The organism is Pseudomonas sp. B21-056 (assembly GCF_026016325.1).
In the GTDB taxonomy this organism is placed as follows: domain Bacteria; phylum Pseudomonadota; class Gammaproteobacteria; order Pseudomonadales; family Pseudomonadaceae; genus Aquipseudomonas.
The window spans coordinates 2,924,236-2,981,906 of record NZ_CP087203.1 but is presented as its reverse complement, the minus strand read 5'-3'; the positions used below and the strand labels follow the sequence as shown (position 1 = coordinate 2,981,906).

Here is a 57,671-nt window from a genome sequence, read left to right as displayed (position 1 = left end):
CCGCAACCCCTGGGCATCGCTGGCGAACTTCACATCGGTGGCATCGGCGTCGCCCGGGGCTACCTGAATCAACCGGAACTGAGCGCCGAGCGCTTCATCGCCGACCCGTTCAGCAGCGAACCGGACGCACGCCTGTACAAGACCGGCGACCTCGGTCGCTGGCTCGCCAACGGCGCGCTGGAGTACCTGGGCCGCAATGACTTCCAGGTGAAGATCCGCGGCTTGCGCATCGAGATCGGCGAAGTCGAAGCGGCCCTGGCGCTGTGCCCCGGCATTCGCGAAGTGGTGGTCATCGCCCGGGAAGACATCCCCGGCCAACCCGAGAGCAAGCGCCTGGTGGCCTATGTCTGCGGTGAACCGGTTCCGGCCGAACACCTGCGCAGCGCCTTGCTCAAGCACCTGCCCGAGTACATGGTGCCCAGTGCCTTCGTGCACCTGGACGCCCTGCCCCTCACCGCCAACGGCAAGCTCGACCGCCGTGCCCTGCCCGAACCGGGCCTGGACGCCCTCGCCAGTAAGGCCTACGAGGCGCCGCAAGGTGATACCGAAGTCGCCATTGCCGATATCTGGAAAAATCTGCTGCATCTGGATCAGGTTGGCCGTCACGATGGCTTCCTCGAACTCGGCGGCCACTCACTGCTGACCGTGCAATTGCAAGCCCGCCTGCACCAGGACCTTGGCGTCGAGATCGACTTGCGTACCTTGTTTGCCCAGACCTCGTTGAGTGAGCTGGCCCAACACGTCGAACAGGCTGGCCAGTCCCGCCTCCAGGCCATTGCGCTGATCTCCCGCGACCAGCCGCTGCCACTGTCCCTGGCCCAACAGCGCCTGTGGTTCCTCGATCAACTGGACCACGCCGCCAGCGTCGCCTACCACATGCCCGCCGCTTTGCACCTGCGCGGCGATCTGGACCGCGAAGCCTTGCAACGGGCCCTGAACCGCATCGTCGCCCGCCACGAAAGCCTGCGCACCACCTTCGAGCGCCAGGACGGCGAAGTGCGGCAACGTTTCGCCCCGGCCGACATCGGTTTCGCCCTGGTCGAACATGACCTGCAAGCCCTGGCCCCCGAGGCCCGGCAGCAGGCTGTCGAAGAACTGTCCCAGGAAGAAGCCCGCGCCGCGTTCGATCTGAGCGCCGGCCCACTGATTCGCGGCCGCCTGCTGCGTCTGGCCGAGGACGAGCACATCCTGCTGGTGACCCAGCATCACATCGTCTCCGACGGCTGGTCGGTGGCGGTGCTGATCGGTGAATTCAATGCGCTGTACGCCGCGTTCAGCCAGGACCGCGAAGACCCGCTGCCGCCGCTGGCCCTGCAATACGCCGACTACGCCGCCTGGCAACACCAGCACCTGCAAGGCCAGCGCCTGCAAGCCCAGACCCGATTCTGGAAAGAACACCTCGCCGGTGCCCCAGCGCTGCTGGAACTGCCGGCTGACCGTCCACGGCCACAGATGCAAAGCTACCAGGGCGCCGCGCTAGCGTTGCAACTGCCCGCGCCGTTGAGCGCCAGGCTACGTCGTTTCAGCCAACAGCAAGGCCTGACCCCGTTCATGACCCTGCTGGGGGCCTGGTCGATCCTGCTCTCGCGCCTGAGCAATCAGCCGGAAGTGGTTATCGGCACGCCGGTCGCCAACCGTCCACGGCGTGAAACCGAAGCGCTGATCGGCTTCTTCGTCAACACCTTGGCCCTGCGCATCGATGTGCAAGCCCACAGCCGCGTCGATCAACTGCTGGAGCGAATCAAGGCCATCACCCTCGACGCCTACCATCATCAGGACTTGCCATTCGAACAGGTCGTCGAAGCCCTGCAACCGGAGCGCAGCCTCGGGCACAGCCCGCTGTTCCAGGCCATGCTGACGCTGGGTAACACGCCACGCGATCAGGCCCTGGAACTGCCGGGCCTGAGCCTTGCCCCGCTGATCCAGCCCACGGGTACCACCCAGTTCGACGTAAGCCTGTCGCTCAACGACGACGGCAACACCATCAGCGGCCAGCTCGAATACGCCACCGACCTGTTCGACCGCTCCACCGTGGAGCGCTTCGTCCAGCATTTCCAGACCCTGCTCGAAGCGATGGTGACGGATGTCGAGCAACCGGTGCTGGCCTTGCCATTGCTCAGCCCGGCACAGCGCCTGGCCTCGCCGGCGGTGCTGCCGCCCAAGGCCACCTTCGCTCCAGGTGTGTTGATTCACCAACGCTTCGAACAACTCGCCGCCCACCAGCCCCAGCGCATTGCCCTGGTCTTCGGCGAAACGGAACTGAGTTACCAGGCCCTCAACCGCCGCGCCAACCGCATCGCCCAGACGCTGCTGGCCCAAGGCGTGCGCCCCGATGATCGGGTCGCCATCCTGGCCCGACGCGGCGTGGAAATGGTCTGCGCGGTACTGGCGGTGCTCAAGGCCGGGGCGGCCTACGTGCCACTGGACCCGGCCTACCCCGCCGAACGGCTCGGTTACCTGCTGGACGACAGCGCCCCGGTAGCGCTGCTGGCGCAACCGACGTGCCTCGACGCGCTACCCGGGCACACCGTGCCGGTGGTGAATCTCGACGATGACCTCGCGGCCGATGACCTGCCAGAGCTGGACCGCAATCCGGACGCCGACGCCCTCGGCCTGACGTCGCGGCACCTGGCCTACGTCATCTACACCTCGGGTTCCACCGGGCTGCCCAAAGGGGTGCTGGTGGAGCACGGCAACGTCGCGCGCCTGTTCGACGCCACTGCGCAACTGTTCGACTTCACTCGCAACGACGTCTGGACGCTGTTCCACTCCTTTGCGTTCGACTTCTCGGTCTGGGAAATCTGGGGCGCGCTGAGCTACGGCGGCAAACTGTTGGTGGTGCCGAGCGACATGGCCCGTTCGCCCGACGACTTCTACGCACTGGTCTGCCAGCAACAGGTGACCGTGCTGAACCAGACGCCAAGCGCCTTCCGCCAGTTCATCGAGGCCCGTGAGCGCAGCGACCTGGAGCACAGCCTGCGGGAAGTGATCTTCGGCGGCGAAGCCCTGGACTTCCGCAGCCTGCGGCCATGGACCGCCCGCACGGCGCTGTCCCGCACCCGCCTGGTGAACATGTACGGCATCACCGAAATCACCGTGCACGCCACTTACTACCCGGTCAGCCAGGATGAAATCGACGCGGGCGCGCCAAGCCTGATCGGCCCGCCACTGCCCGACCTGTGCCTGCGCATTCTCGACGACTACGGGCAACCGGTGCCGGTGGGGGTCAATGGCGAGATCCATATCGGCGGTGCCGGTGTCGCCCGGCATTACCTGAATCGCGATGAGCTGAATGCCGAGCGCTTCATTCCCGACCCGTTCGCGTCACAAGCGGATGCGCGGCTGTACCGCACCGGCGACGTCGCCCGCTACCGCGCCGACGGCGGCGTGGTCTACGTGGGCCGCAACGACTCGCAGATCAAGATCCGTGGTTTCCGCATCGAGCTGGGGGAAATCGAGGCCATCCTCAGCACCATTGCCGGTGTGCGGGGAGTGGTAGTGGTGGCCCTGGAAAAGAAACCAGGCCAATCCGACAGCAAGCAGCTGGTGGCCTACCTGTGCGGTGATCCTGTACCGGTGGAGCAACTGCGTACTGTGTTGCTGGACCATCTGCCCGCCTACATGGTCCCCAGCGCATTCGTCCAACTTGAGGCTCTGCCGCTGACGCCCAACGGCAAAATCGACCACCGAGCCCTGCCGGCACCGGATCGGGAGGCCTTTGCCAGCCTGCCCTATGAGGCGCCATGCGGCGAGATCGAACAGATCGTCGCGAGCATCTGGCAAGACTTGCTGGGCATCAAGCAGGTCAGTCGTCACGACCGCTTCTTCGACCTCGGCGGGCATTCATTGCTGACGGTGAGCCTCATTGACCGCTTGCATCAGCGCGGTCTGAGCGCAACGGTGCGTACCGTGTTCACGGCACCCAGCCTGCGAGAAATGGCTCAGGCGCTAAGCCGCGGCAACGAGAGACTCCGGGCACCGGCCAACCTGATTCCGAGCGACTGTACAGCCCTGGTCCCGGATATGCTGCCGCTGGTGGAACTGACCCCGGCCCAACTCGACCAGATCGTCGCCGCCGTCCCCGGCGGCGCGGCAAATATCCAGGATATTTACCCGCTGGCCCCGCTACAGCAAGGCATCCTGTTCCATCATTTGCTCGGTCACGAAGGCGACACGTACCTGGTGCGCTCGATCATCGAATTCGACGATCGCCAACGCCTCGATGCTTTTATCAGAGCCTTGCAGGCAGTGATCGATCGTCATGATATTCGGCGCAGCGCCGTGCATTGGGTAGGCCAGCCACAACCGGTTCAGGTAGTACACCGCCAGGCAGAGCTACCCGTCCAGCACATCACGCTGAGTGCCGATGAGGATCCGCGTACCCAGCTGGAACGTATGAGCGATCCACGGCATCTGCGTCTTGACCTGCAGCAAGCACCGCTGACCCGAGCCTATGTCGCTCGCGATCCGCATTCCGAACGCTGGTTGCTGGCGCTGCTCGACCATCACATGATCAGCGATCACGTGTCCCAAGGGATCGTACTCGAAGAAATCCAGGCCCTGTTGCAGGATCAGAACGCCGCTCTTCCAGAACCCGTGCCTTACCGGGAATTTGTCGCCCACATCCTCGCCACGCCTCCCCTGCTCCACGAAGCCTACTTCAGCAACCGGCTGGCGAGCGTGGATGAACCCACCACGCCGTTTGGCGTGCTGGATATCCAAGGCGATGGTAGCCAAGTCGTGGACGCCAGCCTGCATTTCGACCCGATCCTGAGCCAGCGGATTCGCGCTCAGGCACGAGCGGCCGGGGTGACGCCGGCCGTGCTGTTTCATGTCGCCTGGGCTCAGGTGCTGGGACGCTGCACCGAGCGTGACGACGTGGTGTTCGGCACCGTGGTCGCCGGCCGCCTGCAAGGTTCGGTGGGCGCCGACCGGGCATTGGGGGTGTTCATCAACACCTTGCCCGTGCGGGTCCGACTGGCCGGGTTCGGGGTTGGCGCGTTGGTGGACGAAACCTACCGCGACCTCAGCGAACTGCTGAACCACGAACAGGCCTCCCTGGCCCAGGCCCAACGCTGCAGCGGCGTCGGCCCCGGCCTGCCGCTGTTCACCACGCTGCTCAACTACCGCCATCAAACAGACGGCGGCTCGCTGGCCAATGCCGATCAGATCCTGGCCTGGGACGGTGTGCGCTTCCTGAGCAACGAAGCCCGCACCAACTACCCGATTGAAGTGGCCGTGGCGGATGAAGGCGATGATTTCTCCGTGACTGCCCAGGCTGTCGCCGGCATCGACCCGCAACGCATCGCGGCCTACTTGAAGCACGCCGTATCCGCCCTGGTGGACGCCCTCGAGCAGTCACCGGAAACCCTCGCCAGCAGCCTCGACGTGCTGCCCGCCAGCGAACGCCAGTTGCTGCTCAGCGACTTCAACCGCACCACCACCGATTTCGGTGCGGCGCAGCCGATCCACCAACTGTTCGAAGCCCAGGTGCAGGCCAACCCTGACGCGGTGGCCCTGGTCTGCGAAGACCGCCAGTTGAGCTATCGCCAGCTCAATCGCCGCGCCAACCACCTGGCCCGGCAGTTGCTCGACCTTGGCGTGCAACCCGATCAGCGCGTTGCGATCTGCGCCGAGCGCAGCCTGGAGATGATCGTCGGCCTGTTGGGCGTGCTGAAAGCCGGCGCGGCCTACGTGCCCATCGACCCGGCACACCCGGCGGAGCGCATGGCGTTCATGCTGGCTGACAGTCAACCCCAGGTACTGTTGACCCAATCGGCGCTGTCCCTGCCGTCCGGGGAGCTGCCAGTATTGCTGCTGGACATCGTGGAATCGTTGCAAGCGGCGGACGATGCGGCTTTCGATAGCAACCCACAGGTAGCGGGCCTGACCGCGGACCATCTGGCCTACGTGATCTACACCTCCGGGTCCACCGGCCAGTCCAAGGGCGTGATGGTCGAGCACCGTTCGGTGTTCAACTTCTGGCACGTGCTGACCCGCACCACCCACCAGCACTGCCCGACCCCGGCCACCGTGGCGCTGAACGCCGGGTTCTTCTTCGACATGTCGATCAAGGGCATCTCCCAGCTGTTCTCCGGCCACCGCCTGGTGATCATCCCGCAACTGATCCGCGCCAGCGGCAGCGAGTTGCTGGACTTCCTCGAACAGCATCAGGTGCACGCCTTCGACTCCACGCCGTCGCAGCTCGACACCCTGCTCGCCGCCGGCCTGCTGGAGCGTCAGAGTTATCAGCCGGTCAGCGTGTTGCTCGGTGGCGAGGCGATCAACGCCGCGACTTGGGAGAAGTTGCGCAACTGCCAGAGCATCCGTTTCTACAACATGTATGGCCCCACCGAGTGCACGGTGGACGCCACCATCGACCTGATCCGCGACCTCGGTGAACGCCCGAGCATCGGCCGGCCGTTTGCCAACGTCCAGGTCCACGTGCTGGATGCCCGGGGCGAGCCGGCGCCGCTGGGCGTCGCCGGGGAAATCCACATCGGCGGTGTCGGTGTGGCCCGGGGTTACCTGAACCGGCCGGAGTTGAGCGCCGAGCGTTTTATCGCCGACCCGTTCAGCAGCGAGCCGGACGCACGCCTGTACAAGACCGGCGACCTTGGTCGCTGGTTGGCCGACGGTACGCTGGAGTACCTGGGGCGTAACGACTTCCAGGTGAAGATCCGTGGCTTCCGTATCGAGTTGGGCGAAATCGAGAACGTGCTGCTCGGTTGTGCTGGCGTCACCGACGCCGTGGTCATCGCCCGGGACGACAATCGCCTGGTGGCGTACCTGTGTGGCGAACCGGCCAGTGCCGAACACCTGCGCAGCGCCTTGCTCAAGCACCTGCCCGAGTACATGGTGCCCAGCGCTTTCGTGCACCTGGATGCCCTGCCCCTGACCGCCAACGGCAAGCTCGACCGCCGCGCCCTGCCCGAACCGGGCCTGGACGCCCTCGCCAGCAAAGCCTACGAGGCGCCGCTGGGGGATACCGAGATCGCCATTGCCGAGATCTGGAAAGGCCTGCTGCACCTGGATCAGGTCGGCCGTCACGATGGCTTCCTCGAACTCGGCGGCCACTCACTGCTGACCGTGCAACTGCAAGCCCGCCTGCACCAGGACCTCGGTGCCGAGATCGACCTGCGCACGCTGTTCGCCCAGACCTCGTTGAGTGAGCTGGCCCGGCACGTGGAACAGGCCGACCAGTCCCGCCTCCAGGCCATTGCGCTGATCTCCCGCGAACAGCCGCTGCCACTGTCCCTGGCCCAGCAGCGTTTGTGGTTCCTCGATCAACTGGACCACGCCGCCAGCGTCGCCTACCACATGCCTGCTGCGCTGCACCTGCGCGGCGATCTGGACCGCGAAGCCTTGCAACGGGCCTTGGACCGCATCGTCGCCCGCCACGAAAGCCTGCGCACCACCTTCGAGCGTCAGGACGGCGAAGTGCGGCAACGTTTCGCCCCGGCCGACATCGGTTTCGCCCTGGTCGAACATGACCTGCAAGCCCTGGCCCCCGAGGCCCGGCAGCAGGCTGTCGAAGAACTGTCCCAGGAAGAAGCCCGCGCCGCGTTCGATCTGAGCGCCGGCCCACTGATTCGCGGCCTCCTACTGCGTCTGGCCGAGGACGAGCACATCCTGCTGGTGACCCAGCACCACATCGTCTCCGACGGCTGGTCGGTGGCCGTGTTGATCGGTGAGTTCAATGCGCTGTACGCCGCGTTCAGCCAGGACCACGAAGACCCGCTGCCACCGCTGGCCCTGCAATACGCCGACTACGCCGCTTGGCAACACCAGCACCTGCAAGGCCAGCGCCTGCAAGCCCAGACGCAATTCTGGAAAGAACACCTCGCCGGTGCCCCAGCGCTGCTGGAACTGCCGGCTGACCGTCCACGGCCACAGATGCAAAGCTACCAGGGCGCCGCGCTAGCGTTGCAACTGCCCGCGCCGTTGAGCGCCAGGCTACGTCGTTTCAGCCAGCAGCAAGGCCTGACCCCGTTCATGACCCTGCTGGGGGCCTGGTCGATCCTGCTCTCGCGCCTGAGCAATCAGCCGGAAGTGGTTATCGGCACGCCGGTCGCCAACCGTCCACGGCGTGAAACCGAGGCCTTGATCGGTTTCTTCGTCAACACCCTGGCCCTGCGCATCGATGTGCAAGCCCACAGCCGCGTCGATCAACTGCTGGAGCGAATCAAGGCCATCACCCTCGACGCCTACCATCATCAGGACTTGCCATTCGAACAGGTCGTCGAAGCCCTGCAACCGGAACGCAGCCTCGGGCACAGCCCGCTGTTCCAGGCCTCGCTGGTGCTGGGCAACACGCCCAATGACCAGACGCTGGCGTTGCCGGGGCTGAACTTGACCTCACTGGCCCAAACCACCGGTACCAGTCATTTTGACGTAAGCCTGTCGCTCAACGACGACGGCAACACCATCAGCGGCCAGTTCATGTATGCCACTGACCTGTTTGACGAAACCACCATTGCCCGTTGGGGCCAGCACCTGCTGCACCTGCTCGACGCGCTGCTCGACGACGCCACCCAACCGCTGGCGACCCTGCCATTGCTGGACCCGCATCAACGTCAGCAACTGCTGGTGGAGTTCAATCCCGCCAATACTGGCCTCGACGAAAACCCAAACCGCTTCCCTCACTCGGTCTTCGAAGCACAAGCGAGCCGCACCCCGGACGCTGTGGCGCTGGTTTGCGCCGGACAAGCCCTGAGCTACGCCGAGCTCAACGCCGAGGCCAACCGCGTCGCCCACCGCCTGATCGCGCTGGGCGTGCAACCCGACGACACCGTCGGCCTGTTCGCTCGCCGCAGCCCGGAGATGGTGATCGGCTTGCTGGCCATTATGAAATCCGGTGCGGCCTATGTACCGCTCGATCCACAGTACCCGGCGGAACGCCTGGCCCACATGCTGAACGACAGTGCCCCACGGGTACTGGTTCGCCAGCAAGGTCTGGATAAACTGCAGGTCCCTCAAGGGCTGGAAACCGTTGAACTGGGCTGCCCGTTGCTGTCGCAAGCCCCCGCGCACAACCCCCAGGTGCCAGACCTGAACTTCGATCATTTGGCCTATGTGATCTACACCTCGGGTTCAACCGGTTTGCCCAAAGGCGTGATGGTGGAACATCGCGGCCTTCGCAACCTGCTGGACTGGTATCTCAACGACCTGGCGTTCAATGCCGCAGATGCCGTATTGGTGGCCTCGTCCTACAACTTCGACCTGACCCAGAAGAACATCCTGGCCCCTTTGATGGTCGGCGCCCCCCTGCATCTGGCCGAAGAACCTTTCAACCCCGGTGCCATCGTCGCGCAGATTGCAGAAGCCGGTATCACCCACACCAACATGTCGCCAAGTGCCTTCCATACGCTGGTGGCTGCCGATCGAGAGGCTGTTGCCGGCCTGAAACGGGTGGTGTTGGGAGGCGAACCGATTCCGCTCGCCCTGTTGGACAAAATGGCTGAGCCACGGCCAACCGTAGTGAACGGTTATGGGCCGACCGAGTGCAGCGGCGTCGTCGGCTGGCACAGGGTGAATCCCGATCTCACCACGTATCGGGATCAGTCGATCCCGATCGGCAGGCCGATCCGCAATATGCAGATGCACGTACTGGACAGCCACGGTCAATTACAGCCGGTGGGTGTACGCGGCGAAATCCATATTGGCGGAGTCGGTGTCGCTCGCGGCTACCTGAACCAGCCAGTGCTCAGTGCCGAGCGTTTCATCGCGGACCCATTCGCAGGCAGCGCCAACGCCCGCCTGTACAAGACCGGGGATATCGGCCGTTGGTTACCCAACGGCACGCTGGAATACCTGGGGCGTAACGATGATCAGGTGAAGATCCGCGGCCTGCGTATCGAACTGGGCGAGATCGAAGCCGCGCTCGCCGCCCTTCCGGGTGTGCGGGAAGTGGCGGTCGTTGCTCGCGACCACCAGACGGACCAGGCCGAAAACAAGCGCCTGGTCGCCTACTTATGCGGCACTCCGGCAACGGCTGAACAGCTACGCGCCGAGCTCCTTGACCGTCTGCCCGACTACATGGTGCCCAGTGCTTTCGTGGTACTGGAGGCATTGCCCCTGACCCCCAATGGCAAGCTCGACCGCCGTGCCTTGCCCGAACCCGGGCAGACCGCCTACGCCAGCCGGACCTACGAGGCGCCGCAAGGTCCCGTGGAACTGGCCATTGCGCAAATCTGGCAACAACTGCTGGGCCTGGAGCGCGTCGGTCGGCACGACGGTTTTTTCGAACTCGGCGGCCACTCGCTGCTGGCTGTCAGCCTGATCGAGCGTCTTCGCGAACAGGGCCTGAACGCCAATGTGCGCAGTGTTTTCAGCGCCCCAAGCCTGCGAGAGCTGGCCCAGGCCATGGTAAATGCCAAGGAGCACACCTTCGAGGCACCGGCCAACCGCATCCCGACCGACTGCACGGCGCTGACCCCGCAGATGTTGCCGCTGGTGGAACTGACTCAGGCCCAGCTCGAACAGATCGTCGCCGCGGTACCCGGCGGTGCCGCGAACATCCAGGACATCTACCCCCTTGCGCCACTGCAACAAGGCATCCTGTTTCACCACTTGCTGGCGCATGAAGGCGATGCCTACCTCATGCGCTCGATGCTTGAATTTGATGATCGCCAGCGTCTCGATGCCTTCATCACGGCGTTACAGACAGTGATAGATCGCCACGACATCCTGCGCACCTGCGTGCATTGGGACGGTTTGCCTCAAGCGGTACAAGTGGTGCGGCGTCAGGCGCGACTGGTGGTGCAGACCGTCACTCTCGACAATCATGAAGACCCGCTCAACCAACTTGAAGCCCTGACCAATCCACGGCAAATGCGCCTGGACCTGCGTGAGGCACCCTTGATGCGAGCCTACATCGCCCGCGATGTACATTCCGAACGCTGGACACTCGCGTTACTCAACCATCACATGGCCAGCGACCACGTAACGCTGCAAATCGTTCTGGAAGAAATCCACGCGATTCTCCATGAGCAGGGCGACAATCTGACAACACCGCAACCCTACCGCAACTTCATCGCCCAGACCCAGACCACTCCGGCCGAAGTACACGAAGCCTACTTCCGCCGCCGACTGGCCGACGTCGTTGCGCCCACCGCGCCCTTCGACCTGCTGGAAGTCCAGGGTGACGGCAATCACATCGACGAAGCGAGCCTGCCGCTCTGCGACGAACTCAACCTGCGCATACGTGCCCAGGCCCGTGAGCGTGGCATTACCCCAGCGGTGCTGTTCCATGTTGCCTGGGCACAGGTGCTGGCCCGCTGCACCAGTCGTGATGACGTGGTGTTCGGCACCGTAGTCGCCGGTCGGTTGCAAGGCTCGGCCGGAGCCGAACGCGCCCTTGGGGTGTTTATCAATACCTTGCCGGTGCGCGTCCAACTGGCCGAGGGCGGCGTCGAGGAACGGGTGTTGGCAACCCATCGGGATCTCAGTGAACTGTTGTCCCATGAACAGGCTTCTCTGGCGCTGGCACAGCGCTGCAGCGGCGTCCCCAATGCGTTGCCGTTGTTCACCACATTGCTCAACTATCGACACCAGAGTGAACAAAATCAGTTTCAGTGGCCGGGCATGCGCATCCTGAACAGCGCCGAACGGACCAACTACCCGCTGACCCTGTCGGTCAACGATTATGGCGATGCCCTGGGCCTGACGGTGCAAAGCGTCCGGGCAGTGGATCCGCAGCGTATCTGCGCGCTGATGCAACGCGCCCTGGAGCAACTGACCCAGGCCCTGATGTACACCCCACGGATCTCTTTCACCCAACTGGACGTCCTGCCGGCCGGGGAACGCAGCCTGCTGCTGGACACCTTCAACCAGACCCGCGAGGACTACCCGACGCACCTGTGCATCCAGCACCTGTTCGAAGAGCAGGTACTGCGCACACCGGACGCCTGTGCCCTGGTCGACGCCCGGCAAGCCTTCACCTACGCGGAGCTCAACGCCCAGGCCAATCGCCTGGCCCATCACTTGACTGCGACCGGGGTCCAGCCGGGGGATCTGGTGGCAATCTGCGTTGAGCGCAGCGCGGCGATGATCAGCGGCCTGCTCGGCATTCTCAAGGCCGGCGGCGCCTACGTGCCACTGGATCCGACCTACCCGGCCGAACGCCTCGCGTCGATTGTCGAAGATGCGCGGCCGCGCCTGCTGCTGGCCGATCCGGTCGGTCGCGCAGCCGTCGGCACGCTCCAGGAAGGCACCCGCTACCTGGCCCTCGGACAAGCCCTGGCGGCGCAGACGAGCACTCGCGATCCGCGCTGGGATGCCACCGGCCTGACCCCGACACACCTGGCCTATGTGATCTACACCTCCGGCTCCACCGGCAAGCCCAAGGGGGTGATGATCGAACACCGCAACCTGGTCGCCTCGACCCTGGCCCGGCGCACGGTATACGGGCCGGCGACCGACAAGCGTTTCCTGCTGCTCTCGTCGATTGCCTTCGACAGCTCCGTGGCGGGGATCTTCGGCACCCTGGTCAGCGGCGGCACCTTGTGCATCCCGGCGGCCGACACCGCACGCGATCCGCAAGCCATCGCCCGCTTCATCGACGAACAGGCCGTCACCTCACTGCTGTGCGTACCGTCCCTTGGCCGGCTGGTGCTGGCAAGCCTTGCCGGCGCAAACGGCCATGGCAGCCTGCGGGAAATGATCGTCGCCGGTGAAGCCTGCCCGACGCAGTTGGTGCAGGAATGTGCCGACCTGGAACCGGCCATCGCCCTGTACAACGAGTACGGTCCCACCGAAGCCACTGTCTGGGCCACGGTGCATCGCTGCACCGCCGAGGACCAGGGCACGGTGCCGATCGGTCGGGCGATCCCCAACAGCCGCTTGTACGTGCTCGACGAACAGGGCCGGCCGGTGCCACTCGGCGTGCCGGGCGAACTGTACGTGGGTGGCGCGGGCGTTGCCCGGGGCTACCTGGACCGTGCACAACTGAACGCCGAACACTTCCTCGCCGACCCGTTCGGCCTCGACGACGAGGCTCGGATGTACCGCACCGGCGACCTGGTGCGCATGCGCGCCGACGGGGTACTGGAGTTCCTCGGGCGCAACGACCAGCAGGTCAAGATCCGCGGTTTCCGTATCGAGCCCGGTGAAATCGAAGCCCTGATGCTGACCTTGCCGGGTGTGCGCGAAGCCGCTGTCATCGCTCGCGAAGACACCCCCGGGGCGATGCGCCTGGTGGCGTACCTGAGCGTCGAGCCGCACCTGGCCGGCCGCAATGCCAGCAGCACCTTGCGCCCGTACCTGACCTCGCAGTTGCCGGACTACATGGTCCCGGCGGCGTTCGTGGTGGTCGAGCAACTGCCGCTGAGCCCCAACGGCAAGCTCGACCGCCGTGCCCTGCCCGCGCCTCGCGACGAGGACTTCGCCTACCGCGAGTACGAAGCCCCCAACGGCGAAACCGAAGAGCTGCTGGCGCAGATCTGGGCCGACCTGCTGGGGCTGGAGCGGATCGGTCGGCATGACAACTTCTTCGAACTCGGTGGGCACTCGCTGCTGGCGGTGCAAGTCACGCTCCGGACACGCGAAACCTTCGGCGTTGAAGTACCGCTCAAGGGCCTGTTCGAACACCCATCGCTGCCGGCCCTGGCCGATCTGATCAACAGCCTGCAGTTGGCCCAGTACGAGTCGGATGAATTGATGGACCTGCAACAAGAAATGGCTTCGCTGTCTGAAAGCGAACTGCTCGCTATCGTCTCCAAGGATGCTTAACAATTGAACGAACATAACGATAGTCTCGACCAGTTGAAACGTGCCGCACTCCTGCAACTGCTCAAGCAACGCGGAGCGACACGGGTCATCGATACCACGCCCGACGAGATGCTTGTCGTCGACCGCAACAGCCCGTTGGTGCTGTCATTTTCCCAGCAGCGGATGTGGTTCCTCGATCAGCTGGACCCGACAGCCAGCGTCGCCTATCACATGCCCGCCTCGTTGTTGCTGCGTGGCGAGCTGAATCAACCGGCCCTCAAGGCGGCCCTTGACCGTTTGGTGGCCCGACATGAAAGCCTGCGCACCACCTTCCGCCGCGAAGGCGAACACCCGGTCCAGGTCATCGCTCCCGAGCAATGCGGGTTCACCCTGGTGGAACACGATCTAAGCCACCTCCCCCGGGATCAGGTCGAGCAACAGGCGGCTCGCCTGACCGAAAGCGAGGCCTTGACGCCCTTTGACCTGCTCCATGGCCCGCTGATCCGTGGCAGCTTGCTACGCCTGGCCAGCAACGAGCACATCCTGTTGATCACTCAACATCACATCATCTCCGATGGCTGGTCTATCGGCATTCTGGTCAAGGAGTTTGCCACGCTGTATGAGGCATTCAGCGCTCAGCGGCCCGACCCCCTGCCACCGCTGGCCCTGCAATATGCTGACTATGCCGCCTGGCAACGCCAGCATCTGGAAGGCGAGCGTCTGAACCAGCAGGTGGAGTTCTGGCGCAGCCACCTGGCCGGTGCCCCGGCGCTGCTTTCGCTGCCGACCGACCGGCCGCGGCCGGCGGTACTGAGCTATCGTGGTGAAACCATGAAGTTCGAGCTGTCCGCGTCGCTGTCCAGCGCTATCGGCCAGTTCGCCAAATCCCGCGCTGCAACCTCGTTTATGGCCCTGATGGCTGCCTGGGCGGTGCTGCTGGCCCGGATCAGTGGCCAGCAGGATCTGGTGATCGGCACCGTTGTCGCTAACCGCGACCGCCAGGATGTCCAGTCGTTGATCGGTTTCTTCGTCAACACGTTGGCGCTGCGCGTGCGTCTGGACGCCAATCCGACCCTCGATCAGGTGCTGCGGCAGGTCAAGGATCTGATGCTGGAGTCATCCACCCGGCAGGACACACCTTTCGAACAGGTCGTCGAAGCCCTGAAACCCGCACGGAGCGCCAGCTACAGCCCGGTGTTCCAGACCATGCTCTACACCAATGCCGGAGGGGCCAGCGGCCATCGGTTGCAACTGCCGGGGCTGCACCTGGAGTTCCTGCCCTCGGCCAAGGACACGACCCAACACGATCTGTCCTTGCACATCGACGAAAGCGGCCCGAACCTGTCGTGCAGCCTGTCGTATTCCACCACCCTGTTCGACGCCGCCACCATCGAACGCCTCGCCGCGCGCTTCGAGCGCCTGCTGCAGTGTTTCACCGAAGCCCCGGACACCCGTGTCGGTGCGCTGGAACTGGACCCGCCCTTGGCCCTGCCGGCCATCACCGCGCTGACGCCGGTGCCGGAGCGCATGCCGCTGTCCTATCACCAGGAGCGGCTATGGTTCGTCGACACCTTCGAGACCGGCTACCTGTACGACGCCAACCCGGTCTACCACAACATCCCCTTGCTGCTGGAGCTGACCGGCGAGATCAATCAAACGGCCCTGCAAACCGCCCTCGACGGCCTGCTGGCCCGCCACACTATCCTGCGCTGCCGGTTGTCGAGCGACGGCGCCAGCGCCTGGCAGCGTTTCGACGGGCCGGCCACCCTGCCCCTTGAACGGCTCCAGGGCAACCCGGACACCCTCGCCGCCCAGGCCCTGGCCGAGACCCGCCGGCCGCTGGCCATGAACGGCGGCAGCCTGGTGCGCGCCAGCCTGGTGCAAGCGGACGAACGCACCGCCGTGCTGGCGATTGCCGTACATCATTTGCTGGCCGACCGCACCTCCATGCAGTTGCTCAAGCGCGACCTGCTGGCCCTCTATGCCGCCGCCTGCGCCGAACGCGACGCCGAACTGCCGGCCCTGCCGCTGGGCTATGGTGACTTTGCCGCCTGGCAACGCCAGCTCCCGGCCGCGGTGCTGGAGAACCTGCGGGCCTATTGGGCCTATCAGTTGCGCGGCAAGCTGCAAGCCCTGGAGCTGCCGCTCAATCGCCCGCGCATGGCCGTGCACGTCTTCGCCGAAGCGACCCACGCCTTCACCCTCGAAGCGTCGCTGGTTCGCCGCCTCGAAGCCTTGGCCCGGGAAGTCGGCGCAAGCAGCGACAGCCTGGCCCTCAGCGCCTTCACCGCCTTGCTGCGCCGCTATGCCGGCCACGATGAACTGGTGATCGGCACCACGGCCGCCTGCCGTGAAGCCATCCTGCACGACATCGTCGGGCCGCTGGACAACCTGCTGGTCATGCGCGGCTTCTGCGACAGCGACACCACCCTGCAACAGCTCTGGGAACAGACCACCGGCAACCTGACCCAGGCCCTGCGCCATCGGCACATGCAGTTCGACCAGTTGGTGCTGGCGCTGAATCCGGCCAAGGACATGAGTCGCACCGCGCTGTTCGACGTCCTGTTCAACTTCCAACGCGATAGCGACAGCAACGCCCTGGTCGCCGGGCTGGCGGTCAACACCCTGGAAAGCAACCTGGGCTATGGCAAGAACGACCTGCACCTGCTGATCAACGCGGCTGAGCAACACTGGGCCGGGCATGTGGTGTACAACGCGGAGTTCTTCGACCCTGCCTTCATCCAGCAACTGATGCGTCATTACGTGCGCCTGCTGGAAGCCTTCGTCGATGACTTCCAGCAACGCGTCGACGACGTTCCCCTGCTGGATACCGCCGAGCGGCAGCGGCAGATCATCGACTTCAACGACAGCGAAGCGGCCTGGCCCGACACCCTGACCCTGCAACAGATTTTCGAGGAGCAGGCCCGCCGGACCCCGGAGCGCATTGCGGTCAACCTCGACCAGGAACAACTGACCTATCGCCAGCTCAACGAACAGGCCAACCGTCTCGCCCACCGTTTGCGCGCTGCCGGTGTGCGCCCCCAGGAGTTGGTCGCGATTGCCCTGGAGCGTTCGGTGCAGATGATCGTCGCCACCCTGGCGGTGCTCAAGGCTGGCGGCGCCTATGTGCCCATCGACCCGGCCTCGCCCCAGGAACGCATTGCCTATGTGCTGCGCGACAGCGGCGCGCGCAAGGCCATCGCTCGCCAGGCCATGGAGCCGGCGTTGCAGGCATTGGGTATCGAGGTCCTCGATCCGACCCTCGGCAGCGTCGACGCCAGCGTCGCCAATCCGGCCAACGTCAACAGCCCGGACCACCTCTGCTATGTGATCTACACCTCGGGCTCCACCGGTGAACCCAAGGGTGCGCTGCTCGAACACCGCAACGTCGTGCGCCTGCTGCATAACAACCGCCCGGACTTCCAGTTCAATGCCGAGGATGTCTGGTCGCTGTTCCATTCCAACGCCTTCGACTTCTCGGTCTGGGAAATCTTCGGCGCGCTGCTCCATGGCGCCCGCCTGACCCTGGTGCCCGAGACCCTGCGTCGCGATCCGGCAGCACTGCTGGGTTTCCTCGAACGCGAACAGGTGACGGTGCTGAACCAGACTCCGTCGGCGTTCCACCAGCTCAGTGCCGCCGCACTGGCCGCGGCGGATGTGCGTCTGGAGCATTTGCGCTACGTGATTTTCGGCGGGGAAAGCCTGGAGCTGGGCAAGCTCGACGCCTTCCACCGTGCCTTCGGGCATGTGGCACTGGTGAACATGTACGGCATCACCGAAACCTGTGTCCACGTCACCTACAAAGCCATTGGCGCGGCGGACATCGCCGCTGGTATCTCCAACGTCGGCCGGCCGATTCCGACCACCGTCGCCTATGTGCTCGACGCCCAGCAGCGGCTGCTGCCCGTGGGCGTGGCCGGTGAGATCTGCGTCGGCGGCCTGGGGGTCGGCCGTGGCTACCTGAACCGTCCGGCCCTCAGCGCCGAACGCTTCATTGCCGACCCGTTCCGTCCCGGCGAGCGACTGTATCGCTCCGGGGACCTGGGCAAGTTGCTGGACAATGGCGAGATCGTGCACCTGGGCCGGATGGACGCCCAGGTGAAGATCCGTGGTTTCCGCATCGAGTTGGGGGAGATCGAAGCCAAGCTGCTGGCTTGTGAGGGCGTGCGGGAAGCCAAGGTGCTGGCCCGTGAGGACGCGAACCAGGGCAAACGCCTGATCGCCTACCTGATTCCCCGTTCGGGCGCGGTGCTGGAAGTAGCGGCCTTGCGCAAGCAACTGGGGGCCACCCTGCCCGACTACATGATCCCGACGGCCTTCGTCAGCCTGCACGCCTACCCGCTGACGGCCAACGGCAAACTCGACCAGGATGCCTTGCCCGAGCCGGACCTGGGCGCCATGTCCGAGCGCGGCTACACCGCCCCCGAGGGCGCTACCGAAACCGCCCTGGCGCAGATTTTCCAGGAGTTGCTGGGCCTGGAGCGCGTGGGTCGCCATGACAGTTTCTTCGAGCTGGGCGGGCATTCCCTGCTGGCCGCACAACTGGTGTCCCGGGTACGGCAACAGTTGGGCGGCGAGCTGATGCTGCGCGAGCTGTTCAGCCATCCCACCGTGGAGGAGCTGGCGCGGGTGGTGGGTCAGCCGCAAACCACCGAGGCCGCGACCATCGGCCAGGTCGACCGCAACGGGCCGCTGGCGTTGTCGTTCGCCCAGCAACGCCTGTGGTTCCTCGACCAGCTCGATTCCGGCGCCGGCAGCGCTTATCACATGCCGGCGGCCTTGCTGCTACGCGGCGATCTTGACCGGGCGGCTCTCAAGGCCGCGCTGGACCGCCTGGTGGCCCGGCATGAAAGCCTGCGCACCACCTTCGAACGCCGTGGCGAACAACCGGTGCAGGTCATCGCCCCGGCGGACTGCGGCTTCATCCTGGCCGAACAGGATCTGCGCGCGCTGCCCTATGAGCAGGCCAGCCTCAGCGCGTCACGCATCGGCAACACCGAGGCCCTGGCGCCGTTCGATCTGAGCCGTGGGCCATTGATTCGTGGACGCCTGCTGCGCCTGGCCGATGACGAACACATCCTGTTGATCACCCAGCACCACATCATCTCCGACGGCTGGTCGGTGGGTGTGCTGGTCAAGGAATTCGCCGCCCTCTACCGGGCCTTCAGCCAGCAGCAACCCGATCCCCTGCCGGCGTTGCCGATCCAATATGCCGACTACGCAGCCTGGCAACACCAGACCTTCGACGGCGAACGGCTCAATCGCCAGGCAGGATTCTGGCGTGAGCATCTGGAAGGCGCGCCGGCGTTGCTGTCCCTGCCCACCGACCGCCCACGTCCGGCGATGCAAAGCTACCGCGGCGGCGACGTTGCGGTGACCATCGCCCCGGCCTTGCGCGAACGCCTGGAGCAGTTCTGCCAGGCACACAACGTCACCCTGTTCATGGCGCTGCTCAGTGCCTGGTCGGTGCTCATGGCGCGCCTGGGCAACGAACGAGACGTGGTCATCGGCGTACCGACGGCCAACCGCAGCCGCACCGAGACCGAAAACCTGATCGGCTTCTTCGTCAACACCCTGGCCCTGCGCGTCGACCTGACGCAGAACCCGAGCGTGGTGCAGTTGCTGGAACAGATCAAACAGACAACCTTGACTGCCTACGAGCATCAGGACATTCCTTTTGAACAGGTCATCGAAGCTGTACAGCCGCCGCGCTCGCTGAGTCACAACCCGCTGTGCCAAGTAGCGCTGTCGCTGAACAATACCCCTGGTGGTGTTGAGTTGGACCTGCCCGGCCTGACTCTGATCCCTGTAGCCCAGGCCCATGAAACTTCACAGTTCGATCTGATGCTGACGCTGGGCAATAACGGCGGAATGCTGGCCGGGGTGATCGAATACGCCACCGACCTGTTCGACCGCCCCACCGTGGAGCGCTTCGCCCAGCATTTCCAGACCCTGCTCGAAGCGATGGTGACGGATGTCGAGCAACCGGCGCTGGCCTTGCCATTGCTCAGCCCGGCACAGCGCCTGGCCTCGCCGGCGGTGCTGCCGCCCAAGGCCGTGTTCAGCCCCGAAGCGTTGATTCATCAGCGCTTCGAACAACTCGCCGCCGTCCAGCCCCAGAACATTGCCCTGGTCTTCGGCGAAACGGAACTGAGTTACCAGGCCCTCAACCGCCGCGCCAACCGCATCGCCCAGGCGCTGCTGGCCCAAGGCGTGCGCCCCGATGATCGGGTCGCCATCCTGGCCCGACGTGGCGTGGAAATGGTCTGCGCGGTACTGGCGGTGCTCAAGGCCGGGGCGGCCTACGTGCCACTGGACCCGGCCTACCCCGCCGAACGGCTCGGCTACCTGCTGGACGACAGCGCCCCGGTAGCACTGCTGGCGCAACCGGACTGCCTCGACGCGCTGCCTGGGCACGCCGTGCCGGTGGTCAGCCTCGACGAAGACCTCGCGGCCGATGACCTGCCAGAGCTGGACCGCAATCCGGACGCCGACGCCCTCGGCCTGACGTCGCGGCACCTGGCCTACGTCATCTACACCTCGGGTTCCACCGGGCTGCCCAAAGGGGTGCTGGTGGAGCACGGCAACGTCGCACGCCTGTTCGACGCCACTGCGCAACTGTTCGACTTCACTCGCAACGACGTCTGGACGCTGTTCCACTCCTTTGCGTTCGACTTCTCGGTCTGGGAAATCTGGGGCGCGCTGAGCTACGGCGGCAAACTGGTGGTGGTCCCGAGCGACGTGGCCCGTTCGCCCGACGACTTCTACGCACTGGTCTGCCAGCAACAGGTGACCGTGCTGAACCAGACCCCGAGCGCGTTCCGCCAGTTCATCGAGGCCCGTGAGCGCAGCGACCTGGAGCACAGCCTGCGGGAGGTGATCTTCGGCGGCGAGGCCCTGGACTTCCGCAGCCTGCGGCCATGGACCGCCCGCACGGCGCTATCCCGCACGCGCCTGGTGAACATGTACGGCATCACCGAGATCACCGTGCACGCCACTTACTACCCGGTCAGCCAGGATGAAATCGACGCGGGCGCGCCAAGCCTGATCGGCCCCCCCCTGCCCGACCTGTGCCTGCGCATTCTCGACGACTATGGGCAACCGGTGCCGGTGGGGGTCAATGGCGAGATCCATATCGGCGGCGCCGGTGTCGCCCGGCATTATCTGAATCGCGATGAGCTGAATGCCGAGCGCTTCATTCCCGACCCGTTCGCGTCACAAGCGGGTGCGCGGCTGTACCGCACCGGCGACGTCGCCCGCTACCGCGCCGACGGCGGCGTGGTCTACGTGGGCCGCAACGACTCGCAGATCAAGATCCGTGGTTTCCGCATCGAGCTGGGGGAAATCGAGGCCCAACTGCTGGCCTGCGCCGAAGTCCGCGAAGCCCTGGTGACCGTGCGCGAAGACCAACCCGGCGACAAGCGCCTGGTGGCGTACCTGATCGCCCATGATGGGGTCGTTGTGGAGTCGTCGGCTTTGCGCAGCCAACTGGCGAGCGTGCTGGCCGAGCACATGCTGCCCAGTGCCTTCGTCACCCTCGCGGCCTGGCCGCTGACCACCAACGGCAAGCTGGACCGCAACGCCCTGCCGGCACCGGACGCCTCCGCCGCCGCGAGCCAGCAGTATGAGGCGCCGCTGGGGACGATCGAAATCACTCTGGCCAATGCCTGGCAGGAACTGCTCGGGCTAGAACGGGTGGGTCGCCAGGACCACTTCTTCGAACTCGGCGGCCATTCCTTCCTGGTCATCAGCCTGATCGAACGTCTGCGCCAGGCCGACCTGCAACTGGACGTGCGCACGGTGTTCTCGGCACCAACCCTCAAGGCCATGGCTGCTGTCCTGGCCGGCGGCAACAACGCGCAACGGGTCGTGCCGGCGAACCTGATCCCCGTTGACTGCACGGCCATCGAACCGCACATGCTGCCGCTGGTGACCCTCAGCCCGCAGGAAATCGAGCAGATTGTCGCCGATGTTCCCGGCGGCGCTGCCAATGTGCAGGACATCTATCCGCTGTCGTCGTTGCAGGAAGGCATCCTGTTCCACCACCTGTTGCAGTCCGAAGGCGATGCCTACCTGATGCGCACGGTGGTGACGTTCAATCGGCGCCAGTTGCTCGATGATTTCCTGGCCGCCGTGCAGGTGGTGATCGATCGCCACGATATCCTGCGCAGCGCCCTGCGCTGGCAGGGCCTGCCGCAGCCGGTGCAGATCGTCCATCGCCAGGCGCAACTGCCGGTGGTGACCCTGGAGTGTTTCCCCGGCGAAGACGCCTTGCAGATCCTGCGTGACACCACCGACACCCATCATCTGCGCCTCGACCTGCAGCGGGCGCCGTTGATCGCCGCGTACATCATCCAGGACGAGCCTCGCGGGCAATGGCTGCTGGCGCTGCTCGACCACCACCTGGTCAGCGATAATGTGACCCTGCGCCTGATCATGCGTGAGATTCAGGCAGTGCTGGCCGGTGAGGCCCACAGCCTGCCGCCGTCCCAGCCGTACCGCAACTTCATCGCCCAGGCTGCCAGCGTGCCCCAGTCCGGGCACGAAGCCTACTTTCGACGCTTGCTGGCCGATGTCGACACCACCACTGCGCCTTACGGGATGCTGGATGTCCGCGGCAGCGGCGTCGGGATCCAACGCTCGGTCAAGTATCTGAGCGACGAACTCAGCGCCCGGATTCGCCACACGGCGCGCCGGCAAGGAGTGCCGACCTCGGTGCTGTTCCATGCAGCGTGGGGCCTGGTGGTAGCCGCGACCAGCGGCCGCGACGACGGGATTTTCGGCACGGTGCTGTCGGGTCGCTCCCAAGGCACCGCCGGCGCCGACCATGCGTTGGGCATGTTCATCAACACCTTGCCGATGCGCATCCGCTTGCAGCAGCACACCGTCAGCGACATCGTCCATGACGCCTACCAGCAACTGAGCGAACTGCTGACCCACGAACAGGCCTCCCTGGCCCTGGCCCAGCGTTGCAGCGCGGTGGACGCTTCGTTGCCGCTGTTCACGGTGATCCTCAACTGCCGTCATGGCGACCTGGTGAACGCTTCCGGGGAAAATGTCGAGGACATGGGCGAGCACGAAGGCATGCACTTCATCGCCTCGGAAACCCGCACCAACTACCCCATCGAAATCGCCGTGGCGAATGTGGCTGACGGCTTCTCGCTGACGGCTCAATCCATCACTGGCATCGATCCGCAACGCATCGCCGCCTATCTTGGCCAAGCCGTGGCTGCATTGGTGGATGCCCTCGAGCAGTCGCCGGAACGCCTCGCCAGCAGCCTCGACGTAGTGCCCGCCAGCGAACGCCAGTTGCTGCTTGAGGACTTCAACCGCACCGCCAGCGATTTCGGTGCGGCGCAACCGATCCACCAGCTGTTCGAAGCCCAGGTGCAGGCCAACCCTGACGCGGTGGCCCTGGTCTGCGAAGACCGCCAGTTGAGCTATCGCCAGCTCAATCGCCGCGCCAACCACCTGGCCCGGCAGTTGCTCGACCTTGGCGTGCAACCCGATCAGCGCGTGGCGATCTGTGCCGAGCGCAGCCTGGAGATGATCGTTGGCCTGTTGGGCGTGCTCAAGGCCGGCGCGGCCTACGTGCCCATCGACCCGGCTCACCCGGCGGAGCGCATGGCGTTCATGCTGGCTGACAGTCAACCCCAGGTACTGTTGACCCAATCGGCGCTGTCCCTGCCGTCCGGGGAGCTGCCAGTATTGCTGCTGGACATCGTGGAATCGTTGCAAGCGGCGGACGATGCGGCTTTCGATAGCAACCCACAGGTAGCGGGCCTGACCGCGGACCATCTGGCCTACGTGATCTACACCTCCGGCTCCACCGGCCAGTCCAAAGGCGTGATGGTCGAGCACCGTTCGGTGTTCAACTTCTGGCACGTGCTGACCCGCACCACCCACCAGCACTGCCCGACCCCGGCTACCGTGGCCCTGAACGCTGGGTTCTTCTTCGACATGTCGATCAAGGGCATCTCCCAGCTGTTCTCCGGCCACCGCCTGGTGATCATCCCGCAACTGATCCGCGCCAGCGGCAGCGAGTTACTGGATTTCCTCGAACAGCACCAGGTGCATGCCTTCGACTCCACCCCGTCGCAGCTCGATACTCTGCTCGCCGCCGGTCTGCTGGAGCGTCAGAGCTACCAACCGGTCAGCGTGTTGCTGGGGGGCGAGGCGATCAACGCCGCCACCTGGGAGAAGCTGCGCAACTGCCAGAGCATCCGTTTCTACAACATGTACGGCCCCACCGAGTGCACGGTGGACGCCACCATCGACCTGATCCGTGACCTGGGTGAAAGGCCGAGCATCGGCCGGCCGTTTGCCAACGTCCAGGTCCACGTGCTGGATGCGCGAGGTGAGCCAGCGCCGCTGGGCGTCGCCGGGGAAATCCACATCGGCGGTGTTGGTGTGGCCCGGGGTTATTTGAACCGGCCGGAGCTGAGCGCCGAGCGCTTCATGGCCGATCCGTTCAGCCTTGAGCCGAACGCACGCCTGTACAAGACCGGCGACCTCGGTCGCTGGTTGGCCGACGGTACGCTGGAGTACCTGGGGCGTAACGACTTCCAGGTGAAGATCCGTGGCTTCCGGATCGAGTTGGGCGAGATCGAGAATGCCCTGGTGGCCTGCCCGGGTATCCGCGAAGCCGTAGTGATCGCCCGTGAGGACAGCCAGGGCGACGCGGAGAACAAACGCCTGGTCGCCTACGTCTGCGGCGAGCCGGTCCCGGCCGAGCAATTGCGCAGCACGCTGTTGAGTGGCCTGCCCGAGTACATGGTGCCCAGCGCCTTTGTGCACCTGGACGCCTTGCCCCTGACCGCCAACGGCAAGCTCGACCGCCGCGCCCTGCCCGAACCGGGCCAGGAGTCCCTCGCCAGCAAAGCCTACGAGGCGCCGCTGGGGGATACCGAGATCGCCATTGCCGAGATCTGGAAAGGCCTGCTGCACCTGGATCAGGTCGGCCGTCACGATGGCTTCCTCGAACTGGGCGGCCACTCGTTGCTCGCCGTGCAGTTGCTCTCGCGGCTGCGCCGCAAACTGGGCGCGCGGATCACCCTGCGCGAACTGTTTGACGCACCGACCGTGCGTGGCCTCGCCGCGCTGGTCCACAGCGCGTCGCCCAACGAGGCGGCATCGATTCCACTGGCCAATCGCTCAGGCCGCCTGCCGTTGTCCTTCTCCCAGCAACGGCTGTGGTTCCTCGATCACCTGGACCACGCCGCTGGCGCCGCCTACCACCTGCCCCTGGCCTTGCGCCTGACGGGTTCGCTGGACAAGGCGGCCTTGCAGGCGACCCTCGATCGTCTGGTGGCGCGTCATGAAACCCTGCGCACCCGTTTCGAGCTGGTGGACGGCGAGCCGGTGCAGAAGATCGCCCCGGCCGACTACCGCTTCCAGTTGGAACAACAGGACCTGCGCTCGATGCCGGCCGACGAACGCTCGATCACCCTGAAGCGCCTCGGCCAGGTCAACGCCACGCAGCTGTTCGACCTGAACCAGGGGCCGTTGATGCGCGGCCACCTGGTGCAACTGGCGGACGAGGAGCATGTGCTGTTCATGACCTTGCACCACATCGTCTCCGACGGTTGGTCCAACAGCGTCCTGGCCCGTGAGGTGAGCGTACTCTACAGCGCCTTCGCCCAAGGCCAGAAAGACCCGTTGCCGCCACTGGCGCTGCAATACGTGGACTACGCCGCCTGGCAGCGCAAATCCCTCGAAGGCCCGGCCTTGCAGGCGCAGATCGACTTCTGGCGGCAACATCTGGAAGGCGCGCCCGCGCTGTTGAACCTGCCGCTGGATCGCCCGCGTCCGGCGATACAGAGCTATGCCGGCGGCATTGTCGACTATGCCTTTTCAGTGTCCCTCAGCGCCGAGCTGCGGGCCTTCAGCCAGGCCCAGGGCAGCACGCTGTTCATGGTGCTGCTGGCCGGCTGGTCGGTGTTGATGAGCCACCTGAGCGGCCAACACGATGTGGTGGTCGGCACGCCAGTGGCCAACCGTCAGCGTCCGGAGCTGGAGGCGTTGATCGGCTTCTTCGCCAACACCCTGGCGTTGCGGGTCGACACCGGGCGCGACAGCCGTGTCGACGAGTTGCTGGCGCGGATCAAGGACCAGACCCTGGCAGCCTACAGTCACCAGGACCTGCCGTTCGAGCAAGTGGTCAGTGCGCTGCAACCGACTCGCAGCATGAGCCACAGCCCGCTGTTCCAGGTGATGTTGAGCCTGAACAACACGCCCCCGGCACCGCTGCAACTGCCGGGGCTCGCGGTGCAAACCCTGGAAAGTCCGCACAACACCACCCAGTTCGACCTGTCGCTGTCGCTGATCGACAATGGCGAGCGCATCGGCGGCAGCCTGCAATATGCCAACGATCTGTTCGACCGGGAGACCGTGCAGAACATTGCCGAGCTGTTCGCCAAGGTGCTGGAAAACCTGGTGACCGATCCACGACAATCCATCGGCCAACTGCTGGAAAGCACCCCGCCGCTGGTGCGCTCGGTCACCGCCGTGACCTCACCGACCAGCACCGAAGACAACCCGGTCCCAGCCTTGCCTTACGAAGCGCCTCGGGGCGATACCGAAATCGCCATCGCGGCGCTCTGGCAGGATCTGTTCAAACAGGAGCGCATCAGCCGTCACGATGACTTTTTCAGCCTCGGCGGTATTTCGTTGATGGCGGTGCAGATGGCGTCACGTCTGCGCAAGGTGCTCGGCAAGCCCATCGCCGTGCGCGACCTGTTTGTCGAACCGACCATTGCCGGCTTCGCCAGGACCCTCGATGGGCAGGCCCGGCCGGGCGCCAACAGCAATCTGGTGCCGATCCGTCGCAGCGGTTCCCAGCGGCCGCTGTACCTGGTGCATCCACTCGGTGGCGAGGTGCAATACGCCCGGGACCTGGCGCCGTCGCTGGATCCCCAGGTGCCGGTCTATGGCCTGGCCGCCAGTGGCCTGGTGGCGGGAGAAGCGCCGCTGTCGGATGTGCCGTCCATGGCGACGCGTTACCTGGCGGGCATCCGTCAGGTCCAACCGCAAGGGCCGTACCGGATTGCCGGTTGGTCGGCTGGTGGGCTGATCGCCTATGAAATGGCCCGTCAGTTGTTGGCCGCTGGTGAGATCGTGGAATTCCTCGGCATCATCGACGCGTCAGCACGGCCTGATCCGGTGCCGACGCAAGCGCTGAGCGAAGCGCAGTTCCTGATGGCCTGGCTGCCCGAACAGATCGCCCCCGACCTGCTCGGACAATTGTCAGAGCTGGCGCAACACTCGGCCATCGATGCGATGCTGACACTGTGCATCAGCCACCGCCTGTTACCGGAGGAACTGCCCCACGACATCGACGCCGCCCTGCTGCGCACCCACCTGGGGGTGGCCTATGCGATGCGGCAGGCCATCGGCGCCTATGTCAGCCCACCGAGCCCGCTCGAGGTATCGCTGTTCACCGCGAGCGAACAGCACCGCGACGACCCGACCCTGGGCTGGCGCGGGTTGCTCAATGAGCAGGTCAGCGTGACCGCCCTTCCCGGCAACCACAACACCCTGGTCAAGGCCCCTCATGTGGCCAGGCTCGGCGAGGCAATGTCCCAGGCATTGAAGGCTCGCGCGGTGTCATAGGGTAGAGGTGGGTCAGTCAACTCGATGTTGGCTGACCTACCGCTATCGCGAGCAGGCTCGCTCCCACATTGGATTCGGGGTGTACGCAGTACTTGTACATGCCACCAACCCTGTGGGAGCGAGCCTGCTCGCGATGGCGGCGGCACATTCGACACTGATGCCAGCTGACCCACCGCTATCGCGAGCAGGCTCGCTCCCACATTGGATTCGGGGTGTACGCAGTACTTGTATATGCCACCAAACCCTGTGGGAGCCTGCTGCGACTACCAGCCGTCGAGTGTCCCCGTTTTCCGCCACAGACTTTTGCTCCCTGCCCATGCCTAATGCCCCCCGACAGGCTGAATCGTTTTAGTGGACGGAGTTCACGGACGGAGTCTCTGATTGTTGCTGATCAGGGTGGCCTACCACCGCAGGATCACTCTGGAGGGAACCTTATGCATGTGATCATTACGGCCGTCGGCTCAGCCGGTGACGTTCATCCATTTGTCGGGATCGGCCGCACGCTCCTGGCGCGCGGGTACCGGGTCACGTTTTGCGCCAGCGCGGCGTTCGCGCCGTTGATCGAGCGCTGTGGTTTCAACTTCTTGCCATTGGGCACCCGTGAGGAATACGAAGAGGTCATGGCCGACCCCGCGCTGTGGCATCCGCGCACGTCGCTGCCGACCCTCTGGAAAACCATCGCCAGCACCCTGCGCGAACAGTATCGACTGCTGGAACAGGCCTGCGACGACGAGACTGTCATGCTGGGGTCCCTGTGGGCATTTTCCGCGCGTCTGCTACAGGAAAAACACGGTATCCCACTGGTCACCGCGCAGGTCTCGCCGTTCGGTTTCTGGTCGGCCGCCGCCCCCTCGACCCATCCACCAGGCGCCAACCTGCCGGCCTTCGTGCCGTATCCCGTGAAACGGCTGCTGCTGGGAGTGATCGAACGAGCATTTCTCGACCGGGTCATGGCACCGGAACTCAACAGTTTCCGCAGTGAACTGGGGCTGCCGCCGACCAAACGCATCATCAGCCAGTGGATTTCCTCGCCTGATCGGGTATTGGGCTTGTTTCCGGACTGGTTCGCCCCGGTGCAACATGACTGGCCCACCCAGACCGTCCTGACCGGGTTCCCGTTGTTCGACGAATCAGGTTTCCAACCGATCGATGCCGAACTGGAAGACTTCTTGAACGAAGCATCACCGGTGGTGTTCACCCCCGGTTCGACCATGGTCAATGGCGAGCAGTACTTCACCGCGGCGGTCGAGGCCCTGAAATTGACCAACCGCCGCGGCGTGTTCCTGACCAGTCAGCCGGTGGACCCGACGGTGTCCAGCGAAGGCAGGATCCTGGTACGGCGCTACGTGCCGATGAGTCGCATCCTGCCCCACAGCGCAGCGCTGGTACACCACGGCGGCGTCGGGACCACGGCCCTGGCCATGGCGACCGGCGTTCCACAGATCGCCACGCCATTTGCTCATGACCAGTTCGACAACGCTGCACGGATGGAGCGCCTGGGCTGTGGTGTGCGAGTCTTCCCGCCCGCCTCCGCCGAGTCGCTGGCCGCAGCGCTGGACAAGGTCTTGAACAGCCAGGAGGTGCGCGCCAGTTGCGAGCGCTATCGCACGCTGATCCCAAGTGGTGACAGCGCCAGTGAAGCGGCAGCGCTACAGATCGAGGCACTCGCCCGCACAGCCAGGTCACGGGCCGCGTAACGCAGGCCACTCGCGTAATCAAGGATGAACCAGTCACCTACAGGAGAACGCCAGCCGTTTTCCTGTCGGGCTTTGCAAAGGACGACGAACATGGACGTGCTCTACCCGCTTACCGCCCCGCAGTTGGACATCTGGCTGGACCAAGTGCTGCACGGCGACAGCCCGCTGTACAACATCGGCGGGTATGCCTGCATCAACGGCCCGGTCGACGCCGCAAGGCTGAAGCAGGCGATTGACCAGGTGATCAGTCGCCACGACGCCTTGCGCATTCAACTGGTGCCCGGCTCGGCGGAGCATCCCCTGCCGCGGCAACGCTTCCTGGAGTCAGCCAGCGCACCGTTGACCCTGCACGATGTATCGGCAGAGGCCGATCCGCGGGCCAGTGCCCTGGCCTTGTTGCAAGTCAACCTGCAAACACCGTTTTCCTTCGAGGGTGGACTGCTGTTTCGCACGGACCTGATCAAGCTTCGCGAAGACCTCCACTACTTTTTCGTCAACTGCCACCATCTGGTCATCGACGGCTGGTCCTTCGCCATGATCGGCCGGGCGATCAGCGAAACGTATACCGCCGCACAGGACCCGACGGAAGCGCCGATGCCGGCGCCGACCTACCGGGCGTATGTCGAGCAGCAGAAAAACCACAAGGACTCACCTTCGTTCCAGCGTCAGCGCCAGTACTGGCTGGACAAATACTGCAACGTGCCCGAACCCTTGCTCGCGCCCCGTCATCCGGGTCGATTCGAGCAACGCCTGGTCCCCAGCCAGAACCACGCCTGGCGCTTGCCGCGTGCGCTCTACAATCGTCTCGGTGAGTGGGCCAAGGCCTGCGGACAGGCGACGGTCTTCCACGCCATGCTGGGCCTGCTTTACGCCTACTTCGCACGGGTGACACAACGCGATGACATCGTGATCGGCATGCCGATCCTCAACCGTGCCAATGCCGCGCACAAGGCCACGGTCGGCCTGTTCGTCGGCATGAGCCCGGTACGCCTCAGCCTGGGCACCGAACTGAGTTTCGGTGAGCTGGTGGCCCGGATCGCCCTGACACTCAAGCAGGACTATCGCCATCAACGCTATCCCTTGAGCGAACTGAACCGTGAGTTGGGCTTGCAGAACGAGGGCCGGCGGCAACTGTTCGACCTGGTGGTGTCCTACGAACAAGACCAGGACACCTGGTACGGCTCGGCCCCCGCCCAGCCGGTCAAGCTCAGCAACGGCTACGAACAGATGCCCCTGGCGATGCACATCCGCGAATCCGCGCCGGACGACGATGTGTGGATGCATTTCATCTACAACGAGGCCTGGTTCGACCAGGCGCAGATCGAGGCGTTGCAACAGCGCTTCATGCACGTGCTGCAATGCGTGGTCGACGATTTCGAGGTGCCGGTCAACGCCCTCGATATCATGCCTGCTGCCGAGCGCAACCAGGTGGCGGATGAATGGAACCACACCCCGGTCGACTACCCCAGGGATGTGCTGCTCCATCAACTGATCGAAACCCAGGTCGCCGCGTGCCCCGAAGCCATCGCGGTACGCTTCGAAGACCGGACCCTGACCTATGACGAACTGAACCGCCGGGCCAATCAGGTGGCCCATGCCCTGCTCGAAACAGGTATTGGCCCGGACGCACGGGTCGCCATCTGCCTGGAACGCAGCCTGGAAATGGTGGTGGGTCTGCTGGGCATTCTCAAGGCGGGCGGCGCCTACGTGCCCCTGGACCCGGGGTATCCCGCCGACCGCTTGAGCCACATGCTGAGCGACAGTGCCCCCAGCGCGCTGATCACCCGCAGCGTTTTACTCACCAGCCTGCCCACCGTGACGACGCCGGTACTGTGCCTGGACACAGACCTTACGCACCTGTGCCGCCAACCGCAGCACAACCCGGACCCCGTCGCGCTGGGATTGACGCCTCGGCACCTGGCCTACGTGATCTACACCTCCGGCTCCACCGGCCTGCCCAAAGGTGTGATGAACCAGCATGACGGGGTGGTCAACCGACTGCTCTGGGCCCGCGATGCCTATCAGGTGGATGAGCATAGCCGCGTCCTGCAAAAAACCCCGTTCAGTTTCGACGTGTCCGTCTGGGAGTTTTTCCTGCCGTTACTGAGCGGCGCGCAACTGGTGGTCGCCGCGCCCGGCGGGCATCAGGATCCGCGCTACCTGATGGACATCATGGCGAGCGCCGGCATCACCCTGCTGCATTTCGTGCCGTCGATGCTGCAAGTCTTCCTCGATCAGGTCACAGCGCAACAATTGCCAGACCTGCGAAAAGTCCTGTGCAGCGGCGAAGCCTTGCCTTATGCCTTGCAGACGCGTTTTTTCGAACGCCTGCCGGGGGTACAGTTGCACAACCTCTATGGTCCCACCGAGGCGGCCATTGACGTGACGGCCTGGCATTGCCGAGCCGATGTGCATCCGGGCATCGTCCCGATTGGCCGACCGATCGCCAACACCCAGCTGTACGTCCTCGACGCCCACCTGCAATTGTTGCCGCCGGGCATTGCCGGCGAGCTTCACATCGGCGGCATCGGGGTCGCACGGGGCTACTTGAACCGTGGGCAACTGACCGCCGAGCGGTTTATCCGCGACCCGTTCCAGGCCGACCCGCAAGCACGCCTGTACAAGACCGGCGACCTGGGGCGCTGGTTGCCCGACGGCAGCATCGAATACCTGGGGCGCAACGATTTCCAGGTGAAGATCCGTGGCCTGCGCATCGAACTCGGTGAGATCGAAGCGCGCCTGGCGGCTTGTGAAGGCGTCAAGGAAGTCGTGGTCATTGCGCGCCAGGAAACCGAAGGCGATGCCTGCCTCAGTGCCTATCTGGTGGGCGAGCCCGGCTGCGTGCTGTCACCCCAGGTCCTGAATGCAACCTTGCGCCAGCAAGTACCCGACTACATGGTGCCCAGGCACCTGATCCAGCTCGAACAATTGCCCTTGAACGCCAACGGCAAGCTCGACCGCAAGGCCTTGCCGGAACCTGCGCAAGCCTTCGGCAGCACCGACGCGACGGCGCCGCGCAACGCCCTGGAGCAGACATTGGCCGAGCTCTGGGCGGACAATCTGCAACGCCCCGTGCCAGGCGTCCACGACAACTACTTCATGCTCGGCGGCGACTCCCTGAAAGTCATCCACTTGCAGATCAAGGCCCGTGAACAAGGACTTGCCCTGACCCTGGCGCAGGTCTACCAGCACCCGACCATCGCTGAACTGGCTCAAAGCCTGAAGGCGCAAGCCGCCGCGTCGCCGGAGCTGTTGCCCTCGCCCCATGTGGCGCCGTTCGCCCAGGTGCCGGAGGCGATCCGCCTGGCCAGCGAAGGTGAATTCGAGGACGTGTTCGCGGCCTCGCAATTGCAGGTCGGGATGATCTACCACTCGATGATGCACCCGGACTCGGCGATCTATCACGACATCTTCCGCTACCGCCTGCGCCTGCGCTGGGACCCAGTTGCCTGGGACCGGGCGTGTCGTGCCTTGATCCACCGCCATCCGGCGTTGCGCATGTCGTTCGACATCGGCCATGCCGAAACCCCGATGGCCCGGGTGCACGCCAATGTCGAACCACTGGTGCAGGTCATCGACGCGGTGTCACTGAGCCCAGATGCACGGGGCCAAGCGATTGCCGCCTACGTAGAGGAGCGCAAGCGTTACCGCGAGGACTGGCAACGGGCGCCGCTGTATCAGTTCTGTGTGTTTGTCGCGGCCGAGGAAATCGACCTGGTGTTGAGTTTCCACCATGCGATTCTCGACGGCTGGAGCGTCGCCACCCTGATGCGTGACCTGATCACGCTCTACACTTCGGCACCCGGTACACAGGCATTGCCTGTGCTGACGACCACGCCGGCCGACTTCATCGCCCTGGAGCTGGAAGCCACGGCATCCGAGGTCCACCGTAACTTCTGGAACGACTACCTACGCGACGCGCCGGCCGCCTCCATGACCAGTTGGGTCGCCGTGGTTGCCCCCGACCCGACACCGCATCGCTCGGCCTGGCGGGAACTGCCCCCGGCAGACCTGGCACGGCTCGAAGCGTTCTGCCGCGCCCATGACCTGCCGTTGCGCGCCGTGCTGCTGGCGGCCCACGGTTTCGCCCAAGCCATCCTGTCCAACCAGAACGAAGTGCTGTGTGGCGTCATCAGCCATGGCCGTCCGGAATTCGAGGACGCGGCCTCGGTGCTGGGCCTGTTCCTCAATACCTTGCCCATCCGCTTCAGCACCCAGGGCCGCAATTGGCTTGAAGTGATCCGCGCCCTGATTGCCGAGGAACAGCAGGTATTCCCTCACCGCCGTTATCCGTTCGCACTGATCCATCGCGAAACCGCCGTCGCCCTGGACGTGGTGTTCAACTACGTCGACTTCTATGTGCTCAAGGACATGCTGACGCAGGACCAGGAAATCCTCACCGAATGGGACACCACGGAAGCCAGCAACTATGACCTGCTGACCACGATGGGGCGCCATCCGGCCAATGGTTCGCTGACGCTGAAAATGGACTATTGCACGGCGCGGGTCGCCACCAGCCAGGTCGAGGCCTACGCCGATTACCTGTTGCGCACCCTTGAACTGATGATCGCCGGGCCCGGTTCCGCGCCGAGCCTACCGGCCTGGCTGCCCGACCCCGACCAAGCCATGCCGACGGCGGTCAGCGCAATGCCCCATGACAATCTGTCGACCTTGTTGCTGGACAGCCTGGCGCGCCACGGCGAACAGACCGCCGTGAGTTTCGAGCAGACCCGCCTGTCCTACCGTCAACTGAGCGACAGCTGCGCGCAGTTGGTGAGTTGGCTGCACCGGCAGGGTATCGGTCAGGGCGATCGGGTGGCGATCATGATGCCCCGCTCGCCCGAACTGATCGTCGCCCTGCTCGGCGTCGTGCAGGCCGGCGCGGCGTATGTGCCGATTGACCTGAGTTACCCCGATGAACGTATCCGCCTGATTCTTGAAGACGCCCAGCCGAGCCTGCTGCTGTTCGCCGATGCATCGGCGAACCTGGCGACCACCCTGGCCGGCCAGACGGTCAAGTGGCATTGGAATGAGGTGGCCGCCGGGTTCGACGACGATCTGGCGCGCAGCCACGCGCTGGTCGCCACCATTGCCGCCGGCATTGCCGGCGAGGATAACGCCTACCTGCTCTATACCTCGGGCTCGACGGGACGTCCCAAGGGCGTGGCCATGCCGCACCGTGCACTGACCAATCTGGTGCTCTGGCAGAACCGCCAGCAGGACGTCGACATACCGTTGAAGACCCTGCAGTACTCGCCCATTTCGTTCGACGTCTCGTTCCAGGAAATTTTCTCCACCCTGTGCTGCGGTGCAGAGCTGGCGATGATCGACGAAGGGCTACGCTATGACTTCATCCGGCTGCTGAAATTTATCCAGGTGCAGGACATCAATCGGCTGTTCCTGCCCTACGTCGCCTTTCAGGGGCTGGCCGAAGTCGCCCAGCAGCTTGCGCTCCGCCCCGTCTCCCTGCGCCAGATCAGCGTGGCCGGCGAGCAGCTGAAAATCACCGCCGAAATCCGCAGCCTGCTGGATGGCCTGGGCGATTGCCGGGTGGAAAACCACTACGGTCCAACCGAAGCCCATGTGGTCACGCGCTTGAGACTGCAAGGCGCCACGGCGTCCTGGCCGAGCATGCCGCCGATTGGCGCGCCCATCGATGGGGTCCGCATGCATGTCCTGGATGCAACGGGCAACGCCTGCCCGGTCGGGGTCACCGGAGACCTGTTCATCGAAGGCGTCTGCCTTGCGAACGGCTACTGGAATCGACCGGACCTGACTGACGAGCGCTTCATCTATCGCCAGTTGGACGGCAAGACCCGGCGCCTTTATGAAACCGGCGACATCGGCTTCTACCTGCCTTCGGGCGATCTCGTCTACCAGGGCCGCAGCGATGCGCAGGTGAAGATCCGCGGCTATCGCGTCGAACTGGGGGAAATCGAGGTGGCCATGCTCGGCTCCAGCCGCTTCGGCGCCGACATCCAACAGGTGGCGGTCATCGACAAGGCGGCAGCGGATGGCAGTCGCTACCTGGTGGGCTTCGTCCAGGCCATGCCGGGCCGCGAGCCGGACCTGGACCAGCTCAAGGCCGAAATGCGCCTGGCGCTGCCCGACTACATGGTGCCGAACAGCCTGGTCGGCATCGCACGGATCCCCCTTGGCCCCACCGGCAAGATCGACCGTCGGCAACTACAGAAGGTCGAGGTACAGACCACCCTGCTGCGCCCGTTCACCGCACCCAGGAATGCCACCGAGGACCTGTTGCAAGCCTATTGGCAAGAGGCCCTGGGCCTGGAGGACGTCAGCGTGCACGACAACTTCTTCGAACTCGGCGGCAATTCGCTCAAGGCCGTGCAACTGGTCGCCATGCTGACCCGGCACCAGGGCCTGGCACCGTCCTTGTCCGACTTCATCCAGGCCCCGACCATTGCCGAGTTCACCCAGGTGTTGCAGCGGACCGACGCCGCGCCTTGCGACACCGGTGCGCTGGTGGATTTCAAGAATGCCAGTCGGGCGCCGACGCTGTTCCTGGTCCACCCCATCGGCGGGCATGTGTTGTGCTACGCCGCACTCGCCCGGAGGCTCAAGGACCAGGTCCATCTCTACGCACTGCAAGCACCGGGGACCTGGGATGCCCGTGAACCGCTGCAATCGGTGCAGGCCCAGGCCGTGTGCTACGCGGATGCCATCGAACAAGTCGCGCCCCAGGGCCCGCTGAACATTGGTGGCTGGTCCTATGGCGGCATCGTCGCCTATGAACTGGCGAGCGAGTTGCGCCGGCGCGGACGGCGCCTGCACAACGTGTTCCTGCTGGACACCATCGTGCGCGTCAGGCAGGGCGAGGTCCGGATAGAACGCAGCGAGTTCATGAACTGGTTCATGTGGGAATTGCTCAGCGGCGACGGTCAGAAGGAATACGACTACCAGGCCCTGGACTTCTCTTGCATGACCGACACGGACGCCTTCGACGCGATCAAGCGGCATGGCATCGAGCAAGGCATTTTCGACAACAACATCACCCGGTCGACCTTGAATCAACTGTTCCAGGTGTTCCATGCCAACTGGCAATCGCTGCTGGACTATCGCTTCCCGCCGCTGGACTTGCCGATCACGCTGTTCGCCGCGGATGTCGAACTGCCCGACGTGCTGCAAGCCCCCCATGAATTGGTGGGCACTGCCTTTCACGATCCGTATCGCGGCTGGCGGACGATCGCGCCCCAGGTGCAGCGGGTGGCCGTGGAAGGCGACCATCTGAGCATGATGCGCGAGCCGTACATCGAGCGGGTCGGCGACATCATCCGCTCACGAATGGACGCGGCCCGGGCCGCACATACGGGCTCCTTAGCGGCGTTGGCCTAGCTGCCCACGGAATCAACCGGGATTGAATATCTGCTGGCTTGTAGGAGCTGTCGAGCGCAGCGAGGCTGCGATCTTTCCCCTGACCATTGAGTCCAGAGTGAACACAGGCTTCACCAGCGCCTACAGAGCAACAGGGCAGTGCGACGTTTCGCTACCCCCCCTAGCCACAATGCCCCATACAAACCTCAAGCGAACAGCACCACGAAACAGGTGAAACCAACATGACACAACCCAGGAAAGCCATCGTGGCGGGCGCCGGTATCGGTGGACTGACCGCAGCCATTGCCCTGCAACGAGCGGGCTGGCAGGTCAAGGTCTTCGAAGCGGCCCAGACGCTGCGCACCGGCGGCACCGGCTTGTCCATCATGGCCAATGCCATGGCGGCGCTGCATTCGATCGACGCCCACGTTCCGGTGGAACAGGCGGGCCAGGCGATCCGGCAGTTTTTCTTCAAGAAGCACAACGGCGAGCCCATCACCCGCATGCCGATCCACGAGATCGGCGAGCAACTCGGCCACCCGAACGTGAATATCCAACGGCCGTTGCTGCTGCGCGCCCTGGCGCAGCAGCTCGCACCCGACAGTCTGGTGACCGGCTTGCGTTGCGCGGGCTACAGCCATCGCCCGGATGGCGTGGCGGTACAGTTCGAAGACGGCAGCAGCCATGAGGCGGACCTGTTGATCGGCGCCGATGGCCTGAACTCGGTTATCCGCCAGCAGATGCTCGGCGAGACGGCTACCCGCCCTTCGGGCTATATCGCCTGGCTGGCGGTCACGCCCTTGCGCCATCCGGTGATGACCGAGGGTTACGTGGCGCATTACTGGGGGCGCGGCAAGCGGTTCGGGCTGTGTGACGTAGGGGATGGCCACGCGTATTGGTGGGGAACCTGCAACCGTGCCAATGCGGCGGATGACGCCTTGAACGTCAGTAAACAGGAAGTGCTCGGCGCCTATGCCGGCTGGGCCCCGGAAGTCGTTGCGGCCATCGAGGCCACGCCCGAGAGCGCCTTGCTGAAAATGCACGCCCGGGATCGTCACCCCGTGAAGCAATGCTGTGATGGACATGTGGTGCTGTTGGGCGATGCGGCTCATCCGATGCTGCCCAGCCTGGGCCAGGGTGCTGCACAAGCCATTGAAGATGCCGTGGTGCTTGCCGATTGCCTGGCGCAGACGCCGGACCTTCGCAGCGCGCTGGCACGCTACCAGGCGCATCGACTCCCCCGGGCCAACGGTATCGTCAATGCCGCACGCTTCATGAGCGGCATCGAACAGGCCGAGTCGGCATTCGCCTGCTGGGCCCGGGAATGGTACTTCCGCCTGACGCCCCAGAGCAGCTGGCGCAAAAAGAACCTCGACATTCTGTCGTTCAAGCGCGGCATACAACCGGCTGCAGCCTACGTCAATGACTGAAACCGACTCACGCATAGACAAAAAACAAAAAAAATTCAAAAATAGGGGACGCCCTACAAATCTGGAACTTTAATTCTGGACGTTCCTTCAGGAAAAAAGCCCTATCGGGACGTTGAAAATCAGACGCAGGAACCGCCAAACGATCCAGGCATCTCTGTAACCTCATGTTTTATATTGAAAATTAAAAAAAAATCCGAACAAGCTGGATGTCCATACGGCCCTAAGGGTTTTGTGAGGGAGACGTTTTCGCCGAGAATCGTCAGCTAGGACTGGGCCGTAGGACTGTCCCTGTTTTCCCTTACAGACTTTTCCTACATGAGAATGCTTAATAGTTCCTACCGGCTGAATCGTTTTTCAGGTGAATGGATTCACAGGTGATTTTGATCCTCAGGTCTTAAATCCAGAAAAGGCTTCGGCATTTTAGGAAGCGGTCGGATTTTTCTCCGTCGACGGTCACTGAGATGCAAAGCAGTTTCAATATGCAGGATAAGCATATGAATCGACATGCGGTTTTTGGAGGTGCGCAGAACACGCACATCTACGCGGAGCTAGGAAAGCTGATTTCAAGTGTCGGACACGAGAGTTTCTTGACCAACATGCACCAACTGATCGAAACATCGGTGCCTGTCAGTCGGCTCGAACTGAGTGAATGGACCATTGACGATGCCCAGGCGACGGTCCTCGACGTGCAGTTGCTCGGGGATGCGGGTCTGCCGAAGGGCCCGCAGATGCAATCGGTCTGCCCTACCACTGCGATACAGCGCAACGACCACCCCCTGGTAAGGCGGGTGCTGGAAGTAGACGACGCCCTGCTGATCCATCTGGGCGCACGGATGAAAAACGAAAAGGATAACAACTGCCTGGGGACTTCCCATCAATGCAGCCTGATTTCGCGCAAAGGCAATCGTCGTTGCGTGATCTCGTTGCATCGCCCCCAGGCACAGCGTGACTTTTCCCTCCAGGAACTGTCCTTTTTGAAATACCTCTCCGAGACGCTGCTACCGCTGGGGGAGCGCCACGCCCACCTCAATCGGCAGTCCTGCATCAGGAGTCCGGGCAGCGCCACGCCTCATTCGCTGAACATCGCTGACCAGACGCAGCTGCAACGAGATTTCGATGAACGGCTGAGCCCTTGTGACGTGACCCTTTCGGTGCGGGAAAAAGAGGTCTGCCTGGGACTCCTGGCAGGCGGTACCGTCCCGGAAATCGCGGAAAAGCTGCAGGTCAAGAACAGTTCCATCGAAACCTACCTCAAACGCGCCGCCGCCAAGCTTGGCGTCAGCGGACGGCATGGGCTGGCGAAATGGATGATCGGATCCTGATCCTCCGGCACGGGCGAGCACGGATCCAACCGAACCCTCCTGCCCGTGCCACCGGGGCCTGGCAGGCATCACGATGAGACAGGTCGATGCATAAACTCCTGAGCCCCATGACGGCCGCGACACTCCTGCTCGGCGGTTGCTCGCTGATCCCGGACTACCAGCGCCCCGATCCCCCCGTCGCCGCGCAATACCCCCAGACGTCCGCCTACGCCCCGGCCCTGTCGGGACCCGCGGCGGCCGATCAGGGCTGGCGAGACCAGTTCCGTGATCCGGCGCTGCAACAACTCATCGAAAGCGCCTTGATCAACAACCGCGACCTGCGCGTGGCGGCGCTGAACGTCGAGGCCTATCAGGCGCAGTACCGGATCCAGCGCGCGGACCTCTTCCCGGCCATCAGCGCCAACGGCACCGGCTCGCGCCAACGACTGCCCGGCAGCCTGACGCAAACCGGCCAGCCGGCGATCAGCAGCTCGTATTCCGCCACGCTGGGCATCAGTTCCTATGAGCTGGACCTGTTCGGACGTATACGCAGCCTCAGCGACCAGGCTTCGCTCATTTATCTGTCCAGCGAAGAAGCCCGTCGCAGTACCCAGTTGAGCCTGGTGGGCAGTGTCGCCAGTGCCTACCTGACCTGGCGTGCCGATCAGGAGTTACTGGCACTGACCCGTGACACGTTGCAATCCTATGAACAGAGCCTGCGCCTGACGGAACGCAGCAATCAGGTAGGCACCGCCTCGGCCCTGGCCCTGAGCCAGTCACGCACCTCGGTAGAAGACGCCAGGGCCCGCCTGGCCCAGTTCCAACGCCAGGTCGCCCAGGACTTCAACAATCTCACCTTGCTGGTCGGCACTTTGGTGGACGATAACCTGCCCGCCCGCCCACTGGCCTCCGAGCTGCTGAGCGAAGTACCCGCCGGCCTGCCGTCGGACCTGCTGCAACGCCGTCCGGATGTGCTCGAGGCCGAATACCTGCTGCAAGCGGCCAACGCCAATATCGGCGCGGCCCGTGCCGCCTTCTTCCCGAGCATCAGCCTGACCGCCAACGCCGGCACTTCGAGCACCGAGTTGTCCGGGCTGTTCAAGAGCGGGTCGGGCAGTTGGCTGTTCCAGCCGCAGATCAACCTGCCGATTTTCAACGCCGGCAGCCTTCGGGCGAGTTTGAACTACTCGAAGATCCAGAAGGATATCCGCGTCTCCCAGTACGAGAAGTCGATCCAGACCGCTTTCCGGGAAGTCTCCGATGGCCTGGCCGCGCGCAAGACCTACCAGGAACAACTGGTCGCGCAGACCGATCTGGTGCAAGCCAACCAGGACTACTACAGGCTGGCGGAGCGGCGCTATCGCATCGGCGTCGACAGCAGCCTGACGTTCCTCGATGCACAACGCTCGCTGTTCAGCGCCCGGCAGACCCTCATTGTCGACCGGCTGTCGCAACTGCTCGCCGAGGTCAATCTCTACAAGGCGCTGGGTGGAGGTTGGGTCGAACGCACAAACACGTTGACTGTGAGGTGAATGAAAATGGACACATTCGAACCTGGAACACTTGTCCGTTTACGCTCGGGCGGCAAGACCATGGTGGTCAAGCCTGCCTCGTCGATCGCCCAACTGCCCGATACCCTGCTGCTCCTGTGCGAGTACCGGGCCAAGAATCGACTGGTGCAAGGTTTCTATGCCATCCGCGACCTGATCCCGGCGTCCACGGTACCCGATGGCGAAGGAACCTGACTCTCTCAGCTGACCCTCCGCTATCGCGAGCAGGCTCGCTCCCACAGGGGATCGGTGATCGGGCGCAGGTACCGAGTGCAACCCGGATAATGTGGGAGCGAGCCTGCTCGCGATAGCGGTAGCACATTCAATATCGAAGCAAGCAGGCTGGACGCTATCGCGAGCCAGCCTCGCTCCCACAGCCCGTATTCCCAAGGCCCCAGGCGGTCTCCACGCCCGACACTTTCCTGAGGATGTCGGCGAAAAACCACTTTGCCATCAAATCGCCTTGCAAAAAAACAAGGCCCGTCTAGATTCAAAACTGTCTTCACCTGCACAACCCAACGCACCGGGGCCAGCCCCTCCAGCGAGAGCATCTATCGACCTGAAAACCACCTGACGCTGCTTTTAGATTACTGACACGGAATCAGTCAAAAATATAAAAGAGGGATGCTTGATGAAGCGTAGCCGGTGGTTTCGTGCGCTCGCGCAAAAAGGTCCAGCCACGCCTTTCTGGCTGTCGTTGATCTGCTTCTCAGGTCTGGTGATCGCCAGCTTCCTGCTGTTCGAACAGCAGATCCAGGACTTCCTGACCCACCTCAATCTGTACCTGCCCTCCACGCCTGCCCAGAAACTCAACCTGGCGCTGTTGCTGATCGCTCTGCTGGCGTTGGACGTGGTGTTGCCGGTGCCTTCGAGCATGGTCGCGCTGATGGCCGTGGCGATGCTTGGCAGCCTCGGTGGTTACCTGGTGATTTTCCTCGGGCTGTGCCTGGGGGCCGGGTTGGGTTATGCCCTGGGAGCCGGTTATTTCCGACTGCTGTCCGGCCGCTTGGGCCTGCATCAGCGCCAGCCGGGGCAACTGGGGTATCGGTTGGGCACGCTGTCGTTGATCTGCCTGCGGGGCGTGCCGGTGCTGGCGGAAACCTCGGTGGTGGCCGCCGGGATGCAACGCTACCCGCTGCGTGCCTTCGTGCCGGTGATCGTCCTGGCCAATGCCGGCCTGGCGCTGGCCTACAGCGCCATCGGCAGCTTCCTCGTCGAGCAGAATGCGTTGCTGGTGACCCTGCTCGCCAGCATGGTCTTGCCCGGATTGTTCATTGCCGGGTACAGCCTGTTCAAAAGCCTGCGCAAGCGCGACAGCGAACAACCCCTGCGCGGGCGCTTCGAGGTCAGTTACGACTACCCGGTGATATTCACTGATCACCTGTTCGACCCGCTCAATCCCTGCCTCCATCGCCAGCTCACCGCCCGACAACGGGGCCCAGTGACGGTACTGGTGTTTGTCGATGAACAACTGCTGCACAGCGTCCCATCGTTGCGGGAGCAAATCGACGCCTACTTCGCCGCCCACCCTGCGGACCTGCATCTGCAAGCGCCACCGATTGCCGTACCGGCCGGCGAACTGAGCAAGGATTCACAGGTACTGCAGCAGCTCTACAGCGACATGCTGCAGCATGGCCTGGACCGGCATTGCTATGTGTTGGTCCTGGGCGGTGGTGCTGTGCTGGATGCGGTGGGCTATGCCTGTGCCACCTTCCATCGTGGCATGCGCCTGATCCGGATCCCGAGCACGGTGCTGGCCCAGAACGACGCGGGCATCGGCGTGAAGAACGGCATCAATGCCTTCGGCCAGAAGAACCTGCTCGGCGCGTTCTACCCCGCCACGGCGGTGATCAACGACTTCCAATTGCTGACCAGCCTGAGCCGGCGCGATCAGATCGCCGGGCTGGCCGAAGCGGTGAAAGTCGCGCTGATCAAGGACCAGGCTTTCTTCCAATGGATGGAGCAACAGGCCGACGCCCTCGCCCACTTCGACCACGCCGCCAGCCGCTATGCCATCCGTCGCTGCGCCGAGTTGCACCTGGCGCACATCACCGGGGCCGGCGACCCATTCGAGCGCGGTAACGGCCGCCCGCTGGACTATGGACACTGGGCGGCGCACAAGCTGGAAAATCTCAGCCATCACCGGCTCCGCCATGGTGAGGCGGTGGCGGTGGGCATCGCCCTGGACAGCCTCTACGCCAATGCCCTGGGACTGTTGAGCGATGCCGACAGCGAACGCATCCTGCGCCTGCTGCTCAAGCTCGGTTTCTGCCTCAACCCACCCGAACTGGACCTGAAAGATGAACAGGGTCGTTCGCGGGTGTTGCTCGGGCTGGAAGAGTTCCGCCAGCACCTGGGCGGGGCGCTCTCCATCCCCATGCTCAGTCGGATCGGCGAGTCGCTGGACCTGCATGAGATCGATGCCGGCCGAATGGAGCAGGCGCTGCAACGGTTGTCCGCCCTCGGTGATCCGGCGCTCACCCTGAGCGAAGGCTGCGCGCAATGAGCCAGGCACCGCTGAATCTCAAGACCTGGATGACCCTGGGCCGGGTGTCCAACCTGCCCACGGTGTGGACCAACACCCTGGCCGCCGCCCTGCTCGCCAGCAGCGCCGGGGCCCTGGCGCCACCGTCGTCCCTGGTGTGGCTCCTGCTGCTGGCCGCGCTGTCACTGCTGTACCTGGCCGGCATGTTGTTGAATGACCTGCTGGACGCCGATTGGGACCAGCAGCACCAGAATCCTCGCCCCATCACCCTGGGCCTGGTCAGCCGCCAGCAGGTGCGGTTGGCCACGGCGTTGTTGCTGATGCTGGCCGCCGCGGCACTGCTGGGCCTGAGCCGGTTGATCGATCAGCCGCACTGGCTGCTGGGCAGCGCCACCCTGCTGGTGGGCTGCATCCTGGGTTACAACCTGCTGCACAAGAAGTACGCCCACAGCGTCTGGCTGATGGGCGCCTGCCGCTCGACGCTCTACCTCACGGCGGCGGCCAGCCTGGCGCTCCCGCCGGGGCCGATCTGGCTTTGCGCAATCCTGCTCGGTGTCTACATCAGCGGCCTGACCTACCTGGCCCGCCAGGAACACCGTAACCAGTTGCTCAGCCGGCTGCCCCTGCTGTTGATGCTGAGCCCACTGGTGCTGGCGATCTACTCGAATAACCTCTGGTTCTGGCCGGTCATGCTGCTCTGGCTGGGCTGGCTGGGACGCAGTTACTGGCGTCATCTGGCTAGACCACAGCAACGGCAGGTCCGGGGGTTTATCGGTGCCGGCCTGGCGGCGCTGCCACTGTTCGATGCCCTGGTGCTGGCAGTGGCCGACCAGCCGCTGGGCAGCCTGGCCTGTGTCCTGGTGTTTTTCCTGCTCCCACACTTCCAACGCTGGATCAAACCGACATGAACACGGACGTTACCGCGCCGTCATCGGCGGCCTTTGAAATGCGTCACGACTGCCTCGCCGAACATCGCCAGTTGCTCACGCAACAGCTCGATGCTGCCGAGCAGCAATGGTGGACCCAGGCGCAGGAGCAGCTTGCCCAACACCCGGACGCGACGACCACGGCGCTATTGAGCAGCCAGTGCAAGCGTCATCTCAAGGAGCATGCCCTGCCCGGCAAGGCCCACTGGAGCAATGTGCAGCTCACACGGGCCTTGTTGCTGGCCCAGGTGCTGGCGCAACAGCCCGCCGCCGAACAGTTGCCCTTGCTCCGCCAGTTGTTCCTGTGGGGCGACGATCAGGAAAAGATCGCGCTCTTGAAAGCCCTCGACTGGCTCGACAGCCAGGGGGCGTGCGTGGAGCTTGCGCTGCAAGCCGGGCGCACCAGCAACAGCCAGGTGTTTGCCGCCCTCGCCCTGGACACCCTCTATCCGTCGCGCCACTACGACGAGCGGGCCTTCCATCAACTGGTGCTGAAGGCCTTGGGCATGGGACTCGATGTGCGCCGACTGCTCGGCCTGACCCAACGGCACAGTGTCAGCCTCAACCAGTTGGCCCTCGACCTGCTGGCCGAACAACTCGCCGCCGAACGAACGGTGTCCGCCGGGCTGCCGCGAGCCATCGATTTCGACCTGCTCAGCCCGGCACAACGCCAGCGCCTGGTCGGCCTGGCCCAGCAGCAACGGTTGCCGCCGGAATGGCACGACTATCTGGCCCACATTTCACTGAACTGATGCTCAACGGTTCCCTGCATTCCTGATGAGGACTCACCATGCCCAAGTACTTCGATCCGCACATTCATATGGTCAGCCGTACCACCGATGACTACCAGAACATGGCGGCCGCCGGCATCACCGGGGTCATCGAACCGGCCTTCTGGCAGGGCCAGGCCAGGACCAGTGTCGGCAGTTTCATCGACTACTTCGACACCCTGCTGGGCTGGGAGCGCTTTCGCGCCAGCATGTTCGGTATCCATCACTTCTGCACCATCGGCCTCAACCCCAAGGAGGCCAATGACCTGTCGATCGCCAATGAGGTGCTGGAGATCCTGCCGCGCTACCTGGTGAAAGACGGCGTGGTCGCGGTCGGCGAAATCGGTTATGACGACATCACCCCGGAAGAGGATCGTTTCCTCGCCGCGCAACTGGAACTGGCCCGGCAGTTCAATCTGCCGGTGCTGGTACACACCCCACACCGCGACAAGATCGGCGGTACCAAGCGAACCCTGGCGGTCATTCGTGAAGTCGGGATTGCCGAGCACCTGGTGATCATCGACCACCTCAACGAATTGACCCTGCCCCTGGTGCTGGAAACCGATTGCTGGCGCGGCCACTCCATTTACCCCAATACCAAGATGTCGGAACAGCGCATGGTCGCCCTGTTGCAGGAATACGGCACCGAGAAAATGGTGGTCAACAGCGCCGCCGACTGGGGCATCAGCGACCCGCTCAAGGTGCCGAAAACCGGTCAGGCCATGTTGGCGGCCGGCTTCAGTGAGGCTCAGGTCGAGCAAGTGCTGTTCCACAACCCGGTGGACTTCTTTGCCCAGAGCGGCCAACTGGACAAGACCCTGGTCGGCACCCCGCTGCCCATCGACCAGCGTCGGCAGTGGCAGGAAAATTCCGCCCTGCGCGGCCAGGAACCGGTGATCAAATGAGCGGCGGCACGGGTTGGCAAGCCGGGCAGGTCGGCTATTGCAGCAACGTGCACCCGACCCGTGACCTGGCCGGGCTGCGGTCTTCCATCGAACAGCATTTTCGGGGCGTGCGCACGCTACGCAGGCTCGACGAGCAGGACAGCGGCCTGTGGATCAGCGCCCTCGCCGCCGCCGAACTGCAACAAACGGCGGCACGTACGGACTTTCTCAGCCTGCTGCAAAGCAGTGGGATGCGCCTGACCTCACTCAACGGTTTTCCCTACGGCCAGTTTCATCAGGGCGCGGTGAAGGCCGAGGTCTACCTGCCCAGTTGGGCCGATCCGAAGCGGCTGGTGTACAGCCTGAACCTGGCCCGGATCCTAGCCCAGGCCCTGCCGCCGGATTGTGATCAGGGGGTGATTTCCACCGTGCCACTGGGCTATGCCGCCCACTGGAATGCAATCCTGCATCGGCACGCCGAGCATCAGCTGCGCCAACTCACGGCCTCGTTGCACAGGCTGCATCAGGAAACCGGCAAGAAGATCGTGTTCTGCCTGGAGATGGAACCGGACTGCGTGCTGGAACACACCGACCAGGCCATCGCGTTCTTCCAGCGCCTGCAAGCCAGCGATCCGCACCATGATCATCTGGCGCTGTGTTTTGACGTGTGCCACCAGGCCGTGGTCTTCGAAGATTGTTATCAGTCGCTGGACAAGCTGCGACAGGCCCGGGTGCCCGTGGGCAAGATCCAACTGTCCAACGCCTTGATCTGTCGCTTGCCCCAGGAGGACGAGCGCCGCGAACAGGTGCTCAGGACCCTGGGAGATTTTGCCGAAGCCACCTACCTGCATCAGGTGAAGGCCCGCGATGGGCAGGATCGCCTGGCAGCCTGGGCCGACCTTCCGGCCGCCCTCGACGATTGCACAAAAACCCCGGGGCAACACCCCGAACTGCGGATTCATTTCCACATTCCGCTGTTCAGCGAACACTTGCTGCTGCCCGAGCTCAGCGGCAGCCAGAATGCTTTGGAACAGACCTTCGACTTCCTTGCCGACCACGAGGATTTCCGTCCGGTACTGGAGGTGGAAACCTACAGCTGGGGTGTCCTGCCCGAGTTGCTGCGCCCCACTACCATGCACGCCCAGCTCCAGGGCATCGCCAGGGAATTGCGCTGGGTCGAGAAGCAACTGCACCGACGGCAACTGCTGCAACCCCAGGCGCGGGAGGCGTACGCCAATGTCCTCTGAGCGCCCGCGCCAACCGCTGCTGTTGATCAACGTGGTGGGGCTGACCCCGGCGTTGTTGGGCGCGGCGACGCCGCACATCAATGCCTTGCTGAAAACAGCCAGGATGGCCAGCCTGCAACCGGTGTTTCCGGCCGTCACCTCGTCGGTGCAGGCTTCGATCCTCACCGGGCTGACGCCGGCAGCGCACGGCATCGTCGGCAACGGCTGGTATTTTCGCGATCAGGCCGAAGTACGCTTCTGGCTGCAACCCAATGCCCTGATCCAGGGCGAAAAGGTCTGGCACACACTCAAGCGCCAGCTTCCAGGGTTTCGCTGCAGCCAGTTGTTCTGGTGGTACAACATGTACGCGGACGTGGACGCCGCCATCACCCCGCGCCCGCACTATCCCGCCGATGGTCGCAAGATGTTCGGCCTGTATTCGGCACCGTCCACGTTGCACGAACGTATCGAACAGCAGATCGGTGAGTTTCCGTTCCCGGCCTTCTGGGGGCCGGCGGCGGGCATCGCGTCGAGCCGCTGGATCGTCGACTGCGCCATCGCCGAATTCGACATCAACCGCCCCGATCTGCAGTTGGTCTACCTGCCTCACCTGGACTACAGCCTGCAACGCCTGGGCCCTGATCATCCGTCGATTGCCGACGAAGTGCGGGCCATCGACAGTGAGGTGGGTCGCCTGCTCGACGTTGCCCAGGCACGAGGCGCGGCGGTGATGCTGTTGTCCGAGTACGGCATCGAGGCCGTCCGGCAATCGGTGTCCATCAACCGCTTGTTGCGCTCGGAAGGCTTGTTGCAGGTACGGCAATCCCTGAGCTGGGAATTGCTCGACCCCGGCGCCAGCGCCGCGTTTGCCGTCGCCGATCATCAGATCGCCCATGTCTACGTGAAGCAGGCGCAGGACATTCCTCGGGTCAAGGCGCTGTTATTGCGTCAACCCGGCATCGAGCAGGTGTTGGATAAAGCCGAACAACGGGCCTGGCACCTGGACCATCCGCGCAGCGGTGAGCTGGTGGCCGTGGCCGAGCCGGGGCACTGGTTCGATTACTACTACTGGTTCGACGACCGCAAGGCCCCCGACTTTGCCCGCACCGTGGACATCCACCGCAAGCCGGGCTACGACCCGCTGGAGCTGTTCATCGACCCGGCCATTCGTTTCCCAAAACTGAAAGTGGCGCGCCGCCTGCTGCAGAAGAAGCTCGGTTTTCGCTACTACATGGACCTGATTCCGCTGGACACCGGACTGGTTCGCGGCAGCCATGGACGTCTGCCCGGCAGTGAGCCGGCCGGCCCGCTGCTCATCACCAATTGTGATCTGCCATTGCCCCAGCAGCTTGCGGCCACGGCGGTGAAACAACTGCTCCTGGAACACTTCCTGGGGCGCTCTCACACCGACACGGCCAATGCCAAGGAGCTTCCATGCGGCGAGCCATTACCATCACAGTTCTGAGTGCCCTGGCCGGTTTGGCCCAGGCCGAGAACACCAACACCTTCGACTGCAGCAACTTCCTGCAATTCGGAGCGAGCGTCGATCAGACCCGGGCTGCGTTCCAGCAAAGTCCCGAGACCATGGCCTGGAACTGGTTCGTCTGTTTGAACCAGTTCCAGGCCAACAGCTACAACCGTCAGTGGGAGTTGTTCAAACCTTCCGATCAGGTCTATCTGGCCAATGGCGCCAACCCCGGCTCGTATTACAGCCGCATGAAACTACCGGATGAGGTGATCAGGCAAGCCCGAGCCCTGGGGCTGAACTCGAATCGTCTGCTGCATAACCTCAACGCCGTGCAGCAGGTCGACGGCCTGAGCCTGGAAATGGGCGGCAAAGCCGTGCCTGAGGCACAAAAAGGTCACGTCGTGCGCTTTCAACTGCTGATGGGCCAGGACACCTACGACTACATCGTAAAAAACAACGTCTACAACGTGAATGGCCAAGCGGCCCTGACGAGCAACTTGAACTTTCCGGCCACGGCCTGGGAGTTGAAAGCCTCCTGGCTGTGGATCGGCACGGACGCGAACTACAAGACGCAGCTGGAAAAAGATGGCTACTACGTGGCCCAGGCCTACTACGCCGTGGGCACCGGCTACCAGGTCGGTTATGCGGCGTTGAGTGGTTTGCACGTCGTCAACAAGCTGGACGCCAACTGGGTCTGGACCACCTTCGAAAACATCAACAACCACAAATACACCGTGACCAAGGGCCATCCACCCAAGCCGATGACAAACCTCACCGGGCCGACACCGGATGCCATACCGGTCAATGCCCGGTTCCAGGCCAGTAACCCGACGCTGTCGAAGTACGAGCTGATCGGCGTGGAGTTCCAACCCATTACCCAGGTCCTGGCGAACTCGCAGCTGGAATCGGCGTTCCAGGATTCGTCGTCCTGCCTGGCCTGCCACAGCACCGCCGCCTACTCGAAGAACGACGGTTACTTCAATTTCGCCATCCCGAGCTCAGGGGGGCTCACCTACCCCACTGCACCGCTGCCGGACAAAGCCTTCAACGGCTACAACAAACTGGATTTTGTCTGGTCGCTGAAACGCGCCCAGTGGAAACGCTAAGGAGAGCACGACATGAGCGTATTGAATTTCCCCCGCATCTACCTCAACGGCGAGATGTTCTGGAACCCGCCGACGGCCAACAACAACGATGTGTACCCGCTGTATGACGCGGTGAAGATGGACATCAACTGGCCGTTCGTGCAGCACTTCGGCATCGACCAAAAAAATGCCCCCGACACACTGATGCCATGGACCCTCTCCACTCAGTACATGGCTAACATGCCGACCTATGTTCAGCAGGTACCCGGCAATGTCAATCCAAAACACGATCCCTACATGCCCGCCGAATGGGACCTGTTCGGCGACAACGGTTGCGGCCTGGTGAACTACGGGAAAACCACCTCGACCGTCATCGGCGGTGAAATGCAGGCCAATACCTACATCGACCAGGATCAGTTGGTCGGCAAGCCATACCAACTGCTCGGCAGCCCCCTGGGCAGCTCTGCCCCGACTCCGGCGCGCTTCGTGGACATCAGCCCATGGCAGAACACGTTCACAGCACTGTATTTCGACAAACTGGTGCTGGGGGACGGGTCCTGCGGCCTGACCCTCAACCGCAAGTACCGGATGATGGACCGTTTCCTGAACTTCAGTTGGGGCGCCCTGGGTGGGCTGGTGAATGTCAGCACCACCTGGCAGACCTGCTTCCCCAAAGAGAATCTGGAATGGCTGATCGGCAACTCATCCCTGTTGAGCAACCTCCAGCAGCAGATGAAGCAGCAAGGGGCGCAGGGCCTGATGTTCCGGTTTTCCGCCTACCTGACCTGCTACGACAAGAACGGGATATTCAACGATTACCCCCAGCGCCTCAACACCCGTTCCAACAACCCGGAAGTCATGGCGCATGTGCGCGAGCTGTACAAGAAGGGCTTGGACAACGTCAACCAGATCTTCTTCAACCCCGCCTACAGCCGCACCTCGGCGGTGCTGGGCCTGTGGTTCGCCAACGAATACCCCACCGCCCCCGCCGGGCTGCGCCTGGTGCCCAACCAGCCAGTGACGATGACTCAACCGGGGCAGAGTGATCAAAGTGCGAGCTTGGGGGTGATCTCGGCGCAGTTCACCGACAACGTCCTGTCACTGGACCTGAGCAACACGTTTCCATGCTATCCGGTGAACCCCGACGCCGACATCCTCGTTCCGGAGAAATTCAACTCCGGCGGCTACCTGTTGGGCGTCCGCAAGCAAGGGCAATTCACCGCAGCGGCCGGCTTCGGTTTCGAGCAATACCAGCAATCGGCCTTCGAAAAACGTTCAGGCATCCTCGACCTCATCCTCAGCCGCGAGACCAAGGGAATACTGCAGTCCGGTCCCCTGCTCCTGCAACAGCGCAACCCCGCCCCAACCCCTTCGATAATGGCCGCCCAGCAGCAACTGTGGACCGCCGAAGTGATCGAGAGCGGCAGCTTCATCGACGTCGGTGAGCGCAAGATAATGAGCATCATGGTGCAGAAAAATGGTCAGCCAGCCGCCAACACCACGTTGTATGTGGCGGAGTATGGCAATCCCTTCATGGTCACCAGCAGCAACTATTACCTGGCATTCAGCAACGCAGCCGACTTCACCCTGTTCTACGACAACCCGCCGGACCGTACCAAGAACACGGCCAATCTGCCGCAGTTCACCGACGCGCCTGCGGTCGCGCTCTATCGCAGCAGCGGCAGCGGTCGCCAGTTGACCGACCTGCAGGACGTGACCCAACCCGTGGGCAACCCGGTCTTTTATCAAGACTTCCTCCGACATTCCGGCACACCGGTCGCCGTCGACCTGCGCCCCTGCCTGGTTCTCGAGAAGGGTCGCACTGGCACCGGTACACTGCAGGACCAGAAGGCCAGCAGCGTCAGTTACTCCTACGCCATCATCACCACCAACGCCCAAGGCATCGCCCAGATAGGCTACCGGGCAGTGGCGCCGGGCTTCCCCACCTTGCGCTTCTTCGTGCAGGAGGACGACAAGAAACCGGTCATTCCGTTCAGCTTCCCGATCACCCAGACCTTCGTCGACTTCCTCGCGCCGATACGGGTCCTGCCGGTGGACATGCAGCTGCAAGAGGACTTCATCAGCACCTGGAATGGCATGTGCACTTCCACGGACGCCCCGGAAAAGATCTGGAACTCGTTCATCTTTCCAAAGGTCCTGCAAACCTTCTATTACCTGTACCCCATCATGAACAAGTACATGCCGCTCGATTCCCGCACGCGTGTAGAGGGCGCCGTCGACCAGTTGATCATATTGATCAGCAAGCAGAACCAGGACGAAAGCACCCTGGCGATGCCCATCACCCGCGACCTGTCGCAAAGCCGTCGCGCCGTACTGGAGCTGTGGGCCAAGCGCCTGGTGAAGCTCAACTTTCCGCCCACGACGCTCAGCATGAGTGACTACAACAGCCTTTGACGATTTCACCCAGGAACACCGGGTGGCACACCCGCCACCCGGCACTTCACAGGAGTGTCGATATGAAAGCCAGTATCTTGAAACGGCTGCTACTGTTGACCCTGCTGCTCAGTCCTTGGGTGTTTGCCCAACAGGACAGCGGCGCCGTCTACTTCACCATGGGGGTGCACAACACCGAAGGCTGTAACGAACAGAACGGCAACTGCATCGCCAAACGCGCACCGGGCGACCCTTCCGACCCGTTCTTCCCGGCGTTCTGGATCAGCGACTGGACCATGTACCGGGTGATGCACAACTACGAGAAGAACCCGCCGCCCTACAGCAACCCACCCACCACCCTCGTCCCGGCGGACTACACCGTGTCCCGGGGCACCAGCTACTACGACACCACCTACATCCCGCCAGACGGCGACGGCTTCGGCGCGATGATGGAGCACTACGAGAAATACTGCCTGCCGATCTTCCCGATCAAGAACAACAACTACACCTGCTCCTTCGTGTCCCTGGGCAACAAGGCGTACTTCCTGACCTATCCGCAGGACCGCCCCAAGGACATGCCGGCCTGCTGCATGTTCTCGCCGATGAATCATCCACCGCGGCAGGATTTCATCCAGCACCTGCCCTACAGCGCCGCGCGCAGTCAGAACCTCAATGGCAGCGTACAGGCCTATGCCCTGGATCTCGATTCACCGCAGGGGCCGATCCTGTTCGGTTACGCCTTCTACAAGAAGATGTCGGGGCAACCGCCCTACCGGCCGCCGCAGTCGTTCTATTTCTCCGGTGACACCAGCGTCGCCAACGCGCCCATCGTCAGCCAGAACTACACCAACTTCCGCATTGCCAAGCCCGACCCGGCCCAGACCTGGGCACAAGTGGCCGCCATGTGCCCGTCGAACCCGCCGCCCTGCCAGTTGTTCGAGCCGCCGGCTTCACAGAGCAACGGCCAGAAGGCGCAGTGGAACAAGCTGATGCAGCGCAAGCCCTGAACACTCATTAAGGATCTGGAGTGAGGGTGATTGCTCCTACAGACGGGGGCAGGCTCAGCAACAGTGGATAAACTCAAGACGAAGGATTGCCATGAAAACATTCACCATGATGTTACTGGGGCTTGCCAGCCTGCCGGCCCTGGCCCTGGATCAAACCCAGAACCAGAACAAACCGGCACAGGCCAGCACCCTCAATTGCCAGCCCCCCACTTCCGCGCCCGCCGCCAACGCCAGCCAGGATCTGTTCGATCAGTACAGCTGGCAGATGTTCATCGCCATGAACTGGCCCGCTCAGAATGGGCAACGCGGTGATCCCGACTGCAGCAAGCAGCCGGGGGACCCCGGCTACACCGTCTGGCAGACCTACAAGACCGTGGAGGAAATCTTCCTGCCCCAGGGGGCGAATCCGGGCCCCTGGAATACCCCGCAGAAAGCCAAGAGCCTGGGCATCATCAACATTGCCGCATTGAAGAACAGCACCCAGGTCAACGCCGTCGACCAGGCCGTCGGCGGCTGGTTGATCGATCAGGCCGGCAACCCGACCTACTACGACATCTCGGCCAACGAGTCCTCCTACGACTACATCGTCAACAACCAGTACTACAACGCCGATGTCGTGTCCAAGGCCAACAACATCAACTTCCCCAACGGCGTCATCGAGATCAAGTCGAGCTGGCGCATCCTCACTTCCAATGACAACGCCAGCCACTACCTGACCCAGTTCGCCCGCGTCGCCACCTTCGATGACCAGGGCCAGCGCACCGGCGTGACCGAGGCCTACCTGGGCCTGGTGGGCCTGCACATCATCACCAAGGTGAACGGCTATCCGCAGTGGATCTGGTCGACCTTCGAGCAGATCGACAACGTACCGCCCAAGGCGCTGGTGCACGGCCAGTGGGTCGATCAACCGGCAACGGGCACGGCCTATTCGTACTTCAATGCCAGCGCCCCCGCCGCCAGCCTCAACCAGTCACCCTGTGACTGGCAGACCCAGGGCACACACCTGGTCTGCGTGCCCAAGTCCGGCACCACCTTCCAGACCCCGAACCCGTTGAACCGGGTCACGCCGATTGCCGAGATTACCGATGGGGTCAACGCCAACTACCGCAGCAACCCGGACCTGCAGAAAAGCGTGTTGAAGTACTACCAACTCATCACCACCCAGCGCCCGTTGATGCCGGACAACCCCAGTAACCCCCTGGGCCAGCCGACCCCGGCGCTCTCGGCCAACGTGACCATGGAGAGCTACATCCAGCCCAACAGCAGTTGCATGAACTGCCATTCCATGGCGACGCCGGTCAAGAGCCTCTACAAGTCCGATTTCTCCTACCTGTTCAAATTTGCCAATTCGCCGGTCATCAAATCCATCAAGGACGAGGAATAAATCATGAGCATCCTGAACGGACCCCGACTGAATTTCTGGGGCGGCATCCGCACCGACGTCAGCCTGCCGAACAACTCCCCCACCATCCCTTACAACGGCAACGCCAACTGGCCGCTCTTCGACCTGACCACCTCGACCCTGGCACCGGGTGCGCAGTCCTACACCGACGACCAGTTGAATGACATGATCAATGCGCCCACCGGCAACTACTACACCGCCGGCGGCTGGAATCACTACGGGCAGCACGTCGTCGACATGCAGAACGCCTTGATCAGTTCCCAGGGGATACCGGGCGGCATCAGCACCACCGGCGACCTGGTGGGCCAGCCGGTCTACCTGCTTGGCTCGGTGGATCCGCTGACCCAACAGGGCCCGGTTTCCGGCCCGATGATGGTGGATCTGGACCCCACCTCCTCGAGCACCACCCAGATCTTCGTCGGCGGCCTGCAGATCGGCGGCAACAGCGACATCCAGCTGTTGATCCACGGCAACACCGTGTGCAGCAGTTTCGACGTGGCCGGGCGTGTGCTGCTGCCGGCGAAGATGGACGCGCCGGGCTCCTTCCATGCCAGCGGCACGTTCCAGTTGACCTTCCCCCTGAGCAGCATCGTCAGCTGGAACCAGAACAGCGCCGGTCTGCGCTCGATCATCCAGGCGCCGGGCGCGACGGGGATCGTCCTGCGTTTTGTCATGTTCGAGATGTGCCCGACGATGACCACCGAGCAACTGGACGCCGACTACGCCGCCGGCAAGTACACGCCCAACCCGAGCATCGGTCGGGTCATCGGCACACTCGCTCCAGCCTTCGCCGACGAGCCGCTGAGCTGTCAGCCGGGCCGACAACTGGTCAACCAGGCCACGGGGAATGCCGGCTATGCCGACCTGGGCACCAACAACGGTTACCTGAGCATCGACATGGTGAATGTCATTCCGAAGGAAACCTTCCGCGCCGTCAGGGACGACATCACCAGCCCCATCGGCCCCAACGCCAACTACGGCCCCGTCACCATCTCGGCCGGCACCACCGCCCTGGCGACCCTGGACCCGACCAGCAGCCCGCTGTTGAACTACTACGTGTATGGCGGCATCGTCGACCTGCCCATGACCGCCAGCCAACAGCAGGCGGTGCGGACCAGCGCCTTGGCGATCAAGGCCCCCAACAAGGTCGCCGGCACCACGCTGCAAGCCACCGAGTCGACCTATCGGCTCTATGCCGACCAACGCAATGTCTATCTCGAGGACTACCCCAAAGGCCTGTCGATCACCCTGCAGGTCCGATACCTGGGCGGCCCGGTGACCAGTACCACCGAAATCGACCTGAAAGCGGCTCCGCCTGCCGCGTATACGGAACCACAGTATTGGGACTTCCTCGACTTCCCCGACTCGCTGACCATCAACCCCGGCCAGCTTTCGGTCAGTTTCCCCGTCACACTCAAGCCGGGCAGTGCCGCCCAGGCGGGTTTCGTGGCCCTGACCTGCACCGCCAATGGCCTGGACAGCAGCGCCTACTTCACCAGCTTCCGCAAATACGCCCAGACCGATTTCGGCATCCCCAAGGGCACCACCATCACCTGGCCGCTGATGTACCCCAACGTCCTGCGCTTTCACTACCTGGCCTTCCCCGCCATGTCGCGCTACATCCCGCTGAACCAGCCCGACGCGATCATGGGCGCCAAGAACCCGATCCTTGCCCGGACCTCGGATGCCTACAAAGGCACCACCCTGTTCATGCCCGTGGTGCGCTCGATGTCGCCCTGCCAGCGGGCACTGTTGCGGGCCTATCTCACCGGTGAGCCGTGGCAACCGCCGCAGTGATCGCGCCCACCCCTTCACGACGGAGAAACTTCATGTCTATCCAGATCCCTGCGCAGCCCGGCGAAAGCCTGCATCCAAGTACGATCATTGCCGAAGGCCTGTTGAACCCTCGCGGCATCTGCGTGCGGGCCGATGGCAGCTTGCTGCTGGTTGAGGCCGGCTCCGGCCTGCCGGAACAGACATTCAGCGGGCGCATCAGTCGCCTGCGCCCCGATCCCCAGCGGCCCGGCGCCTACTTGCCCCGCGAGACACTGGCAGACGGCTTTCGCGCCATGAACATGCAGGTCCGTATGCTGCGTGATGAAATCATGGGGCTGTCGGACGTTGCCTGTGGAGATGGCCGCTACCTGGTCAGCCAGACCGATTACGTCGAGGGTTCCAAACTGCTCGACCTGCAATTCACCCCACCCGAGCCGGTGTTTCGCAGCCGCGGCAATCTGAATGCGCTGTGTTACCACCCTTCTCGCCGTAGTTGGCTGGCGGTCAAGCCCGATACCAACCAGTTGGTGGAATTCGCCGCCGGCCAGGACGAGCGGGTACTGGTCCAGTTGCCCGAACTGGACCATGGCCAGGAAGCCGTGCCCGTGACGTTGGTGTACGAACCGGCAACCGATGCCGTGCTGATCAGCCTGTTCTCCGGCGAACGACAAAGCGACCCGACGCGCAAGGGCATCGACTTCGTCGACAAGGCGGGCCAGGTGATCCGGGTCCATCCCGGCAGCGGACAGATCGAAGTGCTGATCAGCGGACTGCAACTGCCCACCGGCCTGGCGCTGTGCCCGGCCGGAAACGTGCTGGTGCTGGAACTCTGCGACCGCCTGCAACAACCCCTGCTGCCGGACTGGAACGGCGAACCGCTGCACGGCGGCTTCACCCGGTTCACCGGTCGATTGCTGAGCTGCAACCTGCTGACCGCCCAGGTCAGCGTGCTCGCCCAGGGCCTGGATACCCCGTCCAACCTGTGTGTGGTGGAGGATGCGGTGCTGGTGAGCGAAGGCATGGGACTGACCGGAAGGCGACTGCCCACGCCCGACGGCCACGTCGTGCCGCTCAGTGGCAGGCTTCGGCGGGTGCAGCTCTGACAACGCAGAAAACTGTGGGAGCGAGCTTGCTCGCGATGGCGACGGCACATTCAACATCAGTGCAGCCTGAACCACCGCCTTCGCGAGCAAGCTCGCTCCCACAGGGAGTTACATCACTTCATCGCGGCAGCTTCCTCGATCAACCGGGCCACGGGTCCGGGGGGACTATCACGACATGGAAAACGCCTTGGATACCTGGGTTATGGCGCGAAACGCGTAAAGACAAAATCATGGTTCTGCACCCGCGCCTGGTGGCAGGCGAAACAGGTCTGGTGTTGGGCCTCGTCGGCGGGCTTGCCGTTGATAAATCGACCAAACCCCCAACCGCCGGTTGACGCATATTTCTTCGAGTCCTTGACCATGACCTGGACGGTGGTGGCCGCTCCAGGAATCGAGGCCGGTTCGAACTCCGGTGACTGCACGTGCTTCCAGGCCAGCTTCACCAGGACCGTGCCGTCAGGGAACGGCAGGGTCGCGTCCTGGTACGCCTTGATGGCCCGGTCATTGCCCA

General features: G+C 63.7%; 21 protein-coding genes (2 of these 21 only partly in view). 20 read left to right on the top strand and 1 reads right to left on the bottom strand.

What is annotated here, in order from left to right; all coding sequences use genetic code 11:
• From LOY67_RS12935 to LOY67_RS12840, 20 genes are all read left to right on the top strand, one after another.
• On the top strand, positions 1-13,731 hold the 3' portion of the coding sequence (locus LOY67_RS12935) for a non-ribosomal peptide synthetase (protein ID WP_265067542.1). 2,421 nt of this gene lie to the left of the window's left edge; only the last 13,731 of its 16,152 coding nucleotides appear in the window; the start codon falls outside the window, past its left edge; the stop codon is at positions 13,729-13,731.
• A gap of 3 nt (positions 13,732-13,734) precedes the next feature.
• Positions 13,735-27,321, top strand: coding sequence for a non-ribosomal peptide synthetase (locus tag LOY67_RS12930; RefSeq protein ID WP_265067541.1), 13,587 nt, complete (start codon positions 13,735-13,737; stop codon positions 27,319-27,321).
• A gap of 434 nt (positions 27,322-27,755) precedes the next feature.
• Entirely contained in the window at positions 27,756-29,018 is a 1,263-nt protein-coding gene (locus LOY67_RS12925; RefSeq protein ID WP_265067540.1) for a glycosyltransferase, read from the top strand.
• 90 nt (positions 29,019-29,108) lie between these two features.
• Positions 29,109-36,374 (top strand): amino acid adenylation domain-containing protein, encoded by a 7,266-nt coding sequence (locus LOY67_RS12920; RefSeq protein ID WP_265067539.1) that lies wholly within the window; start codon positions 29,109-29,111, stop codon positions 36,372-36,374.
• Positions 36,375-36,595: 221 nt separating this feature from the next.
• Positions 36,596-37,783 carry an FAD-dependent monooxygenase gene (locus LOY67_RS12915; protein ID WP_265067538.1) on the top strand — a complete coding sequence of 396 codons (1,188 nt, stop codon included), beginning with the start codon at positions 36,596-36,598 and terminating at the stop codon, positions 37,781-37,783.
• 494 nt (positions 37,784-38,277) lie between these two features.
• Positions 38,278-39,105, top strand: coding sequence for a helix-turn-helix transcriptional regulator (locus LOY67_RS12910; protein ID WP_265067537.1), 828 nt, complete (start codon positions 38,278-38,280; stop codon positions 39,103-39,105).
• A gap of 86 nt (positions 39,106-39,191) precedes the next feature.
• The gene (gene adeC, locus LOY67_RS12905) at positions 39,192-40,616 is read left to right on the top strand and encodes an AdeC/AdeK/OprM family multidrug efflux complex outer membrane factor (protein WP_265067536.1); all 1,425 of its coding nucleotides are present in this window, start codon (positions 39,192-39,194) and stop codon (positions 40,614-40,616) included.
• A 6-nt stretch (positions 40,617-40,622) separates the two neighbouring features.
• Positions 40,623-40,829, top strand: a complete 207-nt coding sequence (locus LOY67_RS12900; protein WP_265067535.1) for a hypothetical protein — start codon at positions 40,623-40,625, stop codon at positions 40,827-40,829.
• Between the two features lie 436 nt (positions 40,830-41,265).
• Entirely contained in the window at positions 41,266-43,140 is a 1,875-nt protein-coding gene (locus LOY67_RS12895) for a 3-dehydroquinate synthase (protein WP_265067534.1), read from the top strand.
• Entirely contained in the window at positions 43,137-44,027 is an 891-nt protein-coding gene (locus LOY67_RS12890; protein ID WP_265067533.1) for a UbiA family prenyltransferase, read from the top strand. Before LOY67_RS12895 ends, LOY67_RS12890 begins: the two co-directional genes overlap by 4 nt.
• Entirely contained in the window at positions 44,024-44,797 is a 774-nt protein-coding gene (locus tag LOY67_RS12885; RefSeq protein WP_265067532.1) for an EboA domain-containing protein, read from the top strand. Before LOY67_RS12890 ends, LOY67_RS12885 begins: the two co-directional genes overlap by 4 nt.
• Before the next feature lie 38 nt (positions 44,798-44,835).
• Positions 44,836-45,720: a TatD family hydrolase gene (locus LOY67_RS12880; protein WP_265067531.1), complete on the top strand. Its 885-nt coding sequence runs from the start codon at positions 44,836-44,838 to the stop codon at positions 45,718-45,720.
• Positions 45,717-46,946, top strand: coding sequence for a metabolite traffic protein EboE (eboE, locus tag LOY67_RS12875; RefSeq protein ID WP_265067530.1), 1,230 nt, complete (start codon positions 45,717-45,719; stop codon positions 46,944-46,946). The genes LOY67_RS12880 and eboE overlap by 4 nt, the downstream gene beginning before the upstream one ends.
• Entirely contained in the window at positions 46,936-48,390 is a 1,455-nt protein-coding gene (locus tag LOY67_RS12870) for an alkaline phosphatase family protein (protein WP_265067529.1), read from the top strand. The genes eboE and LOY67_RS12870 overlap by 11 nt, the downstream gene beginning before the upstream one ends.
• Positions 48,360-49,499 carry a hypothetical protein gene (locus LOY67_RS12865; RefSeq protein WP_265067528.1) on the top strand — a complete coding sequence of 380 codons (1,140 nt, stop codon included), beginning with the start codon at positions 48,360-48,362 and terminating at the stop codon, positions 49,497-49,499. Before LOY67_RS12870 ends, LOY67_RS12865 begins: the two co-directional genes overlap by 31 nt.
• Positions 49,500-49,511: 12 nt before the next feature.
• Positions 49,512-51,893, top strand: coding sequence for a hypothetical protein (locus LOY67_RS12860; RefSeq protein ID WP_265067527.1), 2,382 nt, complete (start codon positions 49,512-49,514; stop codon positions 51,891-51,893).
• A gap of 62 nt (positions 51,894-51,955) precedes the next feature.
• Positions 51,956-52,879 carry a hypothetical protein gene (locus tag LOY67_RS12855; protein WP_265067526.1) on the top strand — a complete coding sequence of 308 codons (924 nt, stop codon included), beginning with the start codon at positions 51,956-51,958 and terminating at the stop codon, positions 52,877-52,879.
• Between the two features lie 91 nt (positions 52,880-52,970).
• On the top strand, positions 52,971-54,263 hold the full coding sequence (locus LOY67_RS12850; protein ID WP_265067525.1) for a hypothetical protein: 1,293 nt from the start codon (positions 52,971-52,973) through the stop codon (positions 54,261-54,263).
• 3 nt (positions 54,264-54,266) lie between these two features.
• Positions 54,267-56,078, top strand: a complete 1,812-nt coding sequence (locus LOY67_RS12845; protein WP_265067524.1) for a hypothetical protein — start codon at positions 54,267-54,269, stop codon at positions 56,076-56,078.
• 32 nt (positions 56,079-56,110) lie between these two features.
• Positions 56,111-57,160, top strand: a complete 1,050-nt coding sequence (locus tag LOY67_RS12840) for a hypothetical protein (protein ID WP_265067523.1) — start codon at positions 56,111-56,113, stop codon at positions 57,158-57,160.
• 200 nt (positions 57,161-57,360) lie between these two features.
• Here the strand turns inward: LOY67_RS12840 and LOY67_RS12835 are convergent, their stop codons facing one another.
• Positions 57,361-57,671, bottom strand: the 3' portion of a protein-coding gene (locus LOY67_RS12835) for a cytochrome P460 family protein (RefSeq protein ID WP_265067522.1). It continues 196 nt past the right edge of the window; the window shows 311 of its 507 coding nt (coding positions 197-507); its start codon lies beyond the right edge, outside the window — the gene reads right to left on this strand; the stop codon is at positions 57,361-57,363.

Coding starts and splice junctions, on each gene's coding strand:
- LOY67_RS12845 (WP_265067524.1), top strand. CDS start 54,267: ATGAGCATCCTGAACGGACCCCGACTGAATTTCTGGGGCGGCATCCGC.
- LOY67_RS12855 (WP_265067526.1), top strand. CDS start 51,956: ATGAAAGCCAGTATCTTGAAACGGCTGCTACTGTTGACCCTGCTGCTC.
- eboE (WP_265067530.1), top strand. CDS start 45,717: ATGAGCGGCGGCACGGGTTGGCAAGCCGGGCAGGTCGGCTATTGCAGC.
- LOY67_RS12895 (WP_265067534.1), top strand. CDS start 41,266: ATGAAGCGTAGCCGGTGGTTTCGTGCGCTCGCGCAAAAAGGTCCAGCC.
- LOY67_RS12865 (WP_265067528.1), top strand. CDS start 48,360: ATGCGGCGAGCCATTACCATCACAGTTCTGAGTGCCCTGGCCGGTTTG.
- adeC (WP_265067536.1), top strand. CDS start 39,192: ATGCATAAACTCCTGAGCCCCATGACGGCCGCGACACTCCTGCTCGGC.
- LOY67_RS12840 (WP_265067523.1), top strand. CDS start 56,111: ATGTCTATCCAGATCCCTGCGCAGCCCGGCGAAAGCCTGCATCCAAGT.
- LOY67_RS12870 (WP_265067529.1), top strand. CDS start 46,936: ATGTCCTCTGAGCGCCCGCGCCAACCGCTGCTGTTGATCAACGTGGTG.
- LOY67_RS12920 (WP_265067539.1), top strand. CDS start 29,109: ATGGACGTGCTCTACCCGCTTACCGCCCCGCAGTTGGACATCTGGCTG.
- LOY67_RS12860 (WP_265067527.1), top strand. CDS start 49,512: ATGAGCGTATTGAATTTCCCCCGCATCTACCTCAACGGCGAGATGTTC.
- LOY67_RS12850 (WP_265067525.1), top strand. CDS start 52,971: ATGAAAACATTCACCATGATGTTACTGGGGCTTGCCAGCCTGCCGGCC.
- LOY67_RS12915 (WP_265067538.1), top strand. CDS start 36,596: ATGACACAACCCAGGAAAGCCATCGTGGCGGGCGCCGGTATCGGTGGA.
- LOY67_RS12890 (WP_265067533.1), top strand. CDS start 43,137: ATGAGCCAGGCACCGCTGAATCTCAAGACCTGGATGACCCTGGGCCGG.
- LOY67_RS12900 (WP_265067535.1), top strand. CDS start 40,623: ATGGACACATTCGAACCTGGAACACTTGTCCGTTTACGCTCGGGCGGC.
- LOY67_RS12885 (WP_265067532.1), top strand. CDS start 44,024: ATGAACACGGACGTTACCGCGCCGTCATCGGCGGCCTTTGAAATGCGT.
- LOY67_RS12925 (WP_265067540.1), top strand. CDS start 27,756: ATGCATGTGATCATTACGGCCGTCGGCTCAGCCGGTGACGTTCATCCA.
- LOY67_RS12880 (WP_265067531.1), top strand. CDS start 44,836: ATGCCCAAGTACTTCGATCCGCACATTCATATGGTCAGCCGTACCACC.
- LOY67_RS12910 (WP_265067537.1), top strand. CDS start 38,278: ATGAATCGACATGCGGTTTTTGGAGGTGCGCAGAACACGCACATCTAC.